The sequence below is a fragment of the Vibrio sp. 10N.261.55.A7 genome (assembly GCF_002877365.1).
GTDB lineage: Bacteria > Pseudomonadota > Gammaproteobacteria > Enterobacterales > Vibrionaceae > Vibrio.
The window spans coordinates 1-57671 of the sequence record NZ_MCWZ01000317.1 but is presented as its reverse complement, the minus strand read 5'-3'; the positions used below and the strand labels follow the sequence as shown (position 1 = coordinate 57671).

The window sequence follows — 57671 nt, the reverse complement described above, 5'->3', positions numbered from 1 at the left end:
CAGCAGCAATTGTAAAAACACGTTTAATCACAAAAGTTTTAATCCATCCGCAGAGGAAAGTATGCTGGGTTTTATGTTACGTTCAGTTGTATTGGGGCTAGCTACCGCACTTATTTTGTTACTTGCAGTGCCATCATTGCGACCTAACCTTTTGCCACAGGTTATAACGACGACGCCAAGCGATATCTCTTCGATTCAACTTTCCTTCAATCAAGCCGTTCGAAAAGCAGCCCCTGCTGTCGTTAACATCTATAGCAGAAAATACACTGAAGACAATCGCTCAAAACTGTCTACGCAAGGCTTAGGGTCTGGAGTCATCATTAGTGAAAAGGGTTACATCATTACCAACTACCATGTTGTTGCCCTGGCCGATCAGATCATTGTAGCTCTGCAAGATGGTCGCGTTGCCGCAGCGCAATTAGTCGGTAAAGACCGTCGTACTGATATTGCCATTTTGCAGATTGAGGGAGAAAACCTCCCAATTATTCCTCAAAATTCAGAATTCAGCGCGAAAGTTGGCGATGTCGTACTGGCCATTGGTAACCCTTACAATCTAGGGCAAACAACCACATTTGGTATTATTTCCGCTACGGGGCGTTCTTCCATCAGTGCTGATGGGCGGCAAGCTTTCATTCAAACAGATGCTGCTATTAACCAAGGTAACTCGGGGGGGGCTCTCGTCAACACTAAAGGCGAGCTCGTTGGCATCAATACCGCCTCTTTTCAACAAGCCACTGATACAGAAACCTACGGTATTTCATTCGCTATTCCCTATAAGCTTGCTTACAAGATCATGAATAAAATCATCGCTGATGGAAGGGTGATTAGAGGCTACATCGGAATCGACGGTCAAGATATTAACTCGGTCACCTCTCGGTTACTGGGCAATGAGCACTTAGGTGGCATCGTTGTATTGGGTGTAGACCCAAATGGGCCAGGCGCAGCCGCTGGCTTTGAAGCTCAAGATATTATTCTGAGAATAGATGGCAATAAGATCAATGGACGACAAAGCGTGATGGATATCGTTACCGACCTACGACCGGGTACTGAAGTTGATGTTCTGGTTTTAAGAAAAGGAGAAGAGCTTACTCTTCCTGTTATTATTGCCGAAGATACGCGCGAATAATTGACCTTTCATTTATATCTAAAAAGCCCCTAATTAAAGGGGCTTTTTCATACTATCCAAACTTAACCTAACTCTCTTGAGCCGTTTCTTCATCAAGCTCGATTCGAGTGACTCTTTGCAAGCCTCTAGGTAGTAGACTTCCTCGACGACCACGTTCACCACGGAAGTTATCTAAGTCAGCCGGTTTTAAACCAAGCTTACGCTTTCCTGCATAAAGGGTTAACGATGCACCTTGCGGTAACGCAATTAAGTGTGAAACGAATTCCTCACGCTCTTTCGCTTTCGCCGCTGGAATGTTGATGATCTTATTGCCCTTACCTTTTCCAAGCTGTGGCAGATCCTTAATTGGAAACAGCAGCATGCGGCCTAGATTCGTGATCGCAAGGATTTCATCTGAGTCCAAACTATTCACCGTGTACGGAGGCATCACTTCAGAGTTTTGTGGCAGATTAACGAGTGCTTTACCGCTCTTGTTCTTAGACAATAAATCACTGCCTTTACACACAAAACCGTAACCCGCATCTGAGCCAACAAGCCATAACTGTTCATCTTCACCCATGATCACTTGGCGCATAGAACTTCCCACACTGATGTTGAGTCGACCCGTTATCGGTTCCCCTTGGCTTCTTGCTGATGGTAAAGAATGAGATTCAAGTGAATAGCTTCGACCATCACTACCAAAGAACACGGCTTGCTGATTACTCTTGCCACGTGCGTGAGCTAAGTATTGATCACCCGACTTATAATTGAGTGTTTCAGCGTCAACTTCATGCCCTTTAGCGTGGCGAATCCAGCCTTTTTCAGAAAGAACAACCGTAATCGGTTCGCTAGGAACAAGATCACGCTCAGTGAGCGCTTTTGCTTCAGCACGTTCCACTAAAGGAGAGCGACGATCATCGCCATACTTCTCGGCGTCAGCCTGGATCTCTTTCTTAATTAATGTGCTAAGTCGACGTTCAGAACCCAGCAGTTTTTCAAGCTTATCACGCTCTTTTGCGAGTTCATCTTGCTCTCCACGAATCTTAAACTCTTCTAACTTAGCTAAGTTTCGTAATTTGATGTCTAAGATCGCATCCGCTTGCGTTTCTGTAATATTGAAGCGACTCATTAATACTGGACGAGGCTCGTCTTCAGTACGAATGATCTCAATGACTTCATCAATATTAAGGTACGCAACTAACAAGCCTTCCAAGATATGTAGGCGAGCGAGAACTTTATCTAAGCGGTGCTGCAAGCGACGACGCACCGTGGCGCGACGATACTCAATCCACTCAGAAAGTATTTGAACTAACCCTTTCACTTGTGGCTTATCATCTAAGCCAATCATATTGAGGTTAACTCGGAAGTTTTTCTCAAGATCGGTGGATGCAAACAGGTGGTTCATCAGTTGGTCACAATCGATGCGATTCGAACGAGGTACAATTACGATACGAGTTGGATTTTCATGATCCGACTCATCACGCAAGTCATCCACCATAGGCAGCTTTTTCGCACGCATTTGAGCGGCTATCTGCTCTAACAGTTTCGCACCTGAGACTTGATGTGGCAGAGCAGTGATAACAATGTCATTGCCCTCTTTATGCCAAACCGCGCGCATTTTAATGCTGCCACGACCAGTGCGGTAGATTTTTTCAATATCACCTTTAGGCGAAATAATTTCTGCTTCTGTCGGATAGTCAGGGCCTTGAACAAAGCTCATCACATCGCTCAGTTCTGCTTTCGGATTATCCAATAGATGAATCGTAGCATCGGCCACTTCACGTACGTTATGCGGCGGAATGTCCGTCGCCATACCAACAGCAATACCCGTAATGCCATTAAGCAGAATATGAGGTAGGCGTGCTGGCAACATTTGTGGCTCTTTCATTGTGCCATCAAAGTTTGGCTGCCACTCAACCGTACCCTGACCTAATTCACCAAGAAGAACTTCAGCAAATTTAGAGAGTTTCGCTTCGGTATAACGCATTGCAGCAAAAGATTTAGGATCATCAGGTGCACCCCAGTTCCCTTGCCCATCGACAAGCGGGTAACGATATGAAAATGGCTGGGCCATCAATACCATCGCTTCGTAACACGCTGAATCACCGTGTGGGTGATACTTACCAAGTACATCACCAACAGTACGTGCTGATTTCTTATACTTTGATGCCGCAGACAGACCAAGCTCTGACATTGCGTAAATAATACGTCGCTGAACCGGTTTTAAACCATCACCAATGTAAGGCAATGCACGGTCCATAATGACGTACATTGAGTAATTTAGATAAGCGTCTTCGGTGAACTTGCGCATCGGCAGTTGTTCAACGCCATCATAAGTAATTTCAGTGGACATTATAAATTAAACCTCTGCCATATCGCCGTTAGATTGGAGCCATGAGCGGCGATCGTCAGCACGCTTCTTACCTAGCAACATATCCATCATTTCCATTGTCGCTTCGCTATCATCGATAGTCAGCTGAACCAAGCGGCGAGTGTTTGGATCCATTGTAGTTTCACGCAATTGAAGTGGGTTCATCTCACCCAGACCTTTGAATCGCTGTACGTTAATTTTGGCCTTTTTCTTACTTAACCGCTCTAGTACGCCTTCTTTTTCATCTTCATCAAGGGCGTAAAAAACCTCTTTGCCGCAATCGATACGGAAAAGTGGCGGCATGGCTACGTAGATATGTCCCGCTTCGACTAAAGCTCGGAAGTGACGGGTAAATAACGCACATAGGAGTGTCGCGATATGCAGACCATCCGAGTCCGCATCGGCAAGGATACAAATTTTCCCGTAACGTAAGCTCTCTAAATTATCGCTATCAGGATCAATACCCAAAGCAACAGAGATGTCATGGACTTCTTGTGAGGCTAATACCTGATCAGCAGAGACTTCCCACGTATTGAGGATTTTACCGCGAAGTGGCATGACGGCCTGGAATTCACGATCACGTGCTTGTTTAGCTGAACCGCCCGCAGAATCCCCCTCGACAAAGAAGATTTCAGTGCGGCTTAAGTCTTGTGCGGAACAATCGGTGAGTTTCCCCGGTAGAGCCGGACCCGAAGCCACCTTCTTACGCACGACTTTTTTACTTGCACGCATACGGCGATGGGCATTAGCGATACAAACTTCAGCAAGCTGCTCTGCAAGTTGCGGCTTTTCATTGAGCCACAGACTAAAGGAGTCTTTTACAACACCAGAGACAAACGCCGCGGTTTGACGAGAAGACAGACGCTCTTTGGTTTGGCCTGCAAACTGAGGATCTTGAATTTTAACCGACAATACGTATGAACAACGTTCAAACACATCATCGCCCGTTAGCTTGACGCCACGTGGTAACAGGTTTCGGAATTCACAAAACTCTCGCATCGCGTCCAACAAGCCTTGACGCAAGCCATTAACATGCGTGCCTCCTTGAGCCGTTGGAATCAGGTTTACATAGCTTTCGGTGATCATATCACCGCCTTCTGGCTGCCAAATAATGGCCCAATTAGCCGCTTCCGTTTCTGCTGAAAACTCCCCAGTAAACGGTACTTCAGGAATAACCGTGTAACCCTTGACGCCTTCTGCTAGATAATCTTTTAGGCCATCTTCGTAGAACCACTTGTGCTCGTTACCGTTAACTTTATCGCTAAAAGTAATCTCAAGCCCTGGGCATAAAACAGCTTTTGCTCGTAAGTTATTAATCAGACGTGTAACCGAGAAATTCCCTGAATCGAAATAGCTCGTGTCAGGCCAGAAATGAACGCTGGTTCCTTTATTACGACGACCGCAAGTGCCTGTTACCGTGAGTTCTTCGGCTTTATTACCATTCTCAAAGGCCATCTCATAGACTTGCCCCTCGCGACGAACAGTCACTTCAACACGTTTCGAAAGCGCGTTGACCACAGAAATACCGACACCATGTAAACCACCAGAAAATTGATAGTTCTTGTTCGAGAACTTACCACCGGCGTGAAGCTTACAGAAAATGAGCTCGACACCCGAGATCCCTTCTTCAGGGTGAATATCGACAGGCATACCACGGCCATCATCAATCACTTCTAGCGATTGATCGGCATGAAGAATTACTTGCACCTTTGAGGCATGTCCGGCTAGCGCTTCATCGACACTGTTATCGATGACTTCCTGACCCAAATGGTTAGGTCTCGCTGTATCCGTATACATCCCTGGTCGGCGACGTACTGGTTCTAAGCCATTAAGAACCTCAATGGCTCCAGCATTATATTGTTCAGTCATAATACGGAATTTACTTATTAGAAAATTAAGTGGTTACTTTTTGTTGTTGGCATAGAGATACGTATTTTCAACGTCAATAGAAAAACCCAAGTGACGATAACGCATTAAAAGTGACAGAATTGCCGAAACAATCAGCATTCACAACAACAAAAGTATAGGTAGAACATAGTCTGGAAGTGGCTCTCTTATGTCAAGAGAGATAGATAAGTAACGAGTAAAATTATGACTCCTCCCTCAGTGATCACGCGAAAATGATTTCCCCGCCTTTAATAAAACATGGAGAGTGCGGATATCGAATAAACGTGACAAGGTGGATTTACATTAGACATTACAATGCAAGAAATTTGATAATCTCTTCTGGGTATCGTTCGAAATCAACAAAACTATGATCGCCACCAACTTCAACGGTTTGTTTAGATAATCGGAACCGCTCGACCGCTTGACGATAGTCGAGTACCTCATCTTCAGTTTGCTGCAATAACCAGAAATCAGCGGGATGAGTAATAGAACCAACATCTAATGCTTTAAGTTGTTCTATATGTTTATATTCCAGTACATACGACAGCCCTGTGTAAGGGTTTACTTGCTCACCTAGATAGTCGACCAATAATTCATATGGCTTAACTGCAGGATTAACCAAAACAGCTTTATAGCCAAATTGAGCATTGAGCCAAGTCGACAAATATCCCCCAAGAGAACTACCGACTAGAGCAATATGATGTTCATCTTTATATTGGTTCACCAATTCTAACAAATGCTGGGCGGCGTCATCTGGGTAGCAGGGTAACTGTGGAATGAGAAGCGTAATATCAGGTCGCTGTTTTACACAATATTCCTTCATTACATTTGCTTTGTGCGATAAAGGTGAGCTGTTAAAACCATGAATGTAGAGCAGCAATGGTTTCTTAGTCTGCGCCACGTTTAATATCCACCCGCAGTAAAGTCAGGCAAAAAGCTATCATTAGGTAAGCGCTGTACTTTTGTCACTAGCTGACCATCAGGATGAAGGTCAAGTTCACGCCACCCCGGAGAACACTTATCTAGGGCAAAATCATCTGAATTGGGCTTAAATTGGATACAGGTAGAAGGCGTTGAAATAACTCGCACACCATTCACTTCTCGATCCATATCTTGGTGCACGTGCCCACACAGAATGGCTTTTACATTGTTATGTTTATCAATGACCTGCCACAATTGTTCACTATCTTTAAGGGTGTGCTGATCAAGCCATGCGCTACCCACTAACACAGGGTGATGATGCAGTAAGACTAATGTATGGCGATTCGGGTTTTCAGCCAGTTTTCCATCCAATAAAGCAAGTTGACGATCGCTTAAACGCCCATGAGGCATACCCACGACTTGGGAGTCGAGCATAATGATCTGCCAATACTCGCCTATCAATACATGTTCAAGGTGCTCAATTTGAGCCGATGGAAAAACAGACCCCATGTTCGGTTGGTAATCATGATTACCAGGTAGCCAGTAACACGGCTTCTTGAGCGGCGCGATACCCGCAGCGAAATGTTGATATGACTCAACACTATGATCTTGCGAAATATCTCCAGTAGCCAGAATGGCTTCAAAATTCACAGCAGAGCGCTCAACCATCTCAACAACAGCCTGAAAGCTAGCCAGTGTTTGAACACTAAGCAAGCTGCCATCTTCGGGAGCAAACAAATGGGTATCTGTGATTTGTAACAGCTTGATCGCTTCGGATGCTGCTGCGCTTGACGACAATTTCAAAATCAAAACCTGAAAATTTACATTACGATTAACGAATATTAATTGGAGCTTGGCTAATACCGTGTTTGAGACAAAAGGTCAGCCAATCCCCTAAAAAACGATTTATTTGTGCTTTCTCATCTTTCTGCATCATTCTAGCATTTGGGTAGTCATAACGAGGCTTGACTCTTCCAAAGTTTTCGCTAGTAAAGACCTCTGCCACACGAGCATCGTGGTAAAGCCTGACAGACATTTTGGGCAATGGAAATATTGGAACGTCATCACTCTGACAAACATCCACTAAAGTTGTGTACTTTGTGACCTCGCACACATGCAATTGGTATGTCATGGCAGCAGCTTTATAGCAGCGAATATCCCCTACCTTAGATTGAGCAGGTAGCAAAGCGTTGAGTTTCGCATAATTTGTCTCATAGACGCGCATCAACTCTGCTAAATCAACATGATAGGGTTTATTGTCCATTAGCCTCGCCACTTAGAAGTTATCTCTTTTAAATTCAGCTCTAACCATTGTAGTGCAATTATAGAGGCGCCATTCTCCAACTGGCCCGTTTTGACCCGCTGGTAAGCTTCTTCACGTGACATCACATGAACGCGAATATCTTCACCTTCATGTTCTAGACCATGTACGCCTTGAGCTTTAGTGGCATCAACTTCCCCAACATACACATCGAGCTTTTCAGAGCATCCGCCAGAGGATGGGTAAAATGAGGTGATCTTCTCAAGCTGGTTAATTTCGATCCCCGCTTCTTCAACCATCTCTCTGCGAGCAACATCCTCAGCAGTTTCACCGGGGTCAATAATGCCAGCCACAATTTCTAGTTGCCAAGGTGATGAATCCTCTAACGCACCAACACGAATCTGTTCGATAATGACGACTTGATCGGTTACTGGGTCGTAAGGCAAAACAGCGACAGCATGGCCTCTTTCAAACATCTCGCGTTCAATCGGCTCACTCCAACCTCCATCAAACAAACGATGGCTAAACTGATATTTAATCATCTTAAAGAAACCGCTAAATAGGCTCTTCTTTGAGATAATTTTCACATCGTCTTTAGTAAAGTTGACCAACGTTTTTTTTGAGTGTTGCATCCGAGCACCTCTTACTGTGTCTTCTGTATTTTACCTAGAGTTGACCCTAAGCACCAAGGGTAGTTCTAAAATATCTGTACAATAATTACAATTATTTTTAAGTCTTAACTGATATTCACACACTTACCTGTCAACTGTATGTAAAAATATGCAAAATTTCGGGTAAATTACCATCAATTTAGGGTAAACTTCGATTTGATACCCACTTAATTTTTCGGCAGGAAAGGAATAATGAATAAACTGCTTCCCGTATTCATCAGCGTTGCTTTAGGCGGCCTGAGTACATCAGCAATTGCAGATACATTTGCTGAAATCTATAACCACGCAAAAGAGAATGATCCTCAACTTCTCAGTGCAGCAGCTCAGCGTGATGCAGCCTTCGAAGCTGTAACTTCAAGCCGCAGTAGCTTGCTTCCTCAAATCAACTTAACAGCTGGCTACAACATCAGAAGTAGTGATGAAAGTAGTCGAGAAAGCGAAGCACTTACCGCTGGTATTGGCTTCTCTCAATCGCTTTACAATCGCTCAAGTTGGGTCACTCTTGATACAGCAGAAAAAACAGCCCGTCGTGCCGATTCAGCTTACGCTGCTGAACAGCAAGGCCTTATTCTTCGTGTTGCTTCTGCCTACTTTGAGGTTTTACGTGCTCAAGATAATCTGGAGTTTGTTCGCGCAGAGAAAGCCGCGGTTGGTCGTCAACTAGAGCAAACCAAGCAACGTTTTGAAGTGGGTCTCTCGGCGATCACCGATGTGCACGATGCTCAAGCAGAATACGATGGCGTATTAGCGAATGAAGTACTCGCAGAAAACAGCCTAGTAAACAGCTACGAAAACCTTCGTGAAATCACAGGCCGTGAGCATTCCAACCTGAACGTTCTTGATACAGAGCGCTTTTCAGCGAGCAAAACAGAATCTTCTGTGAGTACGCTGGTTGAAGAAGCAGAGCAGAAGAACCTTAGCTTGCTAACCGCACGTATCTCCCAAGACGTTGCTCGTGACAATATCTCCCTAGCAAGTTCTGGTCACTTGCCTTCTATTACATTAGATGGTGGGTACAACTATGGAAATGATTCAAATTACGGTGGTACATCATCTAGCTTTACGAATAATGACTTCAACATTGGAGTGAATCTTGCGGTACCACTTTATACCGGTGGTAACGTAACCTCACAAACTAAACAAGCTGAGTTCTCATACGTTGCAGCGAGTCAAGATTTGGAAGCGACTTACCGAAGTGTTGTTAAAGATGTTCGCGCATTCAACAACAACATCACGGCATCTATTGGGGCACTCCGTGCCTATGAACAGACTGTAGTTTCAGCAAGCTCTGCATTAGAAGCAACAGAAGCGGGTTTTGATGTGGGTACACGTACAATTGTTGACGTTCTAGACTCAACTCGTCGTCTGTACGATGCAAACCGTAACCTTTCTGATGCCCGTTACAACTACATCATCAGCGTACTTCAACTGCGCCAAGCCGTCGGTACATTGAGTGAGCAAGATGTTGTGGATGTTAACGCTGGCCTTAAAGCTGCAAGTTAATATCTAACCAATTAGAAAAACAAAAACCGCTGATAATCAGCGGTTTTTTATTGTCAGTACTAAAATCGTTGCTTTAAGTTAGCAGAGTCACATCAAGGTTATTTCAAACCTTAACCTTTGCCACCTTTGATCGCATCGATAATTTCTGTTGTTGAGCAGCCATCTTCAAAGTTCAGCACTTTTACTTGGCCACCAGCATCAATGACTTCTTTTCCACCCGCAATCTCTTCCGGTTTGTAATCTCCACCTTTAACTAACAGGCTTGGCAATACTTCTGAAATTAAACGCTGCGGAGTATCTTCACTAAATGGAACCACCCAATCAACTGCGCCAAGCCCAGCCAATACCGCCATACGACGATCCGTCGGGTTGACTGGTCGTCCTGGGCCTTTTAAGCGTTTCACGGAATCATCAGTGTTGACCGCAACGATCAGTCTATCGCCTAACTGAGCGGCATGGTTAAGGTAAGAAACATGGCCTGCGTGCAAGATATCAAAGCAGCCATTGGTCATCACCACCGTTTCACCTTTTGCTCTTGCCTGCTTGACCGCTTCAATTAATGCTGGCTCTGTAATAACACCAAAATCAGTATCTTGACTACCATGAATGGCTTCCGCTAACTCAATCGTTGAAAGTGTCGACGTACCAAGTTTACCGACAACCACACCAGCGGCAGCATTGGCAAGTGCGCAAGCTTCATCTAGTGGCTTACCTGCTGCAACAGAAGCAGCAAGAACGGAAATAACCGTATCACCCGCACCGGTGACATCATAAACTTCCTGCGCTTGCGTCGGTAAGTGGAATGGTTCTTCATTTCGACGAAGTAACGTCATTCCATGCTCACTGCGTGTCACAAGCAGAGCTTCAAAGTCATATTTCTCAATCAGAGCTAAGCCTTTCTCGACTAACTCTTCATCTGATGTTACTGAGCCTACAACTTGCTCAAACTCAGACATATTTGGAGTAAGCAGTGTTGCGCCACGATAGCGTTCGAAATCCGCCCCTTTTGGGTCGATAAATACTGGAACATTCGCAGTACGCGCCTTTTGAATAAACTGTTGGACATGCTCTAACGCGCCCTTTGCATAGTCTGACAGAATAACTGAACGAGACTTAGGTAACGCTTGCTCCATTTTTGAAAGAATCAAATTGGCATCAGTATTTTCAAACTTATCTTCAAAATCAAGACGGATAAGCTGCTGGCCACGGCTTAAAACACGTAGCTTAGTAATTGTTGGGTAGTCAGGTAACGAGACAAAATCACAATTCACTTTTAATGCCGACAAAGTTTCTGTCAGTACTTTTGCAGGTTCATCATCACCCGTTAAGCCAATGATGTGTGCATGGCCACCTAAAGAGGCAATATTCATGGCCACATTCGCAGCGCCACCCGGGCGCTCTTCATTGTTTTCTACTTTCACCACAGGAACAGGCGCTTCAGGGGAAATGCGCCCAGTAGGACCATACCAATAACGATCAAGCATCACATCACCGATGATAAGAACGCCTGAATCGTTGTAATCAGGTAGGATTGGTTTCATTGTGGGTCTCCAAAATTCGTAACTGAGCCGAGTGTAGCACAAGCTTTTTTATCGCTAAACTCTCGGCTTATAATTGTTCTAATATCCATCTATTCGAGCTATTTCGTCAGTCAAACCGTTGCTTTGTTCAACCACTGACTTAATCTAACCATTGTTTCCATGCTTCAACGACCAGCTCTCGCTCATTGACAAAATTGTCTTCAGCTATATCAGCGTCTAGGTTAAGCAAGTTTCGATGATGTATTTTATCCCTCATAGCCGTGTACGCATGAATAAGACCCATGGCCTGTGATTCCTCGATAACTCCTTGTGCAATAAACGATTCAAACAATCGGATATTATCAGACCAACGCGAAAGCTTCGGCTTCTCATGGCTGAAATTCAAAACAAGGTACTGCGCCAAAAACTCAATGTCAGTAATGCCGCCAGGATCTTGTTTAAGCATAAACCGCCCTGCTTTCTTACCTCCGAGGTGATCACGCATTTTCACGCGCATGTCTGAGACCTCTTTTCTCAACGCAGCCGGATCGCGCGATAGGCACAGCACATCTTGTCGGGTTTTAGCAAAGTCTTGCTGCAATGGCGTATCACCATAGATCATTCTTGCTCGAACAAGCGCCTGATGCTCCCATGTCCAAGCATCCTTGTGTTGGTACTCATCGAACGCTTCTGTTGGGCTCACTAACAAGCCAGAAACGCCCGACGGTCTTAGACGAGTATCCACCTCATATAAAATCCCCGAAGCGGTACGAATAGAGAAGATATGAATCACACGTTGAGCCAATCGCAGGTAAAACTGTCGCCCATCGATCTCTTTTTTTCCATCGGTATACACATTCACAGGGCAGTCGTGCATGAACACAATATCCAGATCAGAGTTGTAGCCAAGCTCCCAACCGCCTACTTTTCCGTATCCGACAACAGCAAAGCCTTTACCGTCACGATCATTAACATGCGTAGGTTTACCGTATTTTTCGACCATCTGTTGCCAAGCTTGATCGATAACAGCCGAAACAATTGCTTCGGCAAGGTACGTTAAATGATCGCTCACCTTCGTCACGGGTAAAACACCAGCAATATCACCGGCTGCAATCCTCAGTATGCATATCTGCTTAAACTGGCGAAGCGCTTCAATCTGTTGCTCCATATCATCTTCTGGTATCCGAGCGAGATAGTCTCGAAGCTCTGTTTTATAGCTTTCAAGTGGGACTGGATTGTAAAGTTGCTGAGGATCAATCAGTTCATCAAGCAAAATGGGATAACGCCCTAGCTGCTCGGAAATCATCGGGCTAGCCGTACACAACCGCACCAACTGTGTCAGTGCCGCAGGGTGCTCATCCAACAGTTCTAAATAGGTGGTTCGAGTGACTATCTTGTGTAAAAGGTGCAATACACGAGAGAGGCCAAATTTTGCATCTTTATTTTTGAATAACGTAGAGAAAACCTTGGGCATAAGTCGATTCAGAACTTCTCGACCTCGTGGTCCCAATGTCTTTTTAGCCAAGTCTTTCTTGTATTGGAAAATGGTTTTTGCGAGTGATTCGGCGTCTTCTATTACCAGGTCATTCTGTAGAATATTTTCGACAACATCTTGCTCTGAGGCCATATCCCAAAGTTCATGGAAGTGCGGGGCTATCAAGTCACACTGCTCGTCTTCAACGCCAATTAAGTCATCAAAAATAGCGTGTACATTTTCCATATGGGAAAAAATGGCGCTGGTTAGCGATGGATAACTATCAAATCCAAGTGCTGTTGCCAGCTTAAGTTGCTCAATGTCAGCCTCAGGAAGTGTTTGTGTTTGCTTGTCTGACATCGCTTGCAGTAAGTTTTCAACGCGACGTAAAAACAAGTACGCCTCTGAGAGATTGTCAACTTCATGAGTATCGAGTAGCGCTAGCCCTTTTATCGCTTGAAGCGTTTCAAGTAATCCTCGACCACGCAAACTTGGCTCTCGTCCACCGCGTATTAACTGAAATACTTGAGCAATAAATTCAACCTCACGAATACCACCCGCCCCCAGCTTGATGTTATTACTGAGACCACGCCGTCTGACTTCACTGCTGATCATAGATTTCATACGACGCAGAGATTGAATCGCACTAAAGTCGATATAACGACGGAAAACGAAAGGCCGAAGCATCTTGCGCAGTTCTTGATATTCTGGGTACATTTCGCTGCCCATCACTCGGGCTTTAATCATTGCATAACGTTCCCAATCGCGTCCTTGTTCTTGGTAGTAGTCCTCTAGTGCCGCATAGCTCATCACCAACGGACCACTCTCACCGAACGGGCGCAGACGCATATCAACACGGTAACAAAAACCATCAAAAGTATGTTGATCAAGCGCTTTAATGATCCGTTGGCCTAAGCGTGTAAAGAACTGGGCATTCGCAATGCTGCGTCTTGCTCCCTGAGTTTCACCGTTCTCTGGATAAGTGAAAATCAGATCGATATCCGAAGAAAAGTTAAGCTCACCACCACCGAGTTTACCCATCCCAATAATCAGCATTGGCTGAGCAACACCTTCGCTATTGCATGGTGTTCCCCACTCTTTGCAACAAACCTGATATTGCCACTGGTACGTTTCAAAGATCATCGCTTCAGCGAGTTCGGAAAGGTGTTTTAGGCTTTCCTCTAATGACCAAGATGCGAGAAAGTCTCGCCATGCGATATAACTCATTTCTCGGTTTCTAAACTGCCTCAAGACTCGGTGCCCAGCGGCTTCATCGGCACAATCATCAAGTAAGACTTTTAGACGCGAGCGATAATCTAGCTCTCGGCTTGCACTCTCTAGCATGTCAGGAAGACCACGTATTAGCCCTTCGTCACGCTGCAATGATTCCACGATAAACTGGCTGAGCCCGGCTATCGTTTTCAGTTCATCAATCCGTGTTTTAGGCCAGGCTTCAAAAGCATCATTTGACATTAATGTTTCAAAAGCGGAATTGGCGACGGGAATGAGTTGGTCAGGCAATGGCATTGTGATTCCTTGTACTGAGCTGAGGCGTAGTCGTGAAAATGTTTCGATAATGATGACAACAGTTATATCAAACTTATGCCATAAAAAAACGCCCACTAAGCGTAGTGAGCGTTCTTGCGAGCGAATTTATCGTCAGAACGTGAGTTTAGACTTTGAAAGAGGTGATTTTCTTATCTAACTCTTCGGCATTATTTTGCATGATTTCAGAGGTTTCAAGTAACTCACCAATGACAAGAACCGAAGCTTCTACCAGTTCACGAACATTGGTTAAGTTTTGATCCATCTCTTCTGCCACACTGCTTTGCTGCCCAGCTGCGGTCGCGATTTGGAAGTTCATATCATTTATCTGAGTCACTTGATCTACGATGCCATCTAGCTCACTGCCTGCATTGGTTACGAGCTCAACCCCTTCAGCAGCCTCAACGACACTTTTCTCCATCAACTCTACTGCTGACGTCGCATTGCTTTGAAGTTGGCTGATCATCTCTTGAATCTCAACCGTCGCCTGTTGTGTGCGTTGGGCAAGGTTACGAACTTCATCGGCTACCACAGCAAATCCACGTCCTGCTTCACCGGCACGCGCAGCCTCAATGGCGGCGTTGAGTGCCAGTAAATTCGTTTGCTCGGAAATACCTTGAATAGTACCAACAACGCTACCGATGGAATCCACACTGTCTTCCACTTGGTTCACAGCCTGAGCAGAAGCGCTGATATCTTGAGAGAGCGCACTCATTTTAGTCACGCTGTCTTGCACAAAACGTTGACCCGTTTGCGCTTGACCAGAGGCATTCTCAGTTAATGATGATGCGTTCTGAGCATGATCTGCCACGGTTTGAACCGTCGAACTCATTTCGCTCATGGCGGTGGCTAGCTGGTCTATTTCGTTGAATTCTTCTTGCGTTGATTCTTTGGTTTCAGACATGCTCAATGTCATCACCTCAGTCAGCGTGGCTAGCTCTTGAGATGAATCCACCTGCATTTTGATCATCTCTTGCAATTGACGGCGCGTTGTCTCTAACTCACGAGCAACGTCACCGTATTCATCTTTACAATCCATCATGATCTCAACAGAAAGATCTTTACAGGCCATTTGCTTGATCGAATCATTCAAATACTGAGTTTGACGTAGCATCGTTCGAGCGGCTGCAAGCAGAATAACAACGAATAAGGCAATCATGATGATGGTTTGCCATACCACTTGGACGAGATAGGCTTCATAGTGTTCTTGCGCCACGGCTGCATCTTGTGTCGCTAGAAGAAGAGCGTCGTGAAATGTGCTTGCATCCCATAGCTGCTTCGTCACGATTAAGAGCGTGCTAAACACCATAAGTAGAACCATCTTTGGAACTAAACGAGTATTGGTGATCACCCGCTCCCATGGTTTAAATTCCATCCTAGCCATTGTCCATTCTCCGCAATTATTAATTATTTTGTTCATTCAAGAAGTTATCTAAACGTCTAAATACTCATGTATATTGAATGAACTATTTGAACTAGCGCCAAAGCACTAATTACCAATTTATTTCGAGCCTCGTATGAATAAAGATGATATCAAAAACGATACGAAACCAATGAGCTTATTATCCTTGATCCTGTCGTTTATGGCGCTATTTGTGATCTCTGGCTTATTGTTTATGCCTATTAGCCATGAAACTCGTCAGGTACTTATCGGCTTAGACTTTCTTATCTGTAGTATTTTCCTCCTACAACTTTCGGTTGATTTGATCCGAGCCGCAAATAAGGTGCAATACATGAAAATGCACTGGATCGACTTCCTCGCTAGTCTCCCCCTCATTGAACCTCTACGGTATGCACGAGTGTTCTCCATTCTTCGTTTTATTCTGGTTATTCGATCAGGCAGGTTCATTGTCAGCCAGTTATTTACTAATCGTAAAGAAACGACGTTAGCCTCAATACTTCTATTGCTTGTCGTGCTTCTAACCGTAGGCTCAAGCATGATGCTCTTTATAGAAGGTAGAAACCCCGCTGCCAATATACAAGATGGCGGCGACGCATTGTGGTGGGCACTGGTGACGATCTCAACGGTTGGCTATGGCGATCATTATCCCGTCACTGAGACGGGGAAATTGCTCGCGTCAGCATTGATCATTTCAGGAGTAGGGCTATTTGGTATGATTTCAGGTCTGATCACCTCAATGATCACATCGCCCACCCATCAACAAACGCTTAGACAGGAAAACAAAGAACGTCTATTAGAAGAGATCGTCTTACAACAGAAAGAGATCATTGACAGACTTGAGTCTCTAGAGAAAAAATCCTCTCAAGAATAAGTGCTTTTCATCCATACAAAAATAGAGCCATTCTAGGCTCTATTTTTGTATCAAGTCAGCACTCTAATGTTGCCAATAGGGTTCAGCTTCAATACTGATGATCCGAGTTTGTTCCATTGCATGCAAGATTGAAGTTTCTTGTCTGTCTAACCAACGTTGCAACTGATCTTTTTCATCACCTTCTAGCTTATCCACCATTTCCGCCAAAGGCTTCAGCATCAATAAATCATCAATGCCTTGCATAAGGTCAGCCCAAGGCAATCGGAAGCTATTGCGTTCATCAACATCATAAAGGCTCGCAAAACCAACGCCAGTGTAGAGATTACGCATTAAGCGATACTGTTGTTCGATGTATTCCTCACTCGTCAGTAACCGTTCCGGTGGAAACGCCTCTATTAACTCAGCCCATGTGCGATCTAACTGATTCACTGAAAATTTAGGGATCGAATGAGACATCTGCTCACGCGCTTTATCGTCTAAGAAGGGCTGCCAACCTCGAGTGAGTATCCAACGGCTAAGATCGAGTAAGATTCCCGTATATCGTGCAGACGACAAAAGCTGTATGACTTCATCTCGATTTGGGAGCGCATCCTGAACACTCTTAAGCTCAGAGACTAAATATTTGCGCGCGTCTAGCTTTCTAAGAACATGGCCTTTGTCTTCAAGAAGGTCAGCCAAGTAATCGTACTGTTTTAGCCAGTCGAGTTCTTGTTCCAACCACTTAAGTTCTTGACGAAGAATGGCGCTGGCTCTTCGAGGAACTATGCCGCCATAAATGGTCAATGTTTGACGAATGAAGCTGAGTGCATTGCGAATTTCATGCAATGCTTCAATGGATTCTCTTTCTGAGTATATCTGTTCATGGTAGAGCCAATGTGATAAGGCATGCTCAAGAGAGTGAATGAAACACGACTCAACGCTATCGCTGCGTTCGGTGTTGACCAATGATAACGGTTTAACTTCATCACCGGCATAGCCTTGTGCTAGGCGATAGCCTTTTGCTGCTTTACTTAGATTGCCCAGTCGCATGCCGCCGTATTCGCTAAATTGACGAGCCAGTGTAAACAAAGCGTCGGTTTGCCCTGATTTGAGCTCAAACTCAATCTCGCAAATGGGATCGCGTTTATCACCGGAAACCACCTCACCGAGATCAAACGCGACTTCTACTTGGCTTCCATCAGGCATGCCTATTAGCCATTGCTCACGAGTGAAGTTTGTTGCGAAGAGAGGCATGAGTTCCGATTGAAGGATGCTTATCTCTCTTTCTTGAGGCCAAATATCTTGCGGGTGCAGTGTTAAATCAGGAATGTTGCAGGTGTGTTCCGCATTGTATTCTGGTCTTTGATGCAGCCCGGCAACCACTCGACCTGCAGTTTTGACTGTCTGGATAAAGACATCATCGAAGCGTCGAATTCGCAAACCGGTATCATGTTGACGTAACCAGTTATCTGGCGTGTCAAAATATGTATTCCCAAGATCACGACAACTGTGCTGAAGGATTTTCATTTCCGAGATTTTTTCTCGTAAAATCCCTGAAAATTCAGGTGAAACAAAAAACTTCAGTTCTATTTCGGTTTCCATAACTGTACCTTTCAAAGCAGATAGCAACAGGATATGGCCAATCTTGCTACTCGGCAAGTGAGATTTATGACGTCAATCATGATCTAAAACAGTTTTAATGAGAGATTTAATGGGTTAACATGCGCGCCTTTATAGCCATCGTTCAACATTTCGCCATGAAATGGTGTATGTTCTTTTTAGGTTATATTTATTAGGTTCAATGACCATGCCAGTGAATACAATAATGGGGTTATTTGCAAAGTCCCCTATAAAGCCTTTGCAGCGCCACGTAGTGTGCGTTAATGAATGTTGCTCTCACCTAGTTAACTTTTTTGAAGTTTCTTCAAAAGGCGACTGGGAAAAAGCAGCAGAAATTCGTGCTCAGATTTCTCATTTAGAGAAAGAAGCTGATGTGCTAAAGCGCGAAATTCGCCTAAAACTTCCTCGCGGTTTGTTTATGCCTGTCGATCGTACCGACATGCTTGAGCTTTTGACTCAACAAGACAAGCTCGCCAATCTAGCCAAAGACATCTCAGGCCGTGTTTATGGTCGTCGTTTGGTTATTCCTGAAGTACTTCAAGAAAACTTCATCGTTTATGTAAAGCGATGCCTTGACGCAGCCGATCAAGCTCAGAAAGTGATTAATGAGTTTGACGAACTGCTCGAGACTGGCTTTAAAGGCCGTGAAGTGACGCTTGTTGCAGAAATGATTCATCAACTTGATTTAATTGAAGACGACACTGATGCCATTCAAATTCAGCTTCGTCAGCAATTAATGGCCGTTGAGTCCGAATATAACCCGATTGACGTTATGTTCTTATACAAAATTCTAGAGTGGGTTGGTGGCATTGCAGATCAAGCACAGCGTGTAGGCGCTCGTCTTGAAGTTATGCTTTCTCGCTCTTAAATCACAGATAATTCAATAACGAAGAGCACGATATAAACGCACAGATTAGGCGATGAGTATTTTCATCGCTGATGGGTTTGTCGCGTCTAAATTTTGTTCCGATTTTTATTACACAATTAGGTATAACGATGGATATCATTGCTAACCACGGCACGCTACTGATTATTATTGCTGCCGCTTTTGGTCTTTTAATGGCTATTGGTATAGGTGCAAATGACGTTGCGAACGCAATGGGCACCTCAGTAGGTTCCAAAGCACTTACAGTAAAACAAGCGATCATCATCGCGATGATCTTTGAGTTTGCAGGGGCATACCTTGCTGGTGGTGAAGTAACGGATACGATTCGCAAAGGCGTTATCGATACTGAGCTGTTTGCCCATCAGCCCGATGTGTTAGTGTTTGGTATGCTGTCTGCGTTATTAGCGGCAGGTACTTGGCTATTGCTCGCATCTTACATGGGATGGCCGGTTTCTACGACTCACTCTATCATCGGTGCCATCATCGGTTTTGCGTGTGTCTCTGTCGGTACAGAAGCCGTAGACTGGAGTTCTGTGCAAGGTATTGTGGGTAGTTGGCTGGTTACGCCTCTTATCTCTGGCTTTTTCGCCTACATGATTTTTATCAGTGCCCAACGCCTAATTTTTGATACTGAGAACCCTCTGTTTAATGCTAAACGATTCGTTCCTGTATACATGTTCATCACAACGATGGTCATTGCACTCGTGACAATCAAAAAAGGCTTAAAGCACGTAGGCTTACACCTCAGTAATGGTGACGCTTGGATGTGGGCAGCCGCCTTCTCTACTGTCATCATGATTGGCGGCTACCTGTATATCCATAAGAAATTTGCGAACCGCGAAGAAGATCATGGGTTTGCTGGTGTTGAAGGCATCTTCACTGTACTGATGGTTATCACCGCTTGTGCGATGGCATTTGCTCACGGCTCAAACGACGTCGCTAATGCAATCGGTCCATTGTCAGCCATTGTTTCAACCGTAGAACATATGGGTGAAATCACAGGCAAAACTCAGATTGCATGGTGGATTCTTCCTCTAGGCGGTTTTGGTATTGTTATTGGTCTTGCAACCCTTGGTCGCCGAGTAATGGCTACTGTTGGTACAGGTATTACTGAACTAACACCAAGCCGCGGTTTTGCCGCTCAGTTGGCGACAGCTTGTACTGTGGTTCTAGCATCGGGTACTGGCTTACCAATCTCGACAACACAAACGTTAGTGGGTGCGGTATTAGGGGTAGGTTTTGCTCGTGGTATCGGTGCTCTAAACCTAGGTGTTGTCCGAAACATCGTGGCATCTTGGATAGTGACACTGCCTGCTGGTGCACTTCTCGCCGTTGTGTTCTTCTATGCAATTCAAGGCATGTTTGCTTAAGTTCCAGGTTTGTAGATTGTAAGCGCCACGTCATTATTGACTCAAACGCACAGAAAGGGAGGCTTTGCCTCCCTTCTTTGTTGCATGGCCTAAAGAAAATTCATACTATCAATCCAGTAGATATATTTACCATCATCAATATTGTTAAAGGATTCACTGTGAAGAAATTGATTTGCATGGTTTTGGTCTCTCTAATGGCCATTCCAGCAGCTTTTGCTCAAGACCGCTATATCGCGGACAAACTATTTACCTACATGCATTCGGGCCCCAACAATCAGTTCCGAATTGTTGGCAGTATTGATGCTGGTGATAAAATTAGTCTTCTCGATACCAATAGAGACACTGGTTATAGTCAAGTTCGAGATTCAAGAGGCCGCACAGGTTGGGTAGAAACTCGCTTCGTAACACGCCAAGAAAGCATGGCAGTTCGTTTACCTAAGCTCGAGAAAGAACTCACAACGGTTAAAGCTCAGCTGTCTAATGCTCGCGGTAACGCCGATAGCGAAAAAGCAGGTCTAATCGATTCTTTAGAAGTTCGTAATCAGCAGATTGCTGAATTGGAACAGAACTACAGCGACATCAGTAAGCAGCTGACCGCTTCGCAAACTGAAGTTCGTGAACTTCGCGCTCGCTTAGATACACAAAAAGAAGATTTATTGCTGAAGTACTTCATGTACGGTGGCGGTGTTGCTGGCGGTGGTCTTCTATTTGGCCTTCTGCTACCCCACGTTATCCCTCGCCGTAAGAAGTCGCCAAACGGCTGGGCATAAATAATCATTTAAAATGCGAAAGGCCACTGTTGAGTGGCCTTTTCTTTATCTGTAACCTTGATATATTCCTACCCTTTCCAATCATACAATGCAGGCACTTCGATTCTTTGCCCTTGGAAATCAATCGTGCTGTAACGCTGCTTAATCTCAAGAATCTGTATCTCAGGGTTTATCCAGTCCCCTTCGGTAAACTCGCTACCGTTCACCTTCACCCAGCGCTTACTTTTCTGACTTGAATAGACATGGGTTTGAAAATTCAATGCCGGTAAATGGCCAACAAAATCGGCCCCTTTTTGAACCAGTTTAATGCTCTCAGGTTCTTCAGTTATTCTTTCATTGGTTATGTCATTGGTTCTAATATTAGAGGGTAACTGATTCGACGATCCATTCTCCGCTAACTCAGACGGTAAACCGGTCCCGTATGAACTCAGGTCTTCTCCACCAGAGGGAAATGCTGACTGAACACGCTGGGCAAGCTCTGGAGAGAACTGAGATAAATCGAGCTGAGACAGCGCGTCGACATCGCTCTCATTTATCGCAGCCCCATTTATCTCTTCATCAATACGAGCTGCAGCCACTGTAGAAGCTTTTGCCTCATTAGAACGCGCTTCTGATGGAAGACCACCTTGAGCGACCTCGACCAAACCCAACTGAGTCGATTTCAATGGCTCAACCAACACGTAAGGGGAAGACGAAAAAGGGCTCTCGACCTCGACAGTCTCTACAACTATATTTGAACTGGCAGTTTCTCTTTGATTCAGTTCTTCATAGAAGAGGTAAGTATCAACGCCAATCCAAATAGAGGTCGCCATAACTGGCAGTAAAAAAGCAACAACGAGTTTTCGCTTTGGTAATGGACTAGGTCGGTTTGAATTCGTTTCAACTGGACCGGAAGAATAAGCACTAAAACTTTGATGTTGCTGCTCAGATTGCTTGAGTGCTTTTAATATTTCAGACATTACTTCGCCCCCTCGATTCGTTCAGTAGCGGGCTGTGAATACGCCTTAATATGAGAGCTTGGTTGATGCAGCGTGGGTGCATTTTCTTGAGTAAGTAACGCTAGTGTTTTCAAGGTTCTTTGACCTGCAATACCATCAACATCCATTCCTTGCCATCGCTGAAATAGCTTAACCTTTCTCTCTAAGCGTTCATCAAAGAGTGATGAATCATTCGCTGGTTCCTGCATCAGAGTCGATAACCTAACATCTAACTGGGAAACTGGGTCACCAGACATCCCTTTTTTAAGCACTTGGTAAAAGCCAGGCTGCCAAATATAGTGATACTCTCCTGTCCAAATGGCCTCTAACCACTTCCTATCAAATCGAACTCGTTTGTTATCGATCAGCAATTCCACCAGGGTATTATCGATTTGATTAAGAACGGCATAACGCTTTTGGAGATCGATATCAAGATGAACGACAACCGGAAGATTCAGAGTCAAAAGATCCTGCCAACTCCCTTGTTGCTTCTCACAGTGAAATAGACGCGAAGAGTTAGTCTCATTCTCACAAAGTCTGTCTAAAACACTCGATTGATAACCCCAAACTTTATACAGCTCACCTATGCTCTGCTCTAAGCTATTAGATTGCAGTATTTTCTGCTTTAATTCAGGGGAAAATATTTCTTGTTCAATGAGTTCAGCGGGCGCTTTAGATTCAACACTACTTTTCATGTTCACCTGTGCAGCCACGACCTCTTTAGCTTTGCTTGCTAAACCAGAGTAAAGCGCAACGGAGACCGCAATACCTAGGCAAAGGCTGAAGGCAATAGGCCAACCATTATGCGACGTTTTTTCAATACGCTGATTAGAGTACGAGGTTTGAAATTGCATCACTTCATGGCAAGCATTCTGGATAAGCGTGCGATTAGGCTGTTTTATTCCCGCCTGATAAGCCGCTCTAAGCGCAGAGTCACAAACCAAGTTGATTAAGCGTGGGATCCCTTGCGTTTGATTAGCAATGTATTTCAGGCCATTAAGCGGAAAGAGATCACGCTGACCACCTGATTTTTCTAGGCGAAACAGAATGTATTTGACGCTCTCTGACGTCGTCAATGGAAGCAGGTGATAGCGCCCTGTGATCCTTTGTGCCAATTGACGCAATTGCGGCATCTTTAACTTTTCTTGAAGTTCTGGTTGCCCAATTAACAGCACCTTGAGTAACTTTTGAGTGTCTGTTTCTAAGTTAGTCAATAACCTTAGTTGCTCTAGAACATCTGCAGCCAAATGCTGCGCCTCATCAATCACGAGTAGCGTTTGAACACCGTTCGCGTGATTACCGATCAAGAACTTATAAATGGCTTGGTTTAACTGCTTAAGCGTTGAATTCTCGGCATACTCCACAGAAAATTCATCGCAAATAGCTTCAAGCAGTTCCAGATCAGAAAAGGTCGGATTAAGAATTAACCCTGCTTGTGTAGAGCCACCCAAGTTCGCCAACATAACCTTAGCCACGGTTGTTTTTCCAGTCCCAACCTCACCGGTTAACAATGCAAAACCACCGCCCTCACCCAGCCCAGCTTCTAGGTGTTGGATCGCTTCTTTGTGTCTTTGACTCAAAAATAGATGACGAGAATTAGGGACAATAGAAAATGGAGGCTCACTGAATGCAAAAAAGTCCTGATACATCATTCTCATCTCTATAATTAAAGTGTTAAGGAAAGTACCATTACTAACATTGAACGCCAATGGCAAACGACAAAATTCAAGGAATTAACGTGCAAGTATATTTAGTAGGTGGCGCTGTGCGAGATCAATTGCTTGATCTCGATGTCTATGACAAAGACTGGGTTGTTGTGGGTAGTTCACCTGAAGAGATGATAGACAAAGGCTTTACACCTGTGGGTAAAGACTTCCCTGTATTCTTGCATCCAAAATCAAAACAAGAGCACGCACTGGCGCGCACAGAGCGAAAAACATCGGTTGGTTACACAGGTTTCGAATGCTACTTTGCTAAAGACGTGACATTAGAGGAAGATCTTCTTCGACGCGATCTTACAATTAACGCCATGGCACAAGATGACTACGGTAACATCATCGATCCATACGAAGGCCAAGCTGATCTTGCAGATCGAACGCTACGTCATGTCTCAAAGGCGTTCACCGAAGATCCTTTACGAGTGCTTCGGGTAGCACGCTTTGCCGCTAAATTTCATCACCTCGGCTTCACAATTGCGCAAGAGACAATGGCATTAATGAAAGCGATTAGCCAGTCTGGTGAATTAGAGCACTTAACCGCAGAGCGTGTTTGGCAAGAATGGCATAAGTCCCTTTCCACTAGAAATCCACAAGTTTTCCTGTCTGTTCTTCGTGATTGTGGCGCATTACAGGTTGTATTACCCGAAATAGATAGGCTCTTTGGCATTCCTCAACCTGAGCAGTGGCACCCTGAAATAGACACAGGCATCCACACTTTAATGGTCGCAAATCAAGCCGCATTACTGAGCGAGTCACTTCCTGTTCGCTTTGCTGCTCAAGTTCATGATCTGGGGAAAGGCATAACACCAGAGCAAGAGTGGCCTAGCCATAAAATGCATTGTCATACGGGACTAAAAATCATTAAGAAGCTCTGTGAGCGTGTCCGAGTGCCGAATGAGTTTAAAGAACTCGCGCTGATGGTCTGTGAGCAGCACTCTAACATCCACCGAGCTGCTGAGCTTAAACCGAGTACTAAGCTCAAAGTCCTCAATAAGTTTGATGTCTGGAGAAAGCCGGATCGTCTTGAAGAGATCTTATTGAGCTGCATGGCAGACAGCAGAGGAAGGACTGGCTTCGAAGAGATCGATTATCCGCAGAAACAAATTTTCGAACAAGCTTACCAGGCCGCCCTGAGTGTGAATGTTCAGGAGATCATTACTGATGGTTTCCAAGGTAAAGAGATAAGAACGGAGATGGAGAAAAGACGAATTGAAGCCATTGCAGCGATTCAACTCTAAACGCTCTATATTTCTATCCATTAAAACACCTTATCGCTAAAAATAAGGTGTTTTAACTGAGAGTTCCTAGCTCCAGCGTAAGATTCGCACTTCATTACCTTCATCGGGACTTGCAGGAATATTCAGTGACAGAAGCAACGAAATCCCTGCCATACATGCGCCAATGTAAAAGACGCTGGAAGGTGAAATAAGCCAAATAAAACCAAAAGTCACCGGAATAACGACCGCTGCAATATGGTTAATCGTAAATGCCACCCCTGCCGTTGAGGCCATATCGGCGGGATCCGCGATTTTCTGGAAGTAGGTTTTTATTGCTAGCGCCAAGGCAAAAAATAGGTGATCGATTACGTACAGTGCCGCCGCCCATTCTGCACTTTGCACTAATCCATATCCGACAAACACAAAGATCAGCCCAATGTATTCAAAAACCAACGCTTTTCTCTCACCTACAATGCCAATGAAACGGCCTATTTTCTTGGCAAACAAAAAATTAAATAGGTAGTTAATCAAAAAAAGTAACGTGATATCAGAGACCGAGTAACCAAACTTTTCAACCATCAGGAAGCCTGCAAAAACAGTAAAAATTTGTCGTCTCGCGCCACTCATAAAGGTTAAAGCGTAGTAGAGCCAGTAGCGTTTTCTGAGCACTAGCTTTTTATTTTGTGGTGTTTTTGTTTTGAATTCAGGGAATGAAAAAGCAATCCAGGCCACTAATACAAACGCAACTCCACCCGTGATCGAATAAACCCAGACAAAGTCTAAGTGGAGCTTCTCGAACATTACCCAAATGGATCCATAAGTCAGAAGCGAAGCTAATGCGCCTATAGAGATCAATTTACCAAGTACTTCAGGGGCTTCATCCTTGTTTAACCACTGTAGAGACAGTGACTGTTTCAACGTTTCAAAATAATGAAAGCCCGCCGACATAAGAAGCGTGGTTAATAACAGCCCTATCAGGCTGGGAAAGAACCCCGTTAACACCGTGCCTAACGTCAACATTGCCAACGAGAGCAACATGAAGCGCTGTTCACGAATAAACAGAAGTACAAAAACGACGGTAAACGCTAAAAATCCCGGAATCTCCCGAACGCTTTGCAATAATCCAATATCACTGCCGTCAAAGTTGGCTTTTTCAATGACAAAGTTATTCAGCAGTGCCATCCAGCTAGAAAGCGCAATCGGAACAATAATAGAAATGATAATGAGAAAGTTCTGAGGGGTTTTCCAATTTGAAGCACTGGCTGACATGAGGGATTCCTTTTCTTCCTGGGTATTCTTTCTAGGGGGTGTAAACGACGTCTTGCAGACCTTTTGACTGTATCACGGGCATCGATCGAATTACGATCAATATTCAATCTGATTCATCGAATAAACGTCAGATTAAGAATTAAAGAGCAACCTAATTGGCCTAAAAGCCTGACATCTGATTTTGTACAGATAAAAAAATACCCCGCATGAGCGATACATTCAAAGCTGAGATTAACCATTCGCTAAGTTTAAAACCTAGGGGAATTATTGACCTTTAACTTCTTTAAGACCGCTTTCGTTGCTAATAGGAGGAGCTTTAGAACCTAACCATCTCTCAGGCCATTTTATTACAGACAAAAAAATGCCCCGCATGAGCGAGGCATTCAAAGCTTAGATTAACAATCTTCTAGAGATTATTGACCTTTAACTTCTTTAAGACCGTTGTAAGGAGCTTTAGAGCCTAGAGCTTCTTCGATACGGATAAGTTGGTTGTACTTAGCAACACGGTCAGAACGGCTCATAGAACCAGTTTTGATTTGACCTGCAGCTGTACCTACCGCTAGATCAGCGATAGTTGCATCTTCAGTTTCGCCAGAACGGTGAGAGATTACTGCAGTGTAGCCAGCGTCTTTAGCCATCTTGATAGCAGCTAGAGTCTCAGTTAGAGAACCGATTTGGTTGAACTTGATAAGGATAGAGTTAGCTACGCCTTTCTCGATACCTTCAGCAAGAATCTTAGTGTTTGTAACGAACAGATCGTCACCAACGATTTGAAGCTTGTCGCCTAGAAGTTCAGTTTGGTGCTTGAAGCCATCCCAATCTGACTCGTCAAGACCGTCTTCAATAGAAACGATTGGGAAGTTGTTTGCTAGCTCAGCTAGGTAGTGGTTGAACTCTTCAGAAGTGAAAGTTTTACCTTCGCCCTTCATGTTGTAGATGCCAGCTTCTTTGTCGAAGAACTCAGATGCTGCACAGTCCATAGCAAGAGTAACGTCTTTACCTAGTTCGTAACCAGCAGCTGCAACAGCTTCTGCGATAACTTCTAGCGCTTCAGCGTTAGACTTAAGGTTAGGAGCGAAACCACCTTCATCACCAACTGCAGTGCTGTAGCCTTTAGACTTAAGAACTTTAGCTAGGTTGTGGAATACTTCAGCGCCGATACGTAGACCTTCTTTAAGAGTCTTAGCGCCAACTGGTTGGATCATGAACTCTTGGATGTCAACGTTGTTATCAGCGTGCTCACCACCGTTGATGATGTTCATCATTGGTAGAGGCATTGAGAATTGACCAGCAGTACCGTTAAGCTCTGCAATGTGCTCGAATAAAGGCATGCCTTTAGCAGAAGCAGCCGCTTTAGCGTTCGCTAGAGAAACAGCTAGGATAGCGTTTGCGCCAAACTTAGACTTGTTATCAGTACCGTCTAGGTCGATCATTACTTGGTCAACGTCAGCTTGTGCTTTCGCGTCTTTACCAATTAGTGCTTCAGCGATTTCGCCGTTTACAGCTTCGATAGCTTTAAGAACACCTTTACCTAGGAAACGTGCTTTGTCACCGTCACGTAGCTCAAGAGCTTCGCGAGAACCAGTAGATGCGCCAGATGGTGCAGCTGCCATACCTACGAAACCGCCTTCTAGGTGTACTTCAGCTTCTACAGTTGGGTTACCACGTGAATCGATGATTTCACGACCTAGAACTTTAACGATCTTAGACATTGAATGTTTCCTTCTCGTTGAATATAAATGTCAAATTAAAGGCAGCCATATAATCGTATATAACTGCCTGTATTCCTTACTTCAAAATTTTACTTTTCAAACTCACCGCGTTGGTAATCACCGGCTGCTTTTACAAAACCTTCAAACAGTGGGTGTCCATCACGTGGCGTTGAAGTGAACTCAGGGTGGAACTGAGCAGCAACAAACCAAGGGTGCTCAGGATTCTCGATAACCTCAACCAACTTCTTATCCGCTGATAAGCCAGACACTTTCAGGCCTGCTTTTTCAATCTGTGGTCGAAGGTTATTGTTCACTTCATAACGGTGACGGTGACGTTCATGGATCGTCGCGCTACCGTATAGTTCAAAGGCTTTAGTCCCTTTAGCTAGGTGACAAAGCTGTGAACCTAGACGCATAGTACCACCTAGATCAGAGGTTTCAGTACGTTCTTCAACTTTACCTTCACCATCCACCCATTCAGTGATCAATCCTACTACAGGGTACTGTGTGTCTTTGTTAAATTCTGTTGAATGTGCACCTTCAAGACCCGCAACATTACGTGCGTACTCAATTAGGGCAACTTGCATACCAAGACAAATACCTAGGTATGGAATCTTGTTCTCACGTGCGTATTGAGCAGACAAAATCTTACCTTCAATACCACGGTCACCGAAACCACCAGGAACTAGAATAGCGTCTAATCCCTCTAGCATTTCGAAGCCTTTAGATTCTACATCTTGTGAATCTACATATTTAATGGTCACACTTAAGCGATTTTTCAAGCCCGCGTGTTTCAGCGCTTCGTTTACTGATTTGTATGCATCAGGAAGCTCGATGTATTTACCCACCATACCGATAGTCACTTCAGCGGTCGGGTTCGCTTCTTCATAGATAACCTGTTCCCATTCAGAAAGGTCAGCTTCAGGAGCATCGATGCCGAAACGAGTACACACTAGATCATCAAGACCTTGTGCTTTAATCAATTGTGGGATTTTGTAGATTGAATCTACGTCTTTCATTGAGATAACTGCTTTTTCTTGTACGTTACAGAAAAGAGCAATTTTCTTACGTTCGTTTGCAGGGATCACACGATCGCTACGGCAAACCAAAATATCAGGTTGGATACCGATAGACAGAAGTTCTTTAACAGAGTGCTGTGTTGGTTTCGTTTTCACTTCACCAGCCGCAGCTAGGTAAGGAACAAGCGTTAGGTGCATGAACATTGCGCGTTCACGGCCAAGCTCAACCGCCAACTGACGAATCGCTTCCATGAATGGTAGAGATTCGATATCACCAACCGTACCACCAACTTCAACGATAGCCACATCATGGCCTTCTGAGCCGGCAATTACGCGATCTTTAATAGCGTTAGTAATGTGTGGGATAACCTGGATAGTTGCACCAAGGTAATCGCCGCGACGCTCTTTGCGTAGAACATCGGCGTAAACACGACCTGCAGTGAAGTTGTTACGCTTGGTCATCTTGGTACGAATGAAACGTTCGTAGTGACCAAGGTCAAGGTCTGTTTCAGCGCCATCTTCCGTAACGAACACTTCACCGTGTTGAGTTGGGCTCATAGTGCCTGGATCAACGTTGATGTAAGGGTCAAGCTTCATCATGGTCACTTTAAGACCACGAGCTTCTAAAATAGCAGCCAACGATGCTGCTGCAATACCTTTACCTAGAGAGGATACAACCCCGCCAGTAACAAAAATGTAATTTGTCGTCATGTTTAACCTGAAATTGGTTGAATGAGGGAAATGGACTACTTCTGGACGGGATATAAATATACCAGAAGCCCCTTATCGCCACAACGTGAAATCTATCACACTGCGATTTTTTATTTTTTGCTTCAAATCAAATTGTGTGACCACTTTTAAGTTAGTCAAAAACAGAAATGAGTCAACATTTGAGCTTTAGGAAACTGAAAATGTTGTTTACTAATTGTTCTTATTCTCTTTTTCTAAACGCTTTACCTCGTCCCACATGGCATCCAACTGTTGGAGGTTGAAGTCCTTTAAGGTTTTTTCTTTTTGGTTAACTAAACCTTCTACTTTCTGAAAACGGTTGGAGAATTTTAAATTCGCTTTGCTCAACGCCGATTCAGGATTCTGCCCAAGGTGGCGAGATAAATTCACGACAGCAAACAATAAGTCCCCCAATTCGCTCGCTACTCGTTCCTCGTTCATATCAACTTGCAACGCCTCTTCCATGACCTCTTCAATCTCTTCATGAACCTTGTCAACCACTGGGCCTAACGTGTCCCAATCAAAACCAAATTTAGCCACTTTCTTCTGGATTTTTATCGCTTTAGGCAGCGCGGGCATTGAATTGGGAATAGCGTCTAAAATACTCTCAAACGCGGGTTCACTCGCTTCAGCAGTGTCTTTTGCTTTCTCAGCCTTTTCTTTGGCTTTCTCTATTTCCCAATTAGCATTAATGGCCTCTTCGTTCTCAAACTCCTTGTCTGAAAAAACATGAGGATGACGACGAGTGAGTTTCTCATTCACCGTTTCAACCACGTCTGAAAAATCAAAAAGGTTCTCTTCTTTCGCGAGTTGGCTATAGAAAATCACCTGAAACAGCAAATCACCCAACTCTTCTTTGAGATTTGGCCAGTCGCGATTATGGATAGCATCAACCACTTCATAAGTCTCTTCGATGGTATGAGGCACAATCGTGTCAAAAGTCTGCTTCTTGTCCCAAGGGCATCCATTTTCTGAATCGCGCAACTGCGCCATGATATTTTCTAACTGCTCAATTGGGTGGCTCATTTCTTTTATTCCTCTATACAAAAAGGTGAGCGGCCAAAACCACTCACCTTTATTTCAATTTTTATCTCTGGGCTTTTTACTATGTAGTTAGCTCTCTAACAAGGCAACAAGCTTGCGAGACTCCTGAGCATAGCTAGCCTATGTGATGGAGCGAGTAATCTCACCTTTTAGCAACTCTCTAAATAATTGACGCTGTAGCTAGGCGGCAATTGAGCGATTCCCTTGAGCATAGTCCACTATGTGATTGAGAATCGCGAAAGCAGGCAACAACGCTACAGCTTCAAGTATGACGAGAGTTTTAGCCTAAACGCTTCACACTCATGACATCTTTTATCTGTTCAATGCGTGTCGTTACGCGATTCAAAATTTCAATATTCGTCAGCTCTAAATCAAAATCCATAATGGAAAGCTGACGCTTATAATCATTACGATTCTTCATGCTAGTGACTTTGATTTTTTCATTGGTCAGAAGCGAGGTAATGTCTTTCAACAAGCCACTTCGTTCCATTGCTTCAATACGTACTGTCAGGATATAAGAACCAACAAAACCACTGCCCCATACCGTATCAATAATACGTTCCGGTGCATGATGACTGAGCTCTTCAAGCTGCTCACAATCAGCGCGATGAACAGAGATACCACGCCCTTGTGTGATATAACCTTTGATCTCATCACCCGGTATTGGCTGACAACAACGCGCTAAGTGCGTCATCAGGTTATCCACGCCTTCAACAACAACCGCATCTTTTTTAGGGCGGCTCTGAATACTTGGCTTATTTTCAGCTTCTTGAAGCTTTTCTAGCGCCTGCTTATCCTCTTCTTCAGCAGTCGGCTTATTCACCAGCGCATTGATGTGGTTAACAACTTGATTGATACGCAGATCACCACTGCCAATACCCGCATAAAGCTCGTCAGGCGAGTTCACATTAAAACGTTTTAGCGCATATTCTTGAGCGTGCTTCAGTGACGCGCCGATTTTGGATAATTCAACCTCAAGGATCTCTTTACCCGCCTCTAAGTTTTGCTCTCGGCTCTCTTTTCTAAACCAAGCATTGATCTTCGCGCGCGCACGCCCTGAGTGCACAAAACCTAAGGTAGGGTTTAACCAATCGCGAGAAGGATTAGGCTCTTTTTGGGTGATGATCTCGACTTGATCACCCATCGTTAATTTATGGGTAAACGGGACGATACGCCCTGCGACTTTCGCACCAATACAGCGGTGGCCAACCATAGAGTGGATATGGTAAGCAAAATCCAGTGGTGTTGCGCCCATTGGTAAATCGACCACATCACCACGAGGAGTAAAGGCATACACACGGTCATCAAAGACCTGGCTTCGTACTTCATCAAGCATCTCACCAGAGTCTGACATCTCTTCTTGCCAATCGATCAGTTTACGTAACCAGGTGATCTTCTCATCGTAGCCACTGCGAGCCACCGACGCACCTTCTTTATATTTCCAGTGTGCCGCAACCCCTAACTCTGAGTCTTCATGCATCTGCTTGGTGCGGATCTGAATCTCGATCGTTTTGCCTTCTGGCCCAAGCACAACGGTATGAATGGATTGATAGCCGTTAGGCTTAGGGTTCGCGACGTAATCGTCAAATTCACTCGGCAGATGCTTATATTTCGTGTGTACTACGCCCAAAGCGGCATAACAATCTTGCAGTTGATCGGCAATAATACGCACAGCGCGAACATCAAAAAGCTCGTCGAACTCTAAGCCTTTTTTCTGCATTTTTCGCCAGATACTGTAGATGTGTTTTGGTCGGCCGCTCACCTCGGCATTGATACTGGAAGTACCCATTTCCGACGTTAAGTCATCAACAAAATCAGTAATGTACTGCTCTCGAACGATACGGCGCTCAGACAGCTGTTTCGCTATCTGCTTATAGGTGTCAGGTTGTTGATAGCGGAAAGCGTAATCTTCGATTTCCCATTTCAGCTGACCAATACCTAACCGGTTGGCCAAAGGTGCGTAGATATTGGCACACTCTTTTGCTGCCGCTCGACGCACTTCGTCTGGTGATTTTTTCACTTCGATGAGGTTGCAAATGCGTTCTGCCAACTTAATGACCACACAACGGAAATCATCAACCATCGCCAATAGCATTCGGCGTACGTTATCGACCTGCCCAGATGCGGCGCTGCCTTCTAACGTAACGTTGAGTTGCCCTAGCGCTGCCATCTCTTCTACGCCATCAATCAGTTTGATGGTTTCTTTACCGTAGCTTTCTTCAAACAGCTCACGCTCAATCGCCCCTGCTGAAACAAGCGGGAATAATTGCGCGGCAACTAAAGTGGCTTTATCCATTGATAAAGTCACCAAAATCTCATTCATTTCGCGTCCGCGCCACAATAACAGTTGAGCATCTTCACGCCCTTCTACTATCGTTTCACATTGACGGTAAACCTCTTTTAATCGTTTTGCGACGTTCTTGTCTTGTCCTAGGCTAGCCACCCAGTTATCTAAATCAAACTGTTCGTTTGGGTTTAAATGTGCGCTTCTTACCGCAACCATCGTTTCATCCTAGAAATTTATTATTATGTTTTTGACTTACCGATTCTCGGTTCGTTCTATACTTCGGTTCATTCTTTATTTTCGTTACTTCTATTTTTCAAAAAGTGCCATTGATTCTAAATGGCTGGAATGCGGGAACATGTCTAGCATTCCAAGTTTCTTTAGCTGATATCCTTGCTCTAGCAAGCTTTGACTATCCCTTGCAAGGGTAGCAGGATTGCAAGAAACATAAACAACGCTTTTGGCGCCAAATTGAGAAATTTGATCAACGATCCCACTCGCACCCGCTCTTGCAGGATCCAGCAAAACCTTATCGAATTTTTCTTTTGCCCAGGGCTGAGTCACAAGATCCTCTTCAAGGTTCGCCTGATAGAAGCGAGCATTGTCCAGATCGTTGCTCTGCGCGTTTTGACTCGCTTGAACAACCATCTCATCAACCCCTTCGACACCCACTACACTATTGGCACGCTTTGCCATCGGTAAGCTAAAATTACCAAGGCCACAGAAAAGGTCCAACACGCGATCTTGCCCTGATATGCCTAGCCAATCCAATGCTTGAGTGATCATCTTCTGATTCACATCTTGGTTCACCTGAATAAAGTGATTCGGCATGAAAGACAATGTGACGCCTGCTTCTTGGTATTCAGCCACTTCCCCCCTAATCCGTTCTAGTTTGTCATTACTTGGCATCAGGTAAAGTGTTGCTAGGTGCTGCTCTGCCAGTGTAACCAATGCGTTGCGATCTTTTTCGGCCAGTGGTTTTAAATGACGTAACACCAATATGATGCCGTTATTCGCTTTGACCAACTCAATATGCCCTAGAGATTCAGGGTTCTTAAAAGAAGACAGCAACGACTTTAGCTCAGGCAACAACGCGCTCAAGCTAGGCTCCAATACATCACAGTGATCAATGTTGACGATTTGCTTGCTTTGTTTCTTCCTGAATCCAAACTGAAGCTGACGGGTTTTCTTATCAACAAATAAGCTGATTCTAGCTCGACGTCGGTAGCCTTTATCTTCCGCCTTAATCATTGGTTCAAGCATTAACTCTTGGCCCGCAAACTTGCTCATCAACTGACTCAAAGACAGCTGCTTGTATTCTCGCTGTGAATCAAGCTCCAGATGCTGAAGGTTGCAGCCCCCACATTGCTGGTAATAATCACAAAATGGATCGACACGCTGGTCGCTAGGCTCTAGGACTTTAATCAACTTTGCTCGAGAGAACTTGCTTTTGCTCTCGGTTAATTGAACCACGACTTTTTCGCCTGGCAACGCTTGCTCAACAAAAACAGGCTTCTTATTTAAGTAAGCGATACCCGAGCCTAGGTTATCGAGTTTTTCCACCAGTACCGATTGATGCTTGGTTTCAATATTAGTTTTCTTTTTGGGTTGGAAAAAACGTGCCATGCTCTGGGTGCCTAAAAGTTTTCTATTGATAAATTTACCCCCAGTATCACTATTTGCCACTGGGTATATTGTCGAATCGTGTTGACTTGATTAAGCTAAGCTATTCGCTTGATGATTCGCTTTGCGGGTTATTTTCCCATATCCAACCCACGATGTTTAGAAAATAATGACGAGATACGGCTTACGTGCACGAGTTATTACCCTTACTTTAGCGCCAACACTGATCATTGGCTTACTGTTAAGTAGCTTCTTTTCCTACAATCGCTATCACGATCTTGAAACGCAAGTTATTAATTCGGGGTTGAATATTATTGAACCGCTGGCCATTGCCAGTGAAGATGGCATGCAAAAGCAAAGCCACGAAGCCGTGCGTCGCCTCATCAGTTACTCGCATCGAAAAAACTCTAAATTCGTTCGTAGTATTGCCGTTTTCGATTCAAACCATGAGCTTTTTGTAACGTCTAACTTTCATCCCAACTTTGAATCTCTCATGTTTCCTAAAGAGAAGCCCGTTCCACTTTATGGCTCCTCTCATATCAGTGATAACTCTCTGATTATGCGCACGCCAATTCTGGCCGAATCAAGACTGGCCACCGCCTCCGAAGCTGAGAACGAAAACCAGGCTTTCGGATACATCGCAATTGAACTCGACCTGTCTTCTTTACGTTTGCAGCAATACCAGGAGATCGTACTCTCGGTTTTGGTTCTTCTACTTGGCCTAGGTCTCTCAGCCATTTTTGCCATGCGTTTAATGCACGATGTAACCCGCCCAATTGAACACATGAAGAACATGATCCAGAGGATTCGACGCGGGCATATTGATGTACGTATTGAAGGTAAAATGCACGGTGAGTTGGATTCACTTAAAAATGGTATCAATGCCATGGCAGAATCTCTCTCTGCCTATCACAGCGAAATGCAGCACAGTATTGACCAAGCCACCTCAGACTTACGTGAAACTCTAGAACAGCTTGAGATTCAAAACGTTGAATTAGACATTGCAAAAAAACGAGCACAGGAAGCCGCTCGTGTGAAATCTGAATTCTTAGCGAACATGTCTCATGAGTTAAGAACACCACTCAACGGTGTGATTGGCTTTACCAGACAGATGCTAAAGACCCAGCTCACCAATAGCCAAACTGATTACCTTCAAACCATTGAAAAATCAGCCAACAACTTGCTCAGTATTATCAACGACATTCTGGACTTCTCTAAGCTAGAAGCGGGTAAACTGGCGCTAGAGAACATTCCGTTTGAATTCCAAGACAGTCTGGAAGAGGTGGTCAGTCTGCAAGCCACCTCTGCGCATGAAAAAGGCTTAGAGCTCACTCTAAAAGTGGACTCTAAAGTCCCTATCGGGCTCGTTGGCGATCCACTTCGAATCCAGCAAGTGCTGACAAACCTAGTAGGCAACTCCATCAAATTCACAGAACGCGGAAACATAGACATTAGTGTTGAGCTGCGTTCGCAAAAAGACGACATGGTTGAGCTGCAGTTCATGGTTCGCGATACTGGTATTGGTATCTCTGAACGTCAACAAGCACAACTTTTCCAAGCCTTTAGCCAAGCTGACGCCAGCATTTCCCGACGTTATGGCGGTACAGGTTTAGGCCTTGTCATCACCCAAAAACTGGTCAGCCAAATGGGGGGCGAGATCAGCCTCACTAGCCGTTTACACCAAGGCTCAACCTTCTGGTTTACGTTACGATTACATGTCACAGACATGCCTATTAGTCCACTCGTTGACGCTCAAGTACTCGATCAGAGACACCTACTCTTGATTGAGCCAAACATGCAAGCAGCATCGGTTATTCAACAGACTCTGATCAAGGAAGGATTGGTCGTGACCTATCGATCCTCGATGCCTGAAGAAAACGAGCGTTACGACTATGTCATACTCAATCTTGCCCCTAATAAAAAGACCTCTGTTGAGACGATTGGCGAATGGGTTGAAAAAGCCAAAAGCGTGTCGCCGAACGTCATTGTGGGTACGCCAAGTACAGAATTAGCCCTGTCTGACCACCTTATTCAAACGCACAATGTACAGTGCATTACTAAGCCGTTGTCGCGTAAGAAATTACTTCAGATGATGATTGCTAACCAGCCTCCTACGTTACTGCCTGCTGTCGAGCCGTCTTACCAAGAGACGTTGCCACTCAAGGTTATGGCTGTGGATGATAACCCTGCAAACCTTAAATTGATCACCGCCCTTCTGCAGGAGCGAGTTGAAAGTATCGTTGCCTGTACAAATGGACGAGATGCGGTTCAGCAAGCAGAGACTCATGCCTTTGATATCGTATTAATGGACATTCAAATGCCACACATGGATGGGGTTACCGCTTGCCATAAGATCAAAGCAACAGAGCTCAATAAAAACACCCCTGTTGTCGCGGTGACAGCGCATGCGATGGCGGGTGAAAGAGAACGACTTCTCAATGCCGGCATGGATGACTACTTAACCAAACCGATTGAAGAGCATATTTTACAACAAGTGCTTGTTCACTGGGGACCGCACACGCCAGAAAACAAAATAGAAAAGCTAGAAATTTCAAAGAATGAAGAATTTGAGCGTGTTCAATCTTTCGAACAGGAAACGCAACCCGAAGCGAATGACATCATAATCATTGATTGGCAAGCCGCACTCAAGCAAGCTGCAAACAAAGAAGATCTAGCTCAAGAGATGCTGGCAATGCTCGTGGGCTATATCCCTGAGGTCGTCGCTCACGTTGATGAAGCACTGGAAACGGACAACGTAGATACAGAAGCGTTAATCCATCATGTACACAAGCTTCATGGCAGCTGTTCATATTGTGGTGTACCAAGGTTGAAGAAGGTATGCGCGACAATAGAAACCGCTCTTCGCTCAGGCAATTCAATCGAAGATATTGAGCCTGAGCTATTCGAACTTCAAGATGAAATGGATAAAGTACTCGCGACTGCTGAATTGTATTTAGAAAATAACGAGTAAGAGTAATTATTCACTCCTGCATGAGCTCCATTTATACGCAGTGGGTGATTAAAAATAGTCTCGGAATATAAAAAGAGCGTGAAACCTAACTGGGTTCACGCTCTTTTTTGCATTCATGCTAAGCAACTAAAGAGAGGAAAACGACACCGAACTAGGATTCAAACAAGACAGTAGCAACGGCGTAATGACGCTCATCCGAAATCGTCAAATGAACATGAGAGACCCCCATACATTTTGCAATCTCTTGCGCCTTACCCGTTAAAGCAAGGATAGGCTTACCCAGCTCATTATTGCCAATACTAAAATCTTGGAATGACACACCTTGTGCAATCCCTGTACCCAACGCTTTTGAAGCGGCTTCTTTTGCCGCAAAGCGTTTCGCTAAAAAACGCCCTTTCTGCTTCAAGCTACAGAACTGTTCCATCTCTTCAAGCGTTAAGATTCGTCTTGCAAAGGCCTCTCCTGATCGGGCCAAAGCCTTTTCAATACGCTCAATTTCAGCGATGTCTGTCCCTAAACCTAAAACCGGCATTAGGGCTATTGACGCGCGGCTATCATGATTGCTTTCATGTCTGCGACTGATTTCTGCAAGCCATCAAACATTGCACGTCCCATGATTGAGTGGCCAATATTCAGCTCATAGATCTCTGGGAGTGCTGCGATTGGCGCGACGTTGTGGTACGTCAAACCATGACCGGCATTCACTACAATGCCAAGGTCATCAGCATAGCTGGCTGCAGCGGCAATTTTTTTCAGTTCATCTTGCTGATCTTCTTCAGTTTTCGCATCAGCGTAATGACCAGTATGAAGCTCGATGTAAGGGGCTCCCGTCGCTTTCGCTGCGTCTATTTGCTCTCGATCAGCATCAATAAACAGTGATACCTTGATCCCTACTTCGGCCATTTTCGCGGTGGCTGCTTTAATTTTCTCTAATTGCCCAACAACATCAAGACCACCTTCGGTTGTTAACTCTTCGCGCTTTTCAGGAACAAGACAAACAAACTCAGGGCGAGTCTCTAAAGCAATGCTCACCATTTCATCGGTCACTGCCATTTCAAGGTTCATGCGCGTTTGTAGCGTTTCTCGTAGCACACGAACATCACGATCAACAATATGACGGCGATCTTCACGCAAGTGAATCGTAATGCCGTCAGCGCCTGCACGCTCTGCAATTTCTGCAGCATGAACAGGATCAGGATACTTAGTACCGCGTGCATTACGTAATGTCGCGATGTGATCGATGTTTACCCCAAGGTAAATTGTGCTCATTTTCCAATACTCCGTGCTTTGGGAATGCCTATTCGAGGTAGGAACAACTCCCGGCTTTTTAATGGTTTTCCGCCAAGATACGGCTTTAAGGCCATGCGTGTAAAGCGTTTTGCAGCTTTTAACTGCTCTTTCGTCGTGAATCTTCTTTCGCTGATAGCGATAAGCTCATTGCCTAAAAAAGAGTAATGATCTTTACGTACCGACGCAATAAAACCCTGCTGCTCTCGGTAACGGTATGTCATGTCAGGTTCAACAGGCTCACCAGTCCCCGCGCAATGAATAAAATCGACGCCATAACCAAGTGCCGCTAACAAAGCGAGCTCAAAACGCCTCAAAGCAGGTTCAGGGTTATCGCATTGAGCTAACTCAGTCAATGCATGCAGGTAGTCGTGAAACAGGGAAGGCATGGCCACTTCTGCCACTAAAACTCGACCAATCAATTCATTCACATACAACGCTGAATAGAGGTTAATGCCAGATAAAGGCAAGCCTAAGCTGATGGGTTCTGCTTGGCGAAGTGTTTTCATTGAACTGTTGCCAGACCATTTGAGCAACAGTGGGGTAAAAGGCTGTAATGCGCCTTTCAAATTTGAGCGTTTACTGCGAGCACCTTTTGACATGAGCGTCATCCGCCCATATTCCTCACTAAACACATCAAGGATCAGGCTAGACTCACTATAGGGGCGACGATGCAATACGAAACATCGTTGTAGTCCATCACTCATAACGCCCCCAATAGAGAGAAAGATAAAAAAAGAGAGAGTTAATACTCTCTCTTTTCTTTATTAAAAACAAATCGTGTTACAGGTCGTCAATGTAACCAAGTGAACGTAACGCTCGCTCATCATCCGCCCAACCCGATTTCACTTTTACCCAAGTTTCGAGGTAAACCTTGCGACCAAATAACTCTTCCATGTCCAATCGAGCTTCGCGACCGATGGTTTTGATCTTATCACCACCTTTACCGATCACCATTTTCTTTTGGCCCGAACGCTCTACCAGAATTAGAGCATTAATATGGAAACCATCATTGTCGGGATTGTAATCGAATCGCTCGATCTCAACCGTCACTGAATAAGGAAGCTCATCACCAGTGAAGCGCATCAGCTTTTCACGAATGATCTCAGAGGCCATAAAGCGCTGTGAACGGTCAGTCACGTACTCTTCAGGGAAGTGATGCGTTGCTTTAGGTAAATGTTCACGGACGTGCTTACGCAGCACATCAATGTTCTTACCATGCTTCGCTGAAATAGGCACAACATCAAGGAAGTCCATCTTGGACGAAACTTGCATCATATGCTGCATTACGTCGTTGCGATCCTGAACGTTGTCGACCTTGTTAATACACAATACAACTGGGAAGTTTGCCTTGCGTAACTTGTTCAGTACCATTTCATCGTCATCAGTCCAATGCGTACCATCAACAAGGAAAAAGACTAAGTTAACATCACTCAACGAGCTGTTTGCCGCACGGTTCATCAAGCGGTTAATCGCACGCTTTTCTTCAATATGAAGCCCTGGCGTGTCCACGTAAATCGCTTGGTATTCGCCTTCAGTCTCCACGCCCATGATACGGTGACGCGTGGTCTGTGGTTTGCGAGACGTAATCGAGATCTTCTGTCCAAGAATGTGGTTCAACAGTGTTGATTTACCAACATTAGGGCGGCCAACTATGGCAATAAAGCCACAGTGTTGATCTTCGGGTGCGCTTGGTTTCGCGTCTGATGCAAAATACGCATCAATATCAAATTCGTTATCAGCCATTGGTTTATTTTCCGCCATTGGTTACCAGCTCTAATGCTGTGCCAGCGGCCGCTTGTTCTGCTTTGCGACGACTAGTGCCTTTTCCAATAACAGGCTGTCCTAGGCCTGCCACTTCACACGAAACCGTAAACTCTTGGTTATGTGCTTCACCTTTAATATTAGTCACTGTATAGACTGGCAGTGGCTTTCTTCTACCTTGTAGAAATTCTTGAAGGCGAGTTTTAGGGTCTTTTTGCGATACGCCCGGTTCAATGGCATCTAAACGGGTCTTATACCAACTAAGAATAATGCCACGAATGGTTTCTGTATCACTGTCTAAGTATATGGCACCAATGATAGCTTCTACTGCATCAGCGAGAATAGAGTCACGACGGAATCCGCCACTCTTCAACTCACCTGGACCTAATTTTAAGTAATCTCCAAGTTCAAATTCACGGCCTAATTCAGCCAATGTATGACCTCGAACTAAGGTGGCACGCATGCGGCTCATGTCGCCTTCGTTGACCTTAGGAAAACGATGATAAAGATCATCTGCAATCACAAAACTTAAAATTGAATCGCCCAGAAACTCAAGACGTTCATTGTGTTTACCATGCGCACTTCTATGGGTAAGTGCTAAATCTAAATGATCGGCATCATTAAACTGATAGCCGATCTTTCTTTGTAGCTTTTCAATTAGAGAATTCATACTCTCTCGATTTGATTAGGTCCAACTTTACGTTGGACTAGTTAATACCACCGACGCGACTGAAACGTACGCCAGTTGGAATCCATGAAGGCAGTACACTGTCAGCACCACGTTCAAACTCAAAGCTAATCCAAATGCCTACGGCTTTTCCGACTAGATTTTCTTCTGGAACAAAGCCCCAGTAGCGGCTATCAGCACTGTTGTCACGGTTGTCACCCATCACAAAGTACTGACCTTGTGGTACAACCCATTCACCCACGCCAGCACGCGGCTGGTACGCTTCTCTGCGATCTTGTCGTAGCGGGTTGACCAAAATCTGATGTTTCATCTCACCTAACTTCTCGTCAAGTTGAATCAATGGAATACCATTTTGTACAAATTCACTCTCTTCAACGTTAGATAAGCTCACTTGTTCACAGTTCGCTTCCCCTTGAGGACGAATACAAATCTCTTTCTTCGCATTATAACGAACAGTGTCTCCAGGCATACCGACGACACGCTTAATGTAATCTATGCTTGGCTGAGGTGGGTATTTGAATACCGCAACATCGCCACGCTCTGGCTTACCTGTTTCAACTAACTGACTGCGCCACACTGGGTCTTTTAATCCGTATGCGTATTTTTCTACTAGTATGAAGTCGCCCACCAACAATGTCGGCATCATAGAGCCTGAAGGAATCTGAAACGGCTCATAGATAAAAGAGCGCAGCACTAAAACAAAGGCAATCACTGGGAAGATAGACACACTATTCTCAATCCACCAAGGCTGAGTCTGCATTTTTTCGATCGTCACGGCGTCCAAACCATTGGTCTGTGCTTCAGCATCAGCGACTTTCTGTTGACGCTGTTTTGCCCAAACCCACTTCTCTAACGCCCAGACAATTCCAGTCACCAATGTTACGATGACAAGAATCAGTGAAAATGTATTTGCCATTAGCTTCCCTTATCTAAAAATACGAAAGTGAAAGAGCCGAAACCCTTTCACTTAATAGTGTTACACCTAAGCCATGAAAGCTAAGTGTATTAATCTTTGCCTACGTGAAGAATCGCTAAGAACGCTTCTTGAGGCAGTTCAACGTTACCGATCTGCTTCATGCGTTTCTTACCTTCTTTCTGTTTCTTCAATAGCTTTTTCTTACGGCTAATATCACCACCGTAACACTTAGCAATTACGTTTTTACGCAGCTGCTTAACCGTAGAACGCGCAATAATATGTCCGCCAATAGCCGCTTGAATCGCGATATCGAACATCTGGCGAGGGATGAACTCTTTCATTTTCTCCACCAACAGACGGCCACGACTCTGCGCATTCGCATGGTGAGTAATGATCGCCAATGCATCGACTCTGTCACCGTTGATCAGTACATCAACACGAACCATGTTGGATGCTTCGTAACGGTGGAAATTGTAATCCAATGAAGCATAGCCACGAGACGTTGATTTTAAGCGGTCAAAGAAGTCTAAAACCACTTCTGACATTGGAACGTCATATGTTAGTGCCACTTGATTTCCGTGATAGACCATATCCACCTGAATACCACGCTTCTCGATACAAAGAGTAATAACGTTACCTAAGTAATCAGCCGGAACAAGAATATTACAACGGGCAATTGGCTCACGAATCTCTTCTAAATCATTGGTTGCAGGTAGCTTTGATGGGCTATCAACATACAACAATTCACCATTATTCAATTCAACTTCATAAACTACCGTTGGTGCTGTAGTTATAAGATCGAGATCGTATTCACGCTCAAGACGCTCTTGGATGATCTCCATGTGCAGCATACCAAGGAAACCACAACGGAAACCAAAGCCAAGTGCAGCAGAGCTTTCTGGTTCATAAAACAGTGACGCATCATTAAGGCTAAGTTTGCCTAGTGCATCACGGAAGTTCTCATAGTCATCAGACGATACAGGGAATAAACCGGCATAAACCTGAGGTTTCACCTTTTGGAAACCAGGTAGACGCTCTTCACTGCCGCCTTTTGCTAGCGTTAATGTATCGCCAACAGGTGCGCCAAGAATGTCTTTAATACCACAAACAACCCAACCTACTTCGCCAGTCTTCAAGACATCGGTATCGATTTGTTTCGGCGTAAAGATACCAATGCGGTCAATACCCCAAACTTGATCCGTGCTCATTACCTTAATCTTATCGTTCTTCTTCAACGTACCGTTTTTAATACGCACTAGAGAAACAACACCGAGGTAATTATCAAACCATGAATCAATAATCAGTGCTTGAGTAGGTGCGTCTGGATCACCTTCCGGCGGCGGGATTTGCTTAACAATCGTTTCTAAAACTTCGTCAACACCAAGACCAGTCTTTGCTGAACAACGCGTTGCTTCCATTGCGTCGATACCAACGATCTCTTCGATTTCTTCAGATACACGCTCAGGATCAGCAGCGGGTAAGTCAATCTTGTTTAAGATTGGCACCACTTCCAAGTCCATTTCGATCGCCGTGTAACAGTTAGCGAGTGTCTGAGCTTCTACTCCCTGGCCAGCATCAACGACTAATAATGCACCTTCACACGCAGCGAGTGAGCGAGATACTTCATAAGAGAAGTCTACGTGTCCAGGCGTGTCGATAAAGTTAAGCTGGTAAGTTTCACCATCTTGAGCTTTGTAGTCGAGTGTCACACTCTGAGCTTTAATGGTGATACCACGTTCACGTTCTATATCCATAGAATCCAGAACTTGAGCGTCCATTTCACGCTCGCTTAATCCACCACAAACTTGGATTAGACGGTCAGATAGGGTCGACTTACCGTGGTCGATATGGGCGATGATCGAAAAATTACGAATGTGCTTCATAGGCTTGGGGTGACTAAACTCGTTGCAAAAAGGGATAATATGAACGCGGCTTAAGCCTGCAATTCAATCAAGTTGGCAGATTCTACCCAATTTCTACTCAATTCGCACCCTTATTTGAGCTTTGAATGATTGGCTCGCCCAGCACGCGAAGTAAAACCACCTGCTGCTCAGAGGCTTGTTCTAATTGAGATGCTTTGTGTTTGGCAATACGAAAGCCAATGTAAGCACTGAGAAAGGCACTAGCTATAACACTCAGCTCACCAAGTTGAAGGTGAGTCACAAACAGCGCTTGAGCCGCAGCTGCACCTAGCATCAAAAAAACGATGGGAAGAATGTACACAATGACAGCAGATTGCAGCAGCGTTTTTTCCGGAAAGCCAATTTCAACAACTTGTCCAGCAGAGATAGATTTCGGGCTAGCGACACTCCAAAATAGAGATTTAGCCCCGACAGCTTTGCTTACAACACCCGTGCTGCAACTTTTCTGCGACGCACAGCTCGAACAGCTGGTTTTCTGTTCACAGCTTAAATCGAGCAAAAAATCATCCTTGCGCGAATGAACAGCGGAAACCGTCGCCAGTGCCGTCATCATTGAGAAATAGCCTCAACCAAATTTTTATCAAACGTAATCGACTGGGCAATACGCTTTGCTGTTGCCGGTGGAATATCACCAACAATAGAGACCTCAGAGTTACCCTTAACAAAACTATGCAATGTCCGGCGACCTTGTCGAACTAACTGCCCCTTCAATGAGTTGTCATCACTGTCAGACACATAAACTGAGAAAGTAAACAGCCCATCTGTGTACATTTGGCTTTCAACCATGCGCTCTGTCACGGCCATTCTATAGCGATTGAGTTCTTTGGGTTCAAATCCATTAGGGATCCAGTCAATACTCCAGAATGTCTGCTTTACATTCCCTTTAGGCAGAGAAAGGACTTCAGGTAACTCAACGTCATTCAAGCCAACCAATACATCTTCAACCTGATCGTTTATTGAGTAAGAGATTGTTCGGTACTGCTCTAAGACTTCACCGTCCCGATCGACCAAATCAGCCCTCAGTGGAAGCTTATTCTCTTCATCAACCCAAAGCACATACGAATATCTAAGGCCATCTTTTGGCACGACTCTTATCACCTGACAAGCCGTACCCGCCTCTCGAGCGCGACCGACTGTGATGAAATCATAGTTGCTCGTTAATGAGTCAATATCAGTGTTCAATAGTGGGATGGTTGGGGCAACCATATTACCGGACTCAATGGTAAAAGGTTCAACACCAGGTTCAATATAACTGACCTCATCACCACGACGGATCACCTCACGAACGGGACCACTCAAATAAACAAGATGGGCAAGTTGTTGAGATTCATTTCGCGCGTGTCTATATAGCAAAGGTTCAATGCTATTTTTCTTGATAAGGATATAGGAAAGTTCGTAATTTAACTGCTGACTTGCTTCATTCATTTGATGCAACAAGGCCTCTGCAGGCGACGGCTCTACAGAGGCACTATGTACATTCAAACTGAGCAGCGTCAGAGCACTGATCAGGATTTTTTTCATTCAATTACCGATTCAATCGTGTCGCTATCTGAACCATCACTGTTCAGCCTTAGCTGCAACTCATAATCGAGAAGCATAGCATTTACGCGGCGACGCTGCTCTTGAACGTTGACACTTTGGTTAGGTTTTTCTACTGAGTCTCGACTCAAGCTCACTGGTTCAGCGCTTCCCGATAAAGGAACCGTTTGCAATACAGGTAATTGGTCAACAGAAGACGACTCTGCACCGCCATATTGTTGAACACCTAGTATTACGGCCAGTGAAACACACGCGGCAACCGCGACTTGTCCAAACTGAGTCATCCACTCAGGCAAATGACGCTTCGCCTGTTTCGGTGTCGGTTGAGCTTCGATTCTCTGTGTTGCTAACTCTGAAACATTGCTGCTCGAAGTATTGTTGCTATCTACTAAGCGGTGCGTTGGCTCATTTTCTAGAGCTAATGCAACACTTCCAGCAATATTCCACTCTTCTACCTTCGGCGTGTCACCACGCATTACATCACCAATTAAATGATAATTCTTCCAGGTATCTAGGGATTCTTGGTCAATTTCTATCTCTGAGATCAGAGCTTTATCGACAACTTCTCCATCCATGAGTGCTGAAAGTTTTTCTTGGTCAGCCATTCTTTTCACCATTTAATTACTAGTACTAGCGCTGCAAAAGAGGTTTTATTTTCTTTTCCACCGCTTCACGAGCACGGAATATACGCGAGCGTATTGTTCCTACGGGGCAATCCATTACTTCTGCGATTTCTTCATAACTCAAGCCATCAAGCTCTCGTAGGGTCATCGCGGTTTTTAAATCTTCAGGTAATGCTTCTATCGCGCTAAAAACTACTTGTTTCAATTCTTTGGACAACGTTAAGTTCTCAGGGTTCGATATTTCTTTTAAAGCACTGCCTGTTTCATAGTATTCAGCGTCTTCTGCATCGACATCGGTGGCTGGCGGTCTTCGGCTCTGCGCAACAATGTGATTTTTAGCAGTATTAACAGCAATACGGTATAGCCATGTATAAAACGCACTCTCTCCACGAAAGGTGGGTAAAGCACGATACGCTTTGATGAACGCCTCTTGGGCAACATCAGCGACATCTCCAGAATTGCTCACATACCGAGAAATAAGATTGCATACTTTATTTTGATATCTTAATACCAACAGATTAAATGCTTGCTTATCTCCACTCTGAACTCGCTCAATCAAGACTTGATCGGTTAGCTGCTCGTTCATTCGAGCGTGTACTCCTATTGTTATTTGCTCTTACCTTCTCAGGTACAAGCTGTATTGATGCACATTGTAGTATTGACACCACTGTCTACATGAGCACTATTGTGACTCAGTAGGAAAAAGAAAGTTCAAAATTTTCTTAAAAGAAAAAACATTAATCCACTACAGTGTGATGTGCTCGTCACTTGTCTGGTTTCAATATTGAAGCTGATGTACATCAATTGCAATCGCATTTACAAGGATTTGCATTTACTGTAGTGATAAGATGAACAGAATCTAGCGCAAGAAAGCGCGTTAAAGTGAAGAGTTGGATGACTCTATACAGTTCGGGATTTTAATAGTTTTATGAATGCAAACCGTGAACATCAATGTGATGTATTAGTGGTAGGAAGTGGTGCAGCAGGTTTATCTTTAGCCTTACGCGTTGCTGAGCATGGGAAAGTCATTTTGCTAAGTAAGGGACCTATTAGCGAAGGCGCGACTTACTATGCTCAAGGTGGTATAGCTGCGGTATTCGATGAATCAGATAGCATCGAGTCACACGTTCAAGACACCTTAATAGCTGGCGCAGGCATCTGTGACGAAGAAACCGTACGATTCATTGCTGAAAATGCCAAAGAGTGTGTTCAGTGGTTGATCGATGGTGGAGTCCCGTTTGATCGCGAAGACGATGACACCGATGAAAAACCTCGCTATCACCTCACACGTGAAGGCGGTCATAGTCACCGTCGTATTCTGCATGCTGCTGACGCAACGGGCATGGCGATGCAAACCTCGCTGCAAACCAATGTGCAGAACCATCCGAACATTGAAATCCTTGAGCGACACAATACGCTAGACCTCATTACTGAAGATAAAGTGGGCGGCAATAAAGATAAGATTGTTGGTGCTTACATCTGGAACCGAAACAAAGAACACGTTGAGACTGTCCGCAGTAAATTTGTCGTATTAGCGACCGGTGGCGCTTCAAAGGTTTATCAATACACGTCGAACCCTGATGTTTCTTCTGGCGATGGCATTGCGATGGCTTGGCGTGCGGGTTGTCGTGTGGCTAACTTAGAATTCAATCAATTCCATCCAACGTGTTTGTTCCACCCTGAGGCTCGAAACTTCCTGCTAACGGAAGCGCTTCGTGGTGAAGGCGCTTATTTAAAGCGTCCTGATGGCACTCGCTTTATGAAAGACTTTGATGAGCGTGGTGAGCTTGCCCCTAGAGATGTTGTCGCAAGAGCGATAGATTTCGAAATGAAACGTTTAGGTGCAGACTGTATGTACCTAGATATTAGCCATAAACCAGCCGACTTTATTGAGAAGCACTTCCCTACCATTCATATGCGCCTTCAAGACCTAGGCATAGATATGACCAAGGAACCCATTCCCATCGTACCTGCCGCGCATTATACCTGTGGTGGTGTCATTGTTGATCAGAATGGTAAAACCGACTTATCTCAGCTTTACGCCATTGGCGAGGTCAGCTCTACAGGCCTTCACGGTGCGAATAGAATGGCATCGAACTCTTTACTTGAGTGTGTCGTCTATGCGAGATCGGCCGCAAACCACATCATCGAGAAAATGAGCGAAGCAGAGCTTCCTCCCACGCTGCCTGCTTGGGATGAAAGTCAGGTGACTAACTCTGATGAAGAGGTTGTTATACAGCATAACTGGCACGAGTTGCGCTTGTTCATGTGGGATTACATGGGAATAGTTCGTACAGATAAGCGACTTGAAAGAGCACTGCGACGCATCCAGTTGCTGCAACAAGAAACCCACGAATATTACAGCCACTTTAAGGTTTCAAACAATCTTTTGGAATTGCGTAACCTGCTACAAGTTGCCGAATTAATGGTTCGTTGTGCGATGCAGCGTAAAGAAAGCCGAGGTCTCCACTACACGTTAGACTATCCAGAGCTAGCCAAAGACAGTGGCGCAACCATATTGACACCCAAAAAGAACAGCACTCAATAACCCGCTTTCTTACGTAAATATAAGGAGCACCGCTATGAAAGTAGCGGTGCTCTTTTACATTTTCTCATCCGGTGTTGTATCGATACTTCTCAATTGTACTAACAACTTTCGATACTCATCATCTGTCACACTATCTCGCCACAATATGAGTCGTCTATTATCCGTCAGGGTCAGTATGACGCCAATGTATGCTGTATTGAAAGATGAAAACTTAACTAGACACTTGCTCCCTTGGTAATCCAATACACCTTCATCGCTTATTACGATGGCTCCAACCATGGGTTCAGGCAAAAAGCGATATCGATGAAATATAATGAGAGAAAGGGCAATTAAGGAAGAAGAAACAAGCAAAGGAAGTGATGCGCTTACAAGAAACACCACCATAAATGTCAGTAGGCTGAAATTAATGGCGGTGGCATAAAAAGAGGTGCTAGCCGAAGCGTTAACGAACCTTAGAGAGGTTATGTGCGACAATTTTGTCTACCATGGATGCATGACCCAAATTTTCGCTACGACCGTGTCCCATCACCCATGTAAACAAGTCTGGGTCATCGCACTCAAGCAAAGAAACGAAATCTTGTTGTTCTGAGCTATTTAGCGACTCAAAGCACTCTTCAAAAAAAGGCATAATGACCACGTCAAGCTCTAGCATTCCTCGACGGCAAGCCCACTTAACACGTGCTTTTTGTTCTGTGGTGTACATGAATTGTTCCCTACTGTGTAATCCTAGCCAGAGTGTAACAATCTCAACAAACCGCGACTAGTAACCGAGTCACAATCCGCTACTTCAATAAAAATACACAGAACGGCAATCGTGTGTCATCCGCACACACAAAGGAAATCAGGCTATTCCTTGAATTATGCAAGCCTTAACGATTAACATAGGTCACACTCTCCCTTAATCATTGTACTTAGGACGGTAACATGGACTGGCAGCAACAATTTACTTCACTTTCAATCTCTCCAGAGAGTTCGCTTCCATCATTAATGTTAACTCATTTAAGCGCTTGGGGAGCGATTACAATGAGCGGCGACGACAAGAAGTCTTACCTGCAAGGGCAAGTCACCTGTGATGTGGTTGGGCTAAATAGCGACCAATCAACCTTTGGGGCTCACTGTGATGCCAAAGGCAAGGTTTGGAGTATATTCCGCCTGTTTCATCACAATGATGGCTACGCGATGATTCAACCTTTAAGCGCGATTGACACCGAACTAACAGAACTCAAGAAATACGCTATCTTCGCAAAAGTTGAGATACAGCAAAGCCAAGATATCACTCTCGGTGTCATTGGCAGTGAAGCACAGGCGTGGATCGATACACTCAGTGATGACACTGGCGATGTTAGAATAATCACTGGAGGCACTGCTGTTAAAGTGGACAGTCAGCGTTGGGTGCTGCTTGTCTCATCAGAGTCGGCTGAGGAACTCATCTCACAGGCTGACGCACAAACCGTAGCCGAAGATATTTGGACTCGGTTTGATATAGAGTCCGCCCTGCCCTACGTTGATAGTTCACAACAAAACACTCATATTCCGCAAGCACTCAACCTACAAGCTCTTGGTGGCATTAGTTTTTCTAAAGGCTGTTACACTGGCCAAGAAACGGTCGCACGCGCCAAATACAGAGGCATGAACAAACGCGTCATGTATATCGTATCGGGTTCAACCTCAAAGGCGCTGTCTTCTTTTGACTCTGTGTCCCTAGAGAGAGCCGTAGGGGAAAACTGGCGTTCAGCCGGTGATTTACTCAGTTATTACCAATTTGGTAACGACCGAGCGATCGGGCTCATCATAGGCTCTAAAGATCTCGACAGCGACACCCAACTTCGTCTTAAAGATCAACCTGAATACAACTGGTCCCTACAAGCGTTACCATACTCATTAGACGATGAGTAAAGCACTGGCGACACCCGTAACGGAATACCTTGACTCGCAGCAAATAGACTATCATTTGCTGCATCAAACACAGCCGACGATAACCATCGAAGAAACAGCACGGCAGCGTGGTGTTCGACCTTCTCAGATGGTGAAAAGTATCGTGTTACGCGATATGGGTAATCAATACGCTCTTGCTTGTTTGCCCGGAGACAAAAGTGTTGATCCTAAACGCGTGCGATCTTTACTCAATTGTCGGCGAATGACGTGCGTTGCACGAAATGAAATAGAGTCTGTCACAGGCTATCAGGCAGGTACCGTAAACCCGCTACTACTCAAAAGCACAATGCCTATCTTTTTCGATTCTCGCCTTTTAAAAGAAACCACGATTACGATCAGTAGTGGTGACCCTATGTTAGGGATCAGTTTAAGCTGCCAAGACCTCATCACCCTTTGCAATCCTTTCGTGGCGGACATATGTCGCAGAAATAAAGAAAACTAACCATTCCATTGCAGGCACATATGATCTACATCGTAATTAGTGCTCTAATCAAAAGAATTAATATTCAAAATAAAAACATAAATAGTCACCAGTAATTTTATACAGTAGAGTATGGATGTTGGTTGAAATTGAGGCAGCCCAATGGTCGCTTTACTCCTTCCCAACAAAAAAGTGAATCCACTGATTGTTTCAGGACATCCACTTTTTGTGTAATGCATCTGTGACTATTCGCCCGCCAATTATGAGCGGGCTTTTTTTACCCTCCATTCCTCACTCACTATTCATAGTAAATTACATTTTCTATTTACAAAAAATTAACACAATTAAATATAATCACGCTATTCTTAAAAGTGTCACAATTTTCCAGCACCATACGTGGAAAAATTGAACAATAGAAAATCAGACTTGCATTAACTTTGAGGAATCCATCACGCTAAGTCGGATATTTGTCTTCATATCTGCTTAGAGCAGCACAAATATCCAATTGAGTTGGTTTATCTGCATAATCCCCTCGTCTTATCACAACAATATCAGTGGGGGATTTATATAATTCGCGGTGCTAGGAAGAATAATAAGGATATAAGAATATGAGACTGTTTAAGCGCTATACGCCGAGTATGATTGCCAAACATGTTAGTAGGCTTTTTAAAGGGAAAATTTACATTTATGGCGTAGGAAAGTTTGAGTTTGATAACGGAAAACTCATCCTGCCAGAACGTGCTGATAATCGTCACTTTCAGGCAGTTAAAGAAGTGAATCTAGAAATTAAAAGACTGCGCTGTGTTTGTGCTTAAAACTTGCACTTAAAAAAATAGGCTTAAAGATAAAGGGTTGGCAAATTGCCAACCCTTTTTAGTTCTAATGCGCTCAGAGCTGACGAGCTAGACAAATTCGCTGTGATTCGCCTTAGCTAGCTCTGGAAGGTTGCCTTTTAATCCAAGCGCACGCTTCATTATCTCGTCTTTCGCTCCTGGGATTTGACCAGTTAATTGCATTCCAATACCACGAAGCAATTTTTTCGCAGGGTTATCACCTTCAAACAAATCTTTAAAGCCTTGCATCGACGCTATCATTTTCGCCGCCTCTGCTTTTCGCCAGCGTTCATAGCTACGCAGGTTTCGCTTGCTGCCTATATCTTCACCTTGTCGCCAAAGTTGATTGATTTCTTGCGCCAAGCTCGCAGCGTCTAACAACCCAAGATTCACGCCTTGCCCAGCAAGCGGGTGAATCGTATGTGCTGCATCACCAACCAAAGCAATTCTATCGAGAGCGAAATCACGAGCGTAACGCATTCGAAGTGGGAAAGATGAACGCTCACCCACCACTTCACATAAACCCAAGCGGTGATCAAATTCAGCGGTTAATGACTTATTAAACTCTGCGTCAGACATCTTAATTAGCTGTTCAGCACGAGTAGGTTCTGTAGACCATACGATTGAACTCATATTGGGTTCTGACATTGGCAGGAACGCCAATGGGCCTAGTGGTGTGAAGATCTGTCTCGCGGTCGATTCATGGGACTCTACTGTTTTGATGTTCGCGACGATTGCACTGTGGCCGTAATCCCAGTGCGTCAATGGAATATCAAGTTGATTCCTTACCCACGAATTAGCGCCATCAGCGCCTACAACGAGTTTTGCCGTCAATGATTGGCCATTATCAAGAGATAACCACGCTTCACTCTCACCGACAGCAATACTCAAACAGGTATTAGGCATAAACAGAGAGACATTCGACTGCTGCTTCACTTTTTCAAGGAGTGAGAGCTGAATGACTCGGTTTTCAACAATGTGTCCTAAGTTAGGCTGAGCGTGCTGCTTTGCTTCAAACTCAATTCGGGCAAAGCTGTCTTGCTCCCATACTTCCATTCCTACATAGGGGGAAAGTCGACGCTGCTCAATACCTTGCCACGCACCCACATTCTTCAAAATAGTTTCACTTGAACGACTCAACGCCGACACTCTCACATCGGGCAGGTCTTTCAAGTTTTCATCAGGCCGATGTCCTTCAATAACGGCAATTCGTAAATCTGTCTCTTTAAAAGCAGCAGCGAGAGCCAGACCAACCATGCCACCACCAACAATTGCGATATCGACGCTTTGCATCATGTTCTTGTTATCCTTTTTATTTCATTGCTCACGGTGTTTACCTCTGAACAATGCCTAATGTTCTTCGCAGTAAAGGCGTTTTTAAAACAGGAAGGTTATCCATTGCGACCAGCGCTAGGTTTCGCCCCACTCTCATAGAGAGTAAATCATTGGAAAACGTATGTACTAGCTGAGATGTCATTGAAATGGTGTCTTCACGATCATTCTCACGTCGTTTCCTGTAGGCCACTAACGTCTCATAGCTTCCTGGGTCTTCAGAAGAAAAGGCGATCTCTTCAGCCAAACTCGCTACGTCCCGAATGCCAAGATTAAAACCTTGTCCCGCGATTGGGTGTAAAGTTTGAGCGGCATTACCGACAATAGCAAAGCGATGCGAGATGTTTTGGCTTCTGTAACGCAATAGCAATGGATAGGTCGCTCGGCTGCCAACTTTCGTTAACTGCCCTAGTCTCCAGCCAAACTCACTTTGCAACTCAAGTAAAAACTCATCGTCGTCCATCGACAAAACTTGCGTCACAAGATCAGGCGAAAGGCACCAAACCAACGACAATCGATTATCGCTCATTGGCAATAAAGCGAGAGGGCCGTACTTCGTAAAACGCTCAAAAGCTTGATGATTATGAGGCTCGCTACTCACCACATTCGCAATCACAGCAGACTGTTCAAAATCATGCTCGAGCATTTCAATGCCAATTTGCTCACAGCAAGTCGACATCGCCCCATCAGCCGCAACAAGTAACTTGCCTTGAATGGATTGCCCACTGTCTAGCTCTACTGTCACCAGTTCTGGTTCTCGACTAATGTGAGTAACTGAGTCGGGGCACAACAATTCGATGCCAGAATCCGCATCCATCTTGCCTTGGTAGATTTCGCCAATATCAGCAAGTTCGACAACATAACCCAATGCATCAATGCCGAGCGCTTGCTTGTTTATGTTCGTAATGCCCAAATGAGTTTGGTCTGACACGTGAATATGATCAATGGCGGTCGCGACGGGTTCTATCGATGACCACAAATTCAGTTTTTTTAAGATCGCCACCGTGCCTGCAGAAAGGGCAATAGAGCGAGAGTCGAACCCAGGATGGGCATGATGATCGACTTGGTAAGCCTCTACAACGGCAATGGACAATGTCTGCTGACTTAACTCCCTTATGGCTAAAGCTAAGGTTGCACCAGCCATTGCGCCACCAGCGATAATCACATCATACTTCTTCATTGATTCAGCTCTCTAATGTTTGACGGTTCTCTTGTTTGTAGCATTTAGTGTAGCGTTGGCTTCTCTTCCGCTTTATCAGCTTTAACACCAAGTTCTGTATGAATAGTCAACACACAAACTTTCACATGCTCAATGACCTGCTCTAATAGCAAAGCCTGCTCTTCAAGATCATCATCTTCATCAATGCCCAGTCTCGCCATTTCTTCGAGATCGCCCAAGGCTTCTTTCGTGTCAGGCGACACCTTGTTCAGCGTTGCACCAGCCAACCCTAAACCTGAGATAAAATGATTAATCCAATCACTTAGGCCATCGGCCAAATCAAACACGCTGGCACTGGCTTCTTGATCGGGAAGCAGCAATGACAACTCTAAGTCCGTGCCAACTAACTCTTTAGACGTTGCATCGAAGATAGATTGTGCCACCTGCAGTGCACGTTCAGGCCACCCCATTCCATCATTGGTGTAATCAAAAATAAGTGGCTGCCAGCTATTATCATTAAGGGAAAGTCCACCACTGATCATGCCTGTCAACAAGCCATGCAGCTCTGCAGGAGTAACGGCTAACGCAGCAGACTGTAATTCTATTGCACTTGAAAGGTATTCAGGTAGTGTTGTTTTGCTCATGGTAAAACCCAGTATTCATAGATTATTCGACATCCTAACATCTCACTCACTGAGCGAAAACGTTGATAAACATAATATGGCGGGCTTTTATACAATTTGCCCAATATCTGTGTTCTCAGTACTCGTTTTCTTCTACGGTTGCGGGAAAAGCTTGAATGTTATGGACGCTTTTTCTATAGTTTCCGACTCGGTGGCAATGATCACAACAACCATCGTTTTGCGAGATCGTGAATTCGGCCATCCTAGATTAGGAAATGTGAAAATAGAGTTGAACCATAATGAGTAATCAAGCGGTAGACGTTAAAATTTTAGGTAAGCTCACTCGTGTCAATTGTCCTGATGGGCAAGAAGAGTCATTGCAGCATGCTGCCCAAGATCTTGATAACCGTTTGGCAGAATTGGCTGAACGTACGAAAGTCACCAATGAAGTTCAATTACTTACCTTTGCCGCACTCAACATTTGCTATGAGCTGCACAGTAAGAACAAAGATGATCAATCTCAGCAATCCCAACTTACCGAGAGAATGGAACTTCTCTCTGCGTCATTAGATGATGCATTAAGCAAAGTTAATCAAGGTCAGTAACTGGAAATACTGATACACTTTACTTTACCAACAGTAAACGACAACCGTTTAAACTGTACCCGTTTTACCCTGGAGTGTGCGTCAGCAGGATTTAAGTCCCTGAGCCGATAAGCAATACCCTAGGATTAGTATTCGATGACTATTGAGCAAGCTCGGCTCGTACCGAGAAGCCTACGGTCACCCTTGCTGACCCGCCTTGAACCAGATGGTTCAAGGGCCACAATCCTCAACGGCACTCTGGGGTATCCTATTCGATACCCGCTATGATGACAGGCGGACATATGACCTTATCTCGACAAGCGATACGTTCACAGATCCGTGAAAGACGTAACCAACTCCAAGCCGATACCCAGCACCAAGCAGGGCTTGACTTGGTTCGACAATTTTCGACGATTCCTGAACTTTCCTCCGCTAACCATATTGCTATCTACCTATCAACAGATGGTGAAGTCAATACAACACCTCTGATTGAATGGCTGTGGGCGCAAGGAAAAGCCGTGTACCTGCCTGTGCTACACCCTTTTTCCAAAGGACAATTGCTCTTCCTGCACTACACCCCTGATACACCCGTCGTCCTAAATAAGTATCAAATCATCGAGCCGAAGCTCAATCAAACCCTAGTCAAACCGGTAGCGGAACTTGATCTGATTTGCACGCCACTAGTGGCATTTGATTCCACAGGCCAACGCTTGGGAATGGGTGGTGGTTACTACGACCGTACACTAGAAGCCTGGTTTAAGCATAAAGAAGGGGCAATACCAATTGGCTTAGCTCACGACTGTCAACATGTTGAAGCGCTTCCCAGTGAAGCTTGGGACGTTCCACTACCAAAAATAGTGACGCCAAGCAGAGTATGGCATTGGGAATCTTAGACCAATACCGTTATAATCGCGCCGCATTAACCATTCACGTTAACCATTGGCATTAACTTCTAGCAGGAGATGAGCATGACTCAAGATGAAATGAAAAAAGCAGCCGGTTGGGCCGCTCTTAAGTACGTAGAAAAAGGCAGTATTGTAGGCGTAGGTACAGGCTCTACTGTTAACCACTTCATCGATGCTCTTGGTTCAATTAAAGGCGACATTAAAGGGGCGGTATCAAGCTCTGAAGCGTCAACAGAAAAGCTGATCGAACTCGGCATTGAAGTCTTTGATTGTAATGATGTCGAAAAACTGGATGTCTACGTTGATGGTGCTGACGAGATCAATGCGAGTCGTGACATGATCAAAGGTGGCGGCGCGGCGCTGACTCGTGAAAAAATCGTAGCGGCTATCTCAGACAAGTTTATTTGTATTGTAGATGGCACGAAAGCGGTTGACGTATTAGGCAAGTTCCCACTTCCTGTTGAAGTCATTCCAATGTCACGCGCTTACGTTACACGTGAATTAGCTAAGCTTGGCGGTAACCCTGTTTACCGTGAAGGTGTCGTGACAGATAACGGCTGTGACATCCTAGATGTTCATGATATGGCTATCACAGAGCCTAAAGAGCTAGAAAAAACCATCAACGCAATTGCCGGTGTCGTGACTGTCGGTTTATTTGCTGCTCGTGGCGCTGATGCTGTCATCACTGGCACACCAGAAGGTGCCAAAATCGAAGAATAATCGATAAAAAGAAAGACACTTTCTGTCATTTGATTACAAACGGTACCTGTAGGTGCCGTTTTTTATAGTTTTCACAATATTATTATGGCTTATTCCGTAATTTTCTTACCCAAAAGCAAATTTATTTGTTACTTTATTGAACAGAAGACGCAC

General features: G+C 44.6%; 49 protein-coding genes and 1 other RNA gene. 16 read left to right on the top strand and 34 right to left on the bottom strand.

Annotated elements, in window-relative coordinates:
• Positions 1-61 precede the first annotated feature (61 nt).
• A complete protein-coding gene (degS, locus tag BCU12_RS19765) occupies positions 62-1126 on the top strand; it encodes an outer membrane-stress sensor serine endopeptidase DegS (protein WP_102405966.1) in 1065 nt (354 codons plus the stop codon).
• Positions 1127-1193: 67 nt separating this feature from the next.
• Here the strand turns inward: degS and parC are convergent, their stop codons facing one another.
• The 6 genes from parC to nudF form a co-directional block, all read right to left on the bottom strand.
• On the bottom strand, positions 1194-3458 hold the full coding sequence (gene parC, locus BCU12_RS19760) for a DNA topoisomerase IV subunit A (RefSeq protein ID WP_102405965.1): 2265 nt from the start codon (positions 3456-3458) through the stop codon (positions 1194-1196).
• Between the two features lie 6 nt (positions 3459-3464).
• Complete coding sequence (gene parE / locus BCU12_RS19755) at positions 3465-5345, bottom strand: DNA topoisomerase IV subunit B (RefSeq protein WP_102405964.1); 1881 nt, start codon at positions 5343-5345, stop codon at positions 3465-3467.
• 328 nt (positions 5346-5673) lie between these two features.
• The gene (gene yqiA, locus BCU12_RS19750) at positions 5674-6264 is read right to left on the bottom strand and encodes an esterase YqiA (protein WP_241909880.1); all 591 of its coding nucleotides are present in this window, start codon (positions 6262-6264) and stop codon (positions 5674-5676) included.
• A 2-nt stretch (positions 6265-6266) separates the two neighbouring features.
• Positions 6267-7088 carry a 3',5'-cyclic-AMP phosphodiesterase gene (gene cpdA / locus BCU12_RS19745; protein ID WP_102405963.1) on the bottom strand — a complete coding sequence of 274 codons (822 nt, stop codon included), beginning with the start codon at positions 7086-7088 and terminating at the stop codon, positions 6267-6269.
• Between the two features lie 28 nt (positions 7089-7116).
• Positions 7117-7560 carry a DUF1249 family protein gene (locus BCU12_RS19740; RefSeq protein ID WP_102405962.1) on the bottom strand — a complete coding sequence of 148 codons (444 nt, stop codon included), beginning with the start codon at positions 7558-7560 and terminating at the stop codon, positions 7117-7119.
• Positions 7548-8177, bottom strand: coding sequence for an ADP-ribose diphosphatase (nudF, locus tag BCU12_RS19735; RefSeq protein WP_102405961.1), 630 nt, complete (start codon positions 8175-8177; stop codon positions 7548-7550). The genes BCU12_RS19740 and nudF overlap by 13 nt, the downstream gene beginning before the upstream one ends.
• 231 nt (positions 8178-8408) lie before the next feature.
• Here nudF and tolC point away from each other — a divergent pair, with 231 nt between their 5' ends.
• The gene (tolC, locus tag BCU12_RS19730) at positions 8409-9719 is read left to right on the top strand and encodes an outer membrane channel protein TolC (protein ID WP_102405960.1); all 1311 of its coding nucleotides are present in this window, start codon (positions 8409-8411) and stop codon (positions 9717-9719) included.
• Positions 9720-9829: 110 nt separating this feature from the next.
• Here tolC and hldE read toward each other — a convergent pair whose 3' ends face one another.
• The 3 genes from hldE to BCU12_RS19715 all read right to left on the bottom strand — a co-directional run bounded on the left by hldE (position 9830) and on the right by BCU12_RS19715 (position 15642).
• Complete coding sequence (gene hldE, locus BCU12_RS19725) at positions 9830-11260, bottom strand: bifunctional D-glycero-beta-D-manno-heptose-7-phosphate kinase/D-glycero-beta-D-manno-heptose 1-phosphate adenylyltransferase HldE (protein ID WP_102405959.1); 1431 nt, start codon at positions 11258-11260, stop codon at positions 9830-9832.
• Between the two features lie 139 nt (positions 11261-11399).
• Positions 11400-14240, bottom strand: coding sequence for a bifunctional [glutamate--ammonia ligase]-adenylyl-L-tyrosine phosphorylase/[glutamate--ammonia-ligase] adenylyltransferase (glnE, locus tag BCU12_RS19720; protein ID WP_102405958.1), 2841 nt, complete (start codon positions 14238-14240; stop codon positions 11400-11402).
• A 145-nt stretch (positions 14241-14385) separates the two neighbouring features.
• Complete coding sequence (locus BCU12_RS19715; protein WP_102405957.1) at positions 14386-15642, bottom strand: methyl-accepting chemotaxis protein; 1257 nt, start codon at positions 15640-15642, stop codon at positions 14386-14388.
• A 133-nt stretch (positions 15643-15775) separates the two neighbouring features.
• Here BCU12_RS19715 and BCU12_RS19710 point away from each other — a divergent pair, with 133 nt between their 5' ends.
• On the top strand, positions 15776-16531 hold the full coding sequence (locus BCU12_RS19710; protein ID WP_102405956.1) for a potassium channel family protein: 756 nt from the start codon (positions 15776-15778) through the stop codon (positions 16529-16531).
• 63 nt (positions 16532-16594) lie between these two features.
• On the opposite strand, the gene BCU12_RS19705 is transcribed toward BCU12_RS19710, so the two are convergent.
• Positions 16595-18112, bottom strand: coding sequence for an inorganic triphosphatase (locus tag BCU12_RS19705; RefSeq protein ID WP_102405955.1), 1518 nt, complete (start codon positions 18110-18112; stop codon positions 16595-16597).
• Between the two features lie 205 nt (positions 18113-18317).
• On the opposite strand from BCU12_RS19705, the gene BCU12_RS19700 reads away from it, so the two are divergent.
• The 3 genes from BCU12_RS19700 (at position 18318) to BCU12_RS19690 (ending at position 21156) form a co-directional block, all read left to right on the top strand.
• The gene (locus BCU12_RS19700; protein ID WP_198599391.1) at positions 18318-18998 is read left to right on the top strand and encodes a TIGR00153 family protein; all 681 of its coding nucleotides are present in this window, start codon (positions 18318-18320) and stop codon (positions 18996-18998) included.
• A 128-nt stretch (positions 18999-19126) separates the two neighbouring features.
• Positions 19127-20386 carry an inorganic phosphate transporter gene (locus tag BCU12_RS19695; protein ID WP_102405953.1) on the top strand — a complete coding sequence of 420 codons (1260 nt, stop codon included), beginning with the start codon at positions 19127-19129 and terminating at the stop codon, positions 20384-20386.
• A 158-nt stretch (positions 20387-20544) separates the two neighbouring features.
• The gene (locus BCU12_RS19690; RefSeq protein WP_102405952.1) at positions 20545-21156 is read left to right on the top strand and encodes a TIGR04211 family SH3 domain-containing protein; all 612 of its coding nucleotides are present in this window, start codon (positions 20545-20547) and stop codon (positions 21154-21156) included.
• 68 nt (positions 21157-21224) lie between these two features.
• On the opposite strand, the gene BCU12_RS19685 is transcribed toward BCU12_RS19690, so the two are convergent.
• Positions 21225-22115 carry a general secretion pathway protein GspB gene (locus BCU12_RS19685; protein ID WP_133153899.1) on the bottom strand — a complete coding sequence of 297 codons (891 nt, stop codon included), beginning with the start codon at positions 22113-22115 and terminating at the stop codon, positions 21225-21227.
• On the bottom strand, positions 22115-23782 hold the full coding sequence (locus BCU12_RS19680) for an ExeA family protein (protein WP_198599393.1): 1668 nt from the start codon (positions 23780-23782) through the stop codon (positions 22115-22117). The genes BCU12_RS19685 and BCU12_RS19680 overlap by 1 nt, the downstream gene beginning before the upstream one ends.
• 89 nt (positions 23783-23871) lie before the next feature.
• On the opposite strand from BCU12_RS19680, the gene BCU12_RS19675 reads away from it, so the two are divergent.
• Complete coding sequence (locus BCU12_RS19675) at positions 23872-25089, top strand: multifunctional CCA addition/repair protein (protein WP_102405993.1); 1218 nt, start codon at positions 23872-23874, stop codon at positions 25087-25089.
• A gap of 66 nt (positions 25090-25155) precedes the next feature.
• Here the strand turns inward: BCU12_RS19675 and BCU12_RS19670 are convergent, their stop codons facing one another.
• The 6 genes from BCU12_RS19670 to rlmD all read right to left on the bottom strand — a co-directional run bounded on the left by BCU12_RS19670 (position 25156) and on the right by rlmD (position 34751).
• Complete coding sequence (locus BCU12_RS19670; RefSeq protein WP_102405950.1) at positions 25156-26337, bottom strand: MFS transporter; 1182 nt, start codon at positions 26335-26337, stop codon at positions 25156-25158.
• 413 nt (positions 26338-26750) lie between these two features.
• On the bottom strand, positions 26751-28049 hold the full coding sequence (gene eno, locus BCU12_RS19665) for a phosphopyruvate hydratase (protein WP_102405949.1): 1299 nt from the start codon (positions 28047-28049) through the stop codon (positions 26751-26753).
• Positions 28050-28138: 89 nt separating this feature from the next.
• On the bottom strand, positions 28139-29779 hold the full coding sequence (locus BCU12_RS19660; protein ID WP_102405948.1) for a CTP synthase: 1641 nt from the start codon (positions 29777-29779) through the stop codon (positions 28139-28141).
• Between the two features lie 210 nt (positions 29780-29989).
• The gene (mazG, locus tag BCU12_RS19655) at positions 29990-30823 is read right to left on the bottom strand and encodes a nucleoside triphosphate pyrophosphohydrolase (RefSeq protein WP_102405947.1); all 834 of its coding nucleotides are present in this window, start codon (positions 30821-30823) and stop codon (positions 29990-29992) included.
• Between the two features lie 298 nt (positions 30824-31121).
• On the bottom strand, positions 31122-33344 hold the full coding sequence (gene relA, locus BCU12_RS19650; RefSeq protein ID WP_102405946.1) for a GTP diphosphokinase: 2223 nt from the start codon (positions 33342-33344) through the stop codon (positions 31122-31124).
• Between the two features lie 90 nt (positions 33345-33434).
• Positions 33435-34751, bottom strand: coding sequence for a 23S rRNA (uracil(1939)-C(5))-methyltransferase RlmD (gene rlmD / locus BCU12_RS19645; protein WP_102405945.1), 1317 nt, complete (start codon positions 34749-34751; stop codon positions 33435-33437).
• A gap of 166 nt (positions 34752-34917) precedes the next feature.
• Here rlmD and barA point away from each other — a divergent pair, with 166 nt between their 5' ends.
• Positions 34918-37719, top strand: coding sequence for a two-component sensor histidine kinase BarA (gene barA, locus BCU12_RS19640; protein ID WP_102405944.1), 2802 nt, complete (start codon positions 34918-34920; stop codon positions 37717-37719).
• 151 nt (positions 37720-37870) lie between these two features.
• Here barA and acpS read toward each other — a convergent pair whose 3' ends face one another.
• From acpS to rpoE, 11 genes are all read right to left on the bottom strand, one after another.
• On the bottom strand, positions 37871-38251 hold the full coding sequence (gene acpS / locus BCU12_RS19635) for a holo-ACP synthase (RefSeq protein WP_102405943.1): 381 nt from the start codon (positions 38249-38251) through the stop codon (positions 37871-37873).
• A 5-nt stretch (positions 38252-38256) separates the two neighbouring features.
• Positions 38257-38988, bottom strand: a complete 732-nt coding sequence (gene pdxJ, locus BCU12_RS19630) for a pyridoxine 5'-phosphate synthase (RefSeq protein ID WP_102405942.1) — start codon at positions 38986-38988, stop codon at positions 38257-38259.
• Positions 38985-39713 carry a DNA repair protein RecO gene (gene recO, locus BCU12_RS19625; protein ID WP_198599390.1) on the bottom strand — a complete coding sequence of 243 codons (729 nt, stop codon included), beginning with the start codon at positions 39711-39713 and terminating at the stop codon, positions 38985-38987. Before recO ends, pdxJ begins: the two co-directional genes overlap by 4 nt.
• A gap of 76 nt (positions 39714-39789) precedes the next feature.
• Positions 39790-40752 (bottom strand): GTPase Era, encoded by a 963-nt coding sequence (era, locus tag BCU12_RS19620; RefSeq protein ID WP_102405992.1) that lies wholly within the window; start codon positions 40750-40752, stop codon positions 39790-39792.
• A 4-nt stretch (positions 40753-40756) separates the two neighbouring features.
• Positions 40757-41440, bottom strand: a complete 684-nt coding sequence (rnc, locus tag BCU12_RS19615; RefSeq protein WP_102405940.1) for a ribonuclease III — start codon at positions 41438-41440, stop codon at positions 40757-40759.
• A 37-nt stretch (positions 41441-41477) separates the two neighbouring features.
• Positions 41478-42374, bottom strand: coding sequence for a signal peptidase I (gene lepB, locus BCU12_RS19610; protein ID WP_102405939.1), 897 nt, complete (start codon positions 42372-42374; stop codon positions 41478-41480).
• An 89-nt stretch (positions 42375-42463) separates the two neighbouring features.
• Positions 42464-44257, bottom strand: a complete 1794-nt coding sequence (lepA, locus tag BCU12_RS19605) for a translation elongation factor 4 (RefSeq protein ID WP_102405938.1) — start codon at positions 44255-44257, stop codon at positions 42464-42466.
• Between the two features lie 97 nt (positions 44258-44354).
• Positions 44355-44849: a SoxR reducing system RseC family protein gene (locus tag BCU12_RS19600; RefSeq protein WP_102405937.1), complete on the bottom strand. Its 495-nt coding sequence runs from the start codon at positions 44847-44849 to the stop codon at positions 44355-44357.
• A complete protein-coding gene (rseB, locus tag BCU12_RS19595) occupies positions 44846-45817 on the bottom strand; it encodes a sigma-E factor regulatory protein RseB (RefSeq protein WP_102405936.1) in 972 nt (323 codons plus the stop codon). The genes BCU12_RS19600 and rseB overlap by 4 nt, the downstream gene beginning before the upstream one ends.
• Positions 45814-46440, bottom strand: a complete 627-nt coding sequence (locus tag BCU12_RS19590) for an RseA family anti-sigma factor (RefSeq protein ID WP_102405935.1) — start codon at positions 46438-46440, stop codon at positions 45814-45816. Before BCU12_RS19590 ends, rseB begins: the two co-directional genes overlap by 4 nt.
• A 25-nt stretch (positions 46441-46465) precedes the next feature.
• Entirely contained in the window at positions 46466-47044 is a 579-nt protein-coding gene (gene rpoE, locus BCU12_RS19585; RefSeq protein ID WP_102405934.1) for an RNA polymerase sigma factor RpoE, read from the bottom strand.
• 342 nt (positions 47045-47386) lie between these two features.
• Between rpoE and nadB the strand changes: the two genes are divergently transcribed.
• On the top strand, positions 47387-49006 hold the full coding sequence (gene nadB / locus BCU12_RS19580) for an L-aspartate oxidase (protein ID WP_102405933.1): 1620 nt from the start codon (positions 47387-47389) through the stop codon (positions 49004-49006).
• A gap of 54 nt (positions 49007-49060) precedes the next feature.
• On the opposite strand, the gene BCU12_RS23545 is transcribed toward nadB, so the two are convergent.
• Both BCU12_RS23545 and BCU12_RS19575 read right to left on the bottom strand, forming a co-directional pair.
• The gene (locus BCU12_RS23545) at positions 49061-49480 is read right to left on the bottom strand and encodes a protein YgfX (RefSeq protein WP_133153898.1); all 420 of its coding nucleotides are present in this window, start codon (positions 49478-49480) and stop codon (positions 49061-49063) included.
• The gene (locus BCU12_RS19575) at positions 49449-49709 is read right to left on the bottom strand and encodes a succinate dehydrogenase assembly factor 2 (protein WP_102405932.1); all 261 of its coding nucleotides are present in this window, start codon (positions 49707-49709) and stop codon (positions 49449-49451) included. The genes BCU12_RS23545 and BCU12_RS19575 overlap by 32 nt, the downstream gene beginning before the upstream one ends.
• A 221-nt stretch (positions 49710-49930) precedes the next feature.
• Here BCU12_RS19575 and ygfZ point away from each other — a divergent pair, with 221 nt between their 5' ends.
• The 3 genes from ygfZ (at position 49931) to BCU12_RS19560 (ending at position 52177) form a co-directional block, all read left to right on the top strand.
• On the top strand, positions 49931-50902 hold the full coding sequence (ygfZ, locus tag BCU12_RS19570; RefSeq protein ID WP_102405931.1) for a tRNA-modifying protein YgfZ: 972 nt from the start codon (positions 49931-49933) through the stop codon (positions 50900-50902).
• A complete protein-coding gene (locus tag BCU12_RS19565; RefSeq protein WP_102405930.1) occupies positions 50895-51383 on the top strand; it encodes a YbaK/EbsC family protein in 489 nt (162 codons plus the stop codon). The genes ygfZ and BCU12_RS19565 overlap by 8 nt, the downstream gene beginning before the upstream one ends.
• Positions 51384-51970: 587 nt before the next feature.
• Positions 51971-52177: a DUF1107 domain-containing protein gene (locus tag BCU12_RS19560; RefSeq protein ID WP_102405929.1), complete on the top strand. Its 207-nt coding sequence runs from the start codon at positions 51971-51973 to the stop codon at positions 52175-52177.
• 87 nt (positions 52178-52264) lie between these two features.
• On the opposite strand, the gene BCU12_RS19555 is transcribed toward BCU12_RS19560, so the two are convergent.
• The 3 genes from BCU12_RS19555 to BCU12_RS19545 are packed head-to-tail and all read right to left on the bottom strand — an operon-like array spanning position 52265 to position 55330.
• Positions 52265-53491 (bottom strand): FAD-dependent 2-octaprenylphenol hydroxylase, encoded by a 1227-nt coding sequence (locus BCU12_RS19555; protein ID WP_102405928.1) that lies wholly within the window; start codon positions 53489-53491, stop codon positions 52265-52267.
• A 37-nt stretch (positions 53492-53528) separates the two neighbouring features.
• The gene (gene ubiH, locus BCU12_RS19550; RefSeq protein WP_102405927.1) at positions 53529-54707 is read right to left on the bottom strand and encodes a 2-octaprenyl-6-methoxyphenyl hydroxylase; all 1179 of its coding nucleotides are present in this window, start codon (positions 54705-54707) and stop codon (positions 53529-53531) included.
• A 44-nt stretch (positions 54708-54751) separates the two neighbouring features.
• Complete coding sequence (locus tag BCU12_RS19545; protein WP_102405926.1) at positions 54752-55330, bottom strand: YecA family protein; 579 nt, start codon at positions 55328-55330, stop codon at positions 54752-54754.
• 278 nt (positions 55331-55608) lie between these two features.
• Here BCU12_RS19545 and zapA point away from each other — a divergent pair, with 278 nt between their 5' ends.
• The 4 genes from zapA (at position 55609) to rpiA (ending at position 57518) form a co-directional block, all read left to right on the top strand.
• Complete coding sequence (gene zapA, locus BCU12_RS19535) at positions 55609-55914, top strand: cell division protein ZapA (protein WP_102405924.1); 306 nt, start codon at positions 55609-55611, stop codon at positions 55912-55914.
• A 63-nt stretch (positions 55915-55977) separates the two neighbouring features.
• A non-coding RNA gene (ssrS, locus tag BCU12_RS19530) (6S RNA) lies at positions 55978-56162 on the top strand.
• A gap of 33 nt (positions 56163-56195) precedes the next feature.
• Positions 56196-56786 carry a 5-formyltetrahydrofolate cyclo-ligase gene (locus BCU12_RS19525; protein ID WP_102405923.1) on the top strand — a complete coding sequence of 197 codons (591 nt, stop codon included), beginning with the start codon at positions 56196-56198 and terminating at the stop codon, positions 56784-56786.
• Between the two features lie 75 nt (positions 56787-56861).
• Positions 56862-57518, top strand: coding sequence for a ribose-5-phosphate isomerase RpiA (gene rpiA, locus BCU12_RS19520; protein ID WP_102405922.1), 657 nt, complete (start codon positions 56862-56864; stop codon positions 57516-57518).
• Positions 57519-57671: the final 153 nt, after the last annotated feature.

What these genes read in the sequence shown, in the direction of transcription:
- BCU12_RS19660 (WP_102405948.1), bottom strand. Translation starts at nt 29,779, where the DNA reads ATGACGACAAATTACATTTTTGTTACTGGCGGGGTTGTATCCTCTCTA.
- barA (WP_102405944.1), top strand. Translation starts at nt 34,918, where the DNA reads ATGACGAGATACGGCTTACGTGCACGAGTTATTACCCTTACTTTAGCG.
- rseB (WP_102405936.1), bottom strand. Translation starts at nt 45,817, where the DNA reads ATGAAAAAAATCCTGATCAGTGCTCTGACGCTGCTCAGTTTGAATGTA.
- BCU12_RS19685 (WP_133153899.1), bottom strand. Translation starts at nt 22,115, where the DNA reads ATGTCTGAAATATTAAAAGCACTCAAGCAATCTGAGCAGCAACATCAA.
- zapA (WP_102405924.1), top strand. Translation starts at nt 55,609, where the DNA reads ATGAGTAATCAAGCGGTAGACGTTAAAATTTTAGGTAAGCTCACTCGT.
- tolC (WP_102405960.1), top strand. Translation starts at nt 8,409, where the DNA reads ATGAATAAACTGCTTCCCGTATTCATCAGCGTTGCTTTAGGCGGCCTG.
- recO (WP_198599390.1), bottom strand. Translation starts at nt 39,713, where the DNA reads ATGAGTGATGGACTACAACGATGTTTCGTATTGCATCGTCGCCCCTAT.
- relA (WP_102405946.1), bottom strand. Translation starts at nt 33,344, where the DNA reads ATGGTTGCGGTAAGAAGCGCACATTTAAACCCAAACGAACAGTTTGAT.
- BCU12_RS19525 (WP_102405923.1), top strand. Translation starts at nt 56,196, where the DNA reads ATGACCTTATCTCGACAAGCGATACGTTCACAGATCCGTGAAAGACGT.
- BCU12_RS19710 (WP_102405956.1), top strand. Translation starts at nt 15,776, where the DNA reads ATGAATAAAGATGATATCAAAAACGATACGAAACCAATGAGCTTATTA.
- BCU12_RS19705 (WP_102405955.1), bottom strand. Translation starts at nt 18,112, where the DNA reads ATGGAAACCGAAATAGAACTGAAGTTTTTTGTTTCACCTGAATTTTCA.
- acpS (WP_102405943.1), bottom strand. Translation starts at nt 38,251, where the DNA reads ATGCCGGTTTTAGGTTTAGGGACAGACATCGCTGAAATTGAGCGTATT.
- nudF (WP_102405961.1), bottom strand. Translation starts at nt 8,177, where the DNA reads ATGCAACACTCAAAAAAAACGTTGGTCAACTTTACTAAAGACGATGTG.
- BCU12_RS19680 (WP_198599393.1), bottom strand. Translation starts at nt 23,782, where the DNA reads ATGTATCAGGACTTTTTTGCATTCAGTGAGCCTCCATTTTCTATTGTC.
- ygfZ (WP_102405931.1), top strand. Translation starts at nt 49,931, where the DNA reads ATGGACTGGCAGCAACAATTTACTTCACTTTCAATCTCTCCAGAGAGT.
- BCU12_RS19700 (WP_198599391.1), top strand. Translation starts at nt 18,318, where the DNA reads ATGCCAGTGAATACAATAATGGGGTTATTTGCAAAGTCCCCTATAAAG.
- parC (WP_102405965.1), bottom strand. Translation starts at nt 3,458, where the DNA reads ATGTCCACTGAAATTACTTATGATGGCGTTGAACAACTGCCGATGCGC.
- rnc (WP_102405940.1), bottom strand. Translation starts at nt 41,440, where the DNA reads ATGAATTCTCTAATTGAAAAGCTACAAAGAAAGATCGGCTATCAGTTT.
- BCU12_RS19575 (WP_102405932.1), bottom strand. Translation starts at nt 49,709, where the DNA reads ATGTACACCACAGAACAAAAAGCACGTGTTAAGTGGGCTTGCCGTCGA.
- BCU12_RS19715 (WP_102405957.1), bottom strand. Translation starts at nt 15,642, where the DNA reads ATGGCTAGGATGGAATTTAAACCATGGGAGCGGGTGATCACCAATACT.
- rpiA (WP_102405922.1), top strand. Translation starts at nt 56,862, where the DNA reads ATGACTCAAGATGAAATGAAAAAAGCAGCCGGTTGGGCCGCTCTTAAG.
- glnE (WP_102405958.1), bottom strand. Translation starts at nt 14,240, where the DNA reads ATGCCATTGCCTGACCAACTCATTCCCGTCGCCAATTCCGCTTTTGAA.
- nadB (WP_102405933.1), top strand. Translation starts at nt 47,387, where the DNA reads ATGAATGCAAACCGTGAACATCAATGTGATGTATTAGTGGTAGGAAGT.
- BCU12_RS19670 (WP_102405950.1), bottom strand. Translation starts at nt 26,337, where the DNA reads ATGTCAGCCAGTGCTTCAAATTGGAAAACCCCTCAGAACTTTCTCATT.
- BCU12_RS19565 (WP_102405930.1), top strand. Translation starts at nt 50,895, where the DNA reads ATGAGTAAAGCACTGGCGACACCCGTAACGGAATACCTTGACTCGCAG.
- BCU12_RS19590 (WP_102405935.1), bottom strand. Translation starts at nt 46,440, where the DNA reads ATGGCTGACCAAGAAAAACTTTCAGCACTCATGGATGGAGAAGTTGTC.
- hldE (WP_102405959.1), bottom strand. Translation starts at nt 11,260, where the DNA reads ATGAAACCAATCCTACCTGATTACAACGATTCAGGCGTTCTTATCATC.
- lepB (WP_102405939.1), bottom strand. Translation starts at nt 42,374, where the DNA reads ATGGCAAATACATTTTCACTGATTCTTGTCATCGTAACATTGGTGACT.
- parE (WP_102405964.1), bottom strand. Translation starts at nt 5,345, where the DNA reads ATGACTGAACAATATAATGCTGGAGCCATTGAGGTTCTTAATGGCTTA.
- degS (WP_102405966.1), top strand. Translation starts at nt 62, where the DNA reads ATGCTGGGTTTTATGTTACGTTCAGTTGTATTGGGGCTAGCTACCGCA.
- BCU12_RS19545 (WP_102405926.1), bottom strand. Translation starts at nt 55,330, where the DNA reads ATGAGCAAAACAACACTACCTGAATACCTTTCAAGTGCAATAGAATTA.
- pdxJ (WP_102405942.1), bottom strand. Translation starts at nt 38,988, where the DNA reads ATGAGCACAATTTACCTTGGGGTAAACATCGATCACATCGCGACATTA.
- ubiH (WP_102405927.1), bottom strand. Translation starts at nt 54,707, where the DNA reads ATGAAGAAGTATGATGTGATTATCGCTGGTGGCGCAATGGCTGGTGCA.
- BCU12_RS19600 (WP_102405937.1), bottom strand. Translation starts at nt 44,849, where the DNA reads ATGATGACGGCACTGGCGACGGTTTCCGCTGTTCATTCGCGCAAGGAT.
- rpoE (WP_102405934.1), bottom strand. Translation starts at nt 47,044, where the DNA reads ATGAACGAGCAGCTAACCGATCAAGTCTTGATTGAGCGAGTTCAGAGT.
- BCU12_RS19555 (WP_102405928.1), bottom strand. Translation starts at nt 53,491, where the DNA reads ATGATGCAAAGCGTCGATATCGCAATTGTTGGTGGTGGCATGGTTGGT.
- BCU12_RS19560 (WP_102405929.1), top strand. Translation starts at nt 51,971, where the DNA reads ATGAGACTGTTTAAGCGCTATACGCCGAGTATGATTGCCAAACATGTT.
- mazG (WP_102405947.1), bottom strand. Translation starts at nt 30,823, where the DNA reads ATGAGCCACCCAATTGAGCAGTTAGAAAATATCATGGCGCAGTTGCGC.
- era (WP_102405992.1), bottom strand. Translation starts at nt 40,752, where the DNA reads ATGGCTGATAACGAATTTGATATTGATGCGTATTTTGCATCAGACGCG.
- eno (WP_102405949.1), bottom strand. Translation starts at nt 28,049, where the DNA reads ATGTCTAAGATCGTTAAAGTTCTAGGTCGTGAAATCATCGATTCACGT.
- BCU12_RS19695 (WP_102405953.1), top strand. Translation starts at nt 19,127, where the DNA reads ATGGATATCATTGCTAACCACGGCACGCTACTGATTATTATTGCTGCC.
- rlmD (WP_102405945.1), bottom strand. Translation starts at nt 34,751, where the DNA reads ATGGCACGTTTTTTCCAACCCAAAAAGAAAACTAATATTGAAACCAAG.
- lepA (WP_102405938.1), bottom strand. Translation starts at nt 44,257, where the DNA reads ATGAAGCACATTCGTAATTTTTCGATCATCGCCCATATCGACCACGGT.